The sequence below is a fragment of the Dyadobacter sp. CY312 genome (assembly GCF_021390535.1).
GTDB lineage: Bacteria > Bacteroidota > Bacteroidia > Cytophagales > Spirosomataceae > Dyadobacter.
In genome coordinates, this window is record NZ_JAJUXG010000030.1 from 1 (window position 1) to 57,671 (window position 57,671).

Consider the following 57,671-nt stretch of genomic DNA (forward strand, 5'->3'; position numbering starts at 1 on the left):
GCTTTAAAATCGGGTTCGTAACTGCGACGTCCTTTGTTCGCTTTTTGACTCTCCATTTTTGCAAAATTTATGCAAAAAAGTGTGCCGCTTTTCTAGACCACCTCAGAGTACCTTCCTGGGCAAAGGCAAGACACCCAAAACAGCTATACCATCAGATGCAGATTATCTTGATCTTTGGAAACATTTCCAGCAGGATGCAGCCGATATTAAGCAGAAAATGTGGACTATTGCTTCTTTTCTGTACACAGGACTGGCATCAATACTCGGTTACCTTGTAAAGGACTATGGGATTTTAACATCAAGCTGGCAAAGCCCATCAATTATTGCATTTATTTCACTTTCAGGATTTGCAGCTGCAATTTATGGCAGATTCATGCTAACCTCTTATGGCAAACACATCCAGACTAGCTGGAATAGAGCCAATTACATCCGAGACAAGCACCTTATCTATCTCAATTTGGTTTGGTATCTTGGTAACCTAAAAACTACAAGTTCACAAAACAAAATTCCCAACGAAACAACGAGACTCAACATCATTTTATCGGTTTTCAAGGTATTATTTTTCATTGTCTTCGCCATTGCACTTTTCATTCTGGTCAAAGCAAACGTTTGTGAATGTACAGCTACCTCAAATTAAAAAAACAGCCATCACACTCACGCTGTCCAAGCATGAGAAGCCCATCCAACTCCCAAAATCATCAATTTATGTGATTGCCGAACCCTGGCGGTTTATGGAAATTTGGTCATACTTAACCAAAACCACGTAATTCTACCTACACATATACCCGGTTCACGGTATTGAACCGGGTTATAGTTAAAACCAACTTTGTATAGTATCCGCACGCCGGATATTTACCCTGCACATTTTCTCACTTTACTAAAATTCTGGATTATGAAACGTATTTTACTTTTATTCGTACTATTCAATTTTGTAGTCAAAAACAATTGTCTGGCGCAAAATGTTTATGCCGTGTATGCCACAGAACCATCAGGTATTGTTTTATCACCTAATACTTATAGTATACCCAATACGGTCACTATCAAATCAGGTCAAAGAATAAAACTTAATGGGCAATACGAATATAGTGTTGCTAAATGGTATGGAGAAGGACTTCCATCCGATGGCTCTGATTTTTACAATACTTACATTACCCCAATTAATAGTAGCACAGAAAACATCACATTAACATACAAAGTAAACAATAGTAATACCAATGCGATTATTGTCACTGTTCTCCCTGCAGTCGGAGTAATTGATCCAGCAATTAGTGCTTCAACATATTGCACAGTTAATCCATTATTGACTGCAACCAGATGTAACGGGATTGTCAAATGGTATAAAAAACAGGGAAACGGTGCTTGGGAGCCATATGTAAAAGTACTCATTCCCGGTGCCGAAGGTAATACTTATCAAATCACAGCCACCGGCGATTATTGTGCCACTTGTACTGTTGCAGGAGTAGAAAGTTTTGGCAGTGAAACGATAAGCTCCGATGGTGTCCAACCTTTTGTCTCTGTGAACTCTACTGAGCCTAACACAAATATTTGCATGTGGTCGGATCGAACAGTACAGGCAACAGGTTCAGGTTTAGAAGCCGGAACTCTTACCTGGTTTGAAAAAATAGGCACAGACCCGGCAACCGAAATTGGCTCAGGAACTTCAAAAAATGTAGAAATCACCAACCTAAATACGAGTTATTATGCCCAACTCGCCGTATCCGGTTGTCCACTAAAAACCAGTTCAACCTATACTTTTACCGTTCAGGAGCCAACTATATTGGCCAATTCAGGACAACGGACTTTTAAAGCACATGTCCAAAGCCTGAATGTACTGACAGACGATAACTGTCAGCTACTTGCAGGCTTTGCTCCCGGGCTTAACAATAATGACGTAAACGTTATGCTCGGTAAAAACCTGACAGTAAAAGTGTCAAGGGACAACTCCATAAAATTGTACAATTCCCAACCTTATTTACAACGCCATTTTGATTTTGAGCCTCAAAACCCGTCAGAAGCTGTAGACGCTTGGTACTCTATAAAAATGTATTTCACCCAGGCCGATTTCGATGCTTTTAATGCGGTAAGCTCTGTGAAACTTCCGTCGAACAGTACGCCCGAAGAGCAAAGCAAGCTAACCAACCTAAGGATATGGCAGGTACACGGAACTCCACTGACAATTCCCGCTACCCCAGCCAATTATTCGGGTGGCCCGGCTACCGACTATGGTTGTGTTGCCTGTAGAAGTTCGAATTGGAATGAAGCAAAAAACTGTTGGGAAGTGCATCTTAACACGCAGGGCTTCTCCGGCTTCTTTGTCACCACCGAAGGTGCCACAGCCCTCCCCGTAACCCTCATCAATTTCAAAGCCCAAAAACAGGAAAACGCAGTAACCTTAACCTGGCAGACCACCGAAGAAACCAATAGCGACCGGTTTGAGATTGAGCACAGTGTAAATTCAAAACAATGGGTTAACATTGGTTCGGTAGTTTCTCATAGAGAAAGCAACTCTCTTCAAAACTATACACACACTCATTTGACTCCTGTTACAGGTGAAAATTTGTACCGGCTTAAAATGATAGACCGTGCGACGGACCGCCAGGATGGTAGTTTTGCGTACTCCAGAATTGTTTCTGTAAAGATGGATGCCCGCTCAGACATAAGCTTGTACCCCAATCCTGGGTATGAAAATGTCACAGTCACGAGTAAGATTCCCGTTTCGGCTTACAAGCTCGTTTCGGCAACCGGACAAGTTATAAAGGAAAAACAGGAGCAAAATCAGAGCTTGATTCACGTTCCGCTTGCCAAGGTTCCTCCAGGAATATATGTCATGCAGTTGTCTCTTCAAAACGGGCAAGTCGAATATCGCAAGCTGGTTGTTCAATAGCGGACTTTTCGCCCCAACTTCCCGGAGAGCCACGGCTTTCCGGGAATATTTACTCAAACAAATGAAAGACATGCGATTGAAAAAACGAAAAATAGAATTGATCTGGCTTGTCGTATCACTCCTGGCCATTCTGGTTGCTATTGTTGGATTATTGAGGTTATAAATTTACTTAACGGTATCGTTTATTGGCGGTTACATGTGTATTTTTAGTTAACAACCGCCCACATTATGAACAAATTACTCATCATCGACGATCATAAAATTTTTACTGACGGTATTCGCTTCCTGATTGAACACACCACTGATTTGAAAGTTGTAGGTGTTTTACATACCGGACGTAGTGTAATTCCATTTCTTGAAAATTGTAATTCGGATATAGTCCTGCTGGATATTGATCTACCTGACATCACGGGCTTCGAAGTTGCTTCGCTTATCAAAAAATCGCATCCTTCAATAAAAATCCTGGCACTCTCCATGTTGGACGATATTACTTCAATAGAGAAAATGCTAAATATTGGAGCCAACGGGTTTTGTCTTAAAAGTGGAGGTTGGGACGAAGTTTCGACTGCGATACAAACATTGCGTACTGGCGGCACCTACCTGCCGCATGGTTATCTCCGACGCCTGATCGGAAAACAGGATAAAATCTCCGAAAGCCGGCTTACCAGTCGTGAAACAGAAATAATTACATTGATTTGCGAAGGAATTACCAGTGCTGATATTGCTTCAAAATTGTACCTGAGTATACGAACTGTTGAAACGCATCGCAGGAATATTTATCTGAAACTTAATGTACACAACAATGTAGAGTTGATGCACTATGCAAAAAAACATCTGATCATTTAACTTCTTCCTTAATTCCGGAGACAGCCAGGCTCAATCTTTGAAGTAACCCTGTAATTCCACTTTAGCAACCTACATTTTCATCAAAATCCAATCCTCTTACAACCTCGCAGACAAATCCTGTGTCTGAAAGTTAAACTGACCCTTATAACCCGATTTATGAAAATAATTTACTTCTGGCTCCTAATTTTTGTGTTTCTGTCTGCGTGTAAAGACAAAACGCCTTCTTCTGGTTCTGATGTGGAAGCTTGCGGGGTGAAAGATCCGATTCGCAATTTATCCTGGCTGAAAAATAAGATTGACGAAGCAAAAGATGAAAATCAGGAAAATATCCTGACCGTGACGATGGTAACCGTCCGTGAAAAACAAGTGATCAACTACTATCTTTCCTATATGTCGTGTATCGGATGTGTCAGCTACAATTGCGATGGCACTCCATTTGACATGGGGAGCCTGACCGACGCTGAACGAATGGCATATCAGAAAAATATCTGGGGAGATTCGAAAGAAAGAGTGGTTTTATGGCCACAAAAATAGCCATAAATCAACAAAAAGAGGACCTGTTTGAGATCCTCTTTTTGTTGATTTATATTGTCTTATGCAAAAAAGCTTGGACGCTGAAGGTAACCAGGCTGCCAGCTGGAATCTCTCCTGCGTAATGCACGCGCGGCTGTCAACACTTCATTTAGCCTTTCCTGCTGATCACTGATAGGATCCTGACTATGAAAATATTGTCCGATCATTTCCCATTCGAACGTATCGTTTTTACTATCGTAAATTCCAACCGGAATCCGGTTCCCGTCAGTCATCAAAATGGCCATTGTAGATTGCGCTTCCTCCTGTGAGGAGCATCCAACATGATGGTACTGCCCGTTTAACGTGTACAGTACAGAATAACTGTTTTTATAAACTTCGTTTTGTCCTGAAAACCTAGCCTTGCTATTTTCCTTTTTAGAATGCCCGCCTTCCAGAAAATTTCCTCCCAAAGGAGCAACCGGACGTGATAGTGCTGCAAATACCTCAGAATACTTATTGGTGTACTCTGAAATAAATCCTTGTATAGAACTCCTCAATTCCATTAGAGGCGATCTGCTGATGTGTTTTTGTATCTGTGTCATAATTTTTTGCGTATTAATTAGTATGTGCATTTTAGAAAAGGAGCCAGAAGAAGTTGTGTAAAAGCTAAAAGGGAAAATATCGATATAATACAACCCCATCATCCCCTTCCCTCTAATCACCCTTTCGAACAATGTTCTGGAATCTTCCGAACATTAGTCCTTGTGTTCTTTAAATAGTTATGTGTATGTTTTTAATTAATTTACCTGATCTCACTTTCAATCCAGCTAACTACTAAAAAACAAACATTGTTTATCAATAGTTTACAAAACAACAATTTAAAACAATGATCTCAAAAAATTCTTTAACACTTCAATACATTAATTAGAATAATACAATTATGAAATACATATAAACAAAATACAGATCCCGGCTACCGGAATAATTTCACTACTGAAACATCCATATCACCAATATGATATACTGGAATAGTTACACAACACCATTTAAAATACTGATGTGATGGTTTCAGCTGGATTTTGCAAAAATCCTCTGATTTTTAAAATCTGATCGTTCAGAAAACATTGGCAACAAAACAACTAAAATTATAGTTATATGAGCGATTTGGTGTATGTTTGCCCTCTCAAAGACTCCGGCAGCAGATGATCATACATAGAAAACAGCTTCTTACTATTCTTTTAATACTTCTTTCGTTTGCAGGAATTGCTCAAAATAAGCTGGTGACGGGAAGGGTGGCCGATGCTACAACCAATGAACCACTCGAATTTGTGACCATTTTCATCACCAATACAACCATGGGTACAACCACGGATGAGAAAGGTAGTTTTTCAATATCTCTTCCTCCTGGCCGTTATGAGATGGTGGTGTCAATGGTTGGTTACGGACCCATTGTGCACCCAATTGAAGTTACGCCTGAGAAATCGCCACAAGCCATACTATTCAAACTAACTCAAACTGAAACGGCGCTAAACTCTGTATCGGTAAAAGCCAAACGTGATCCGTCCTGGTACGACAATCTGGAACTTTTTAAGACAAACTTTCTTGGACGAAGTGAAGTAGCTTCGCAATGCAAATTGACTAATCCGGAAAACCTGATCATTGTTTTTGACCCCGTAAATGGCACTTTGAAAGTGGAATCCAAAGATCTGATGGTGATCGAAAATCCAGTTTTGGGTTATAAAGTATCCTATTTGCTGGTCGAATTCAACTACGACCTCAATCAAAAATATGTGAGTTATTTAGGCTACCCCCGTTTTGAACCTCTGAAAGGAAGTAAGGCCAAACAGAAACGATGGGAGAAAAACAGACTGAAAGCATACAACGGTTCTGCCATGCACTTCGTGAGAACTTTGCGACAACAAAAACTGGAAGAAGAAGGATATAATCTGCGACGACTGATTAGAATCCCTAACCCAGACCGACCTTCGGAAGAGGAATTTGCCGAGGCTCGAAGGCAATTATATGCTCTGGGTAATAGCACCACACTCACTGAAAACCATCCTTTGAATAAGATCCTTGCAAAAACCAGTTTGCCAAAAATATTGGAAAAATTAGATACTACCCGTGTCTCTTACAGCGAATATATTTCGGAACGAGGCGATGATGTCAGTCTCTCATTTGATGGTTATTTTCAGATCGTTTACACGGGCGAGAAAGAAGAGCCCGCTTATGTTGCTGCATCCAGTCCTTTCAGAAAACGCCAGCCAACATACCAGACATCCGTTGTTTCAATGAAGGAAAAGCAGGTACTATTGGAAACGTCAGGCAGTATTTCCGATCCGCTTGCGCTTGTTTTTGAAGATTATTGGGGATGGGAAAAAGTGGGCGATATGTTGCCGCTGGATTACGAACCTGGTAAAGAATAACAGTATAAAGCAAACCGTCAGAAAGTTTTAGTTCACAGTTGGTATTGCTGCTTTTAAATTCACAAGTTTTTCAAATCAGTAAATTGCTATCACTGATTTGCTGACCACAATGCGTGTGTTTGCCAGAGAATCGTTAACGGCAGTTTCACAGGCTAATACCATTTCTCCATCAATTTCTACATCGCAGGAGCCACAGCTTCCCATGCTGCTGCACAGGCCAAAATCGGCAAGATTAAAACGATCTGAAATCAAAGTCATAAGGGAATGATACTGACTGCGGGAAGTTTGGATCCGAAATTCTTCCGAGCCTATCACGAGCGTAAAGTGGATCGTTTTCGTTTCCATGCCCAATTTCTGAAATTTAGAATCCGACCAAAACTGCTTATCGACTTATCTTAAAACCAACTTCCAAGGCCAGTACTCCAAACTTTTCGGATTTACTTTTTCCGAGATTACCCTTAAGTTTATTCAGTAACCCTACATCATAACGCAGATTCAGCGACATTCTATCAAGTTTATAGCTAATTTCTAATGGCACCATTGGCACCAGTCTTTTGTAATAACGGTTAACCACAAAGGATGACTCCACCGGTACACCATAGCCATACGTGTCGGGCATGCGAGAAATGGATACCACCATTGCCTGCAAGCCCAGCCCGGCGCCAAGAGAAAGACGATTTACCAGATCATAATGTATCAGCGTCCCTAATCCCACCGTATAGTCGGAAGACCAAGATTGAAAATTACCCATATAAGCGCCTGCTCCGTCTCTGATATCTATCGGGTCATCCCAGTAGGTCAATTTCTGCAAATTCGCATAGGGTTTCAAATGGAGCCCCTTACCTATCGGAATAATTACGGACACACTCGTTCCCACACCACCAATAAGTAACTTAGGAGATGTATCCTTGTTATAACCCAAAACCGGAAACACTGATTTGGCTGAACCAGCGGTTGGAATATAACAGTTCACACTGGCGTTCACATACCACTCCATTGGTTTCTCCTGGGCAGTTAAATTAAAAAAGGAAAGAGTAAATATTATGAGTAATGTTATTTGCCTCGTCATACTTTAAGAAACTTTTTGGTGTAAACGACGGCGTTCTTTTTCAAAACAACAACATAACTCCCTTTTGGACTAGAACTGAGATCAACGGAAAAACTATGCTTCGAATCACCAGCCGAAACATTTTCTTCAAGAACAATATTGGCCTTAGGGTCAAAAATCTGAATCAGGTAGGCACTCAATTCAGTATTTTGTACATGAATGTTAAGACTACTAGACGTAGGACTAGGGTAAGGAATTACTACTAAAACACCTTCCGGGTCTACAGTGGGGATTTTACTACATGCCGCCAGCAAGATAAAAGACAAAAACAGATAACGAAATCTCATAAAAAGTAGCCTATTGTGAATATTCAGATACGACGTTCAGGATTACTTTTTCTCAAAAAGCTGAATCGTGTAATCCAGCAGTGCGGTATCGCCATATTTACCGTGACCGGGGATTACTAACTGCGCATCCGGATATTTCGCTTTAACTTTTCTGACCGTTTCGGACCAGGCATCCACATTGGCATCTCCGAGATAACCCTTTGTAGCTTTGAGCTCCTTGATGAGACATCCGCCAAACATCGCTTTTTCGCTTGGGAAATATCCGATCACGTTATCTCTTGTGTGCCCTTCCCCATTAAACTCAGCAATTGCAATTGTGCTGCCAACTTTAAATTCTTTCAACCCTTCAAAACCATTTTGAGGCACAGGGTAATTATTCAATCTGGCTTGTTCTATGGTTTTTATTGAGGCGTAAGAAGGAATACCGTTGTCATGAAATGCTTTCAGCCCGCCGAGACAGTCTTCATGAAAATGAGTTGGAATCACTGCCACTACTTTGCATTTCAAACTTTCGCTTATCCATTTGATGAGTTCAAGCGATACAGAATCTTTGGTTGGCGTATCGAATACAATCGCTTCGTTTCCGTTCACGGCCACCATACCGTTGCATGGCACATTTCCAAAACTATCAGTTTGAAGATAGGTCGTATGCTGATATACATTTTCTGCGACCTTCTCGATTATCAAATTTTTGGAAGTATAGCTTTTGCTGTTCAATTTGGCTGTTTTGCAAGAAAACAGAAGCAGTAGCAGGCAAATGACTGGAAAGTTTTTCTGTATCATATTGTGATGATTTAAGTCAGGAAATAGCTCATTTTCTAACTGCAATATAAATCCGTTTTACGAACACCTGAAACGAAGTCCCAACTAATAATATTCCTGACCAAAAATGGAAATAAAAAAACGGCTGGTCTATAGACAAACCGGCGAAATCTATGCAAATCTTCCCTGGCTTAGTTTTCTTTATCTACAACCGGAATTTTTTCGCCTTTTTCGTAAATAATATTCGAGCGCCCCACAATAAGCGGATCCATTTTACCTATCTTCTTAAAATCTTTGCTGTAAGGCATTTTTTGAAGTACATAACGCATGGCATTAAGCCTTGCACGTTTTTTACAGTTAGACTTCACTACAATCCAGGGTGCATCGGACGTGTCGGTATAGAAAAACATTTTTTCTTTTGCCGCTGTATAATTCGCCCATTTATCCAGAGAAGCCCTGTCTATTGGCGACAATTTCCATTGTTTAAGCGGATGCGTTTCTCTGTCCTTAAACCTGCGCTTCTGTTCGTCACGACTTACTGAGAACCAGAATTTGATCAGCGTTATGCCGCTCCTTACAAGATTTCGCTCGAATTCGGGCACCTGCCGCATAAACTCATCGTACTCAGCTTTGGTACAAAAACCCATCACATGCTCCACACCTGCCCTGTTGTACCACGAACGGTCGAACAAAACGATTTCACCGTTTGACGGCAAATGCTTCACGTAACGCTGAAAATACCATTGTCCTCTCTCCTCTTCTGTCGGTTTTTCCAAAGCAACCACACGTGCACCACGGGGATTCAAATGCTCCATCATCCGCTTGATAGTGCCTCCCTTTCCCGCCGCATCCCTGCCTTCAAAAAGTATTACAACCCTGCTGCCGGTCTGTTTCACCCACGCCTGAAGTTTCAATAGTTCTACCTGCAAATCGTATTTCTGCTTCTCGTATGTTTTACGGGACATCAGGTTTTTATACGGATATTCCCCGTTCTGCCAGTTCTTGGACAGCACGTCGTCGGGATGTACTTTCATACCTTCCTGGTTTCCGTTGTCCGATATCAGTTGATTTAGGAACTCTTCTTTATCTTCTTCCGAAAACCCTTTTAATACACTTAAAATCAATGACTTTTTATCATCAGCATCCTTCAACCTGCTTTCAAGGGAAGTGATTGCCTGAACATTTTTCTTCTCAATGATTTCCTTCACTGTATTTTTCTTTTTGGCAGAAACTGTATTGCCTCTGGTCACATCACCCAGCTTTACTTCTATGGTGTTCTTCACTTTTTTCTCAGGAGTTTGTTCGTTCTGCATCTTCATTGACAATATGTGTTTATTGACGGTAGAAAATAAAATTATGATTTAGTATTCCTTCAAAACATGACCTGCATCATGCGCGAACATGATGACCCATTTTAGTCCGCAGCGATGAGATCACGTATCACCACCGATGCGCAAACGGCTCCGAAAGTCGCAGGCAAATAGGACATTGTTCCGTAGGCCGACTTCTTATAATTACTCCCATCCGTCAAAATCAGCGATTCTTTTAACTGTTCCTCCGTGGAAAACACCGCTTTAATACCTTTGTATATACCTTCCTTTTTCAGGTTTTTTCTAACCTGCTGCGCAAAATTGCAGTTATACGTTTTCGAGATATCCACCACTTTCAGCATTGTCGGATCCATTCTTCCACCCGCTCCCATAGAACTCACAATACGCATGTCACGCTGAAAAGCTTCCTTCAAAAAAGTAATTTTGGGAGTAACACTGTCAATCGCATCGACAATGTAGTCGTAGGAATGAGCAGATAAAATCTCTGACACCGCATCCGGATTGATGAAAGTTTTAATAACATGAAGCGTGAGTTCCGGATTGATCCCTTTCAGGCGTTCGGCCATGATATCAGCCTTGCTTTCGCCATGATTGGTTGCCAATGCGGGCAACTGACGATTTCTGTTGGTAGGATCAACGGTGTCGCCGTCCACGATCGTCATTGTTCCTACGCCATTTCTGCAAACGAATTCAGCAGCAAATGAACCTACGCCACCCAACCCGATCACGAGTACATGTGCTTTGCTAAGCTTTACAAGATTTTCGTTTCCTATTAATAATGCTGTTCGGGATAGCCATGAGAAATCTTCCATTTATGAGTTAAATACGTTTGAGAAGTTGTTTTCGAGCTGCAAAACGATCTCTTTTTCAGATACATTCTTAATCTGCGCAGCCAATTTATAAATCTCGCTAATATCGCTCTCCAGATCGTCAGTTTCAAGAAAAACCTGGCTTAATGGTGTTTTTATAAACGTTTCCTGAATACTGGCATTACTACTCAGCAACGATTTCCCGAAGGATAAATAATAACCTGCATCCATTACAGGCTGTATGATCGAAAGTTTGTTATTGATTCCGTGAAAAATAACAGGAATTTGGACATGTTTCAGTTCTGATAAAACCTCGTTAAAAGCCTTTACACAATGAATAATGATCGGTTTACTTAGTTCTTCTGCCAATATAATCTGGCGTTGAAATGCTGTAAGTTGCAAATCCCAGGTAGTGGGCGTAATCTTATCCAAACCGCATTCGCCTATTGCAAAAACCTCAGGCCTGGAAGCATTTTTTTTCAGACTTGCAAACTGCTGTTCAAAATCAGTGCTGTTCAGATACCAGGGATGCAAACCCAGGCTAACCGATTGCCCGTCCATTTCCTGATCAAAATTGCTGTGTACATTCCTGATACAAAAAGCATCCGTTTGTCTGCATGAATGGGAATGGATGTTATAAAACACAGCACTTTATTTATAATGATATACGAAAATGGAGCCATTCCCTTCATCAAGATCTACGGGCAAACCTGCGGCGTTGTAGGTAAATTTTCTATAAAAAAGCTGATTCCCGCTGGCATCAAAGGCTTTTATCACATTGTTAGGGCCTCTGAATGGCGATTGTGCGTGAACACCTTCCTTTAATTGAAGAGGATTCGTCTTATTATCATATTCATAACGAACAACACCACCGTTTACCGGATCGGGTGTTCTTTCCTCTATCAGGTTGCCCTTTGCATCATATTTCATGTAATGTACACGAGAAGTTGCTTTTCCATCCTGAAAGTAGCGTTTGATCACCTCATCGTTTTTGTACTCATACGCAACAGAAGTACTGGTAAGTTGTATTTTCGCCAGTCGTCCTTGTGAATCGTACTCCATTTTCCTCACCGATTTCTCGTAGTCCCCGTCCGGGTTACACATCGCATCAGCACTACTGGAATAGAGTGATCTCATAGCAGATTCAGTGGCATGAAGCCTCCCGTTTTCATACGCATATTGAACAATTGCATAAGGGGTATCACAGCTGCCATACTGATTTTCCTTCGCCAGTAATCCATTCGCGTACTCGTAGCTATCATGCAACTTACCATTTACAGTAATTTGGTAAAGCGAGCCATCGGGAATGGTCGGATCGACATTTTCTTTGGTACAGGAAATTAAAAAAGCGAAAAATAGCGTAACGAACAACCGTTTCATTTCGGATGAGTTTAAAATGATATTTCAGGATGATATAACGAGTTCGTTCCGGGTGCTGCTTGAACGGGAGCCTCGAAAGTACCAAATTGTGCAACAAAAGTCAAAGACTCCCTGCCCTACTTCATAGAATTAAAACGGCAGTAATTGGCATTATGAATTGCCTGTGGTAATTTGAACCTTAGTAAAACGATTAACTATTTATGAAATCCACGATCCCATTTCTGCTCTCTCTGTGCTTAGCTCTGCCTTCTTATGCACAATCTACAACCAATCACAGCAAACCTTTTGTACTGGGCGTTATCGACGAGATCGAATCCAAAGAACTCTCCGAGAAACGAATTGTGAACATTTATCTGCCGGAAGGTTACAACAAAACGGACACCACAAAATACCCGGTTGTGTATCTGCTCGATGGCTCAGCCGATGAAGATTTTATTCACATTTCAGGGCTTTTTCAGTTCAATAGTTTTCCATGGATCAACCGGGTCCCGAAATCCATTATTGTTGGTATTGCCAATGTGGACAGAAAAAGGGATTTTACTTATAAAACAACCATAGAAGCTGAGAAAAAAAACTATCCCACCACCGGTCATTCGGATAAATTCATTCATTTTTTAGAAAAAGAATTACAACCCTTCATTGAAAATAAGTACAGGACCAATACCTCCAAAATGATCATTGGACAGTCACTCGGAGGACTTTTAGCGACAGAAATTTTATTAACCAAGCCTGGGTTATTCAGCCAATACATCATCATCAGCCCCAGTTTATGGTGGAACAATGGCTCACTACTCACAAAAATTTCATCGGTTTCTGAAAAAGGATTTTCGCAAAAAACGGACATTTATATTGGTGTGGGCAAGGAGGGACTTGCGCCGTCAGCAACACCACGTGTGATGGAAGTGGATGCCAATCTTCTGGCAGAAAAATTAAAGGGAATCGGGAGCAAAAACGTCCGTGTGCATTTTGACTATCTACCGGCAGAAAACCATGCTACGGTCACGCATCAGGCTGTATTCAACGCATTACGCCTACTGTACCCGGAGAAGCCTGATGAAAACAAATAGAAATGCAATGGATATTCCTTTAAGTAAAAATGCTAACTGAATCTGACAAAATATAAAAGGCTATGTTTCAGGAATACATCGAAATCCGTGGCGCACGTGAAAACAATCTTAAAAACGTTTCTTTAAGAATTCCCAAGCGGAAAATAACCATATTCACCGGCGTGTCCGGGTCAGGAAAATCTTCAATTGTGTTTGACACCATCGCTACGGAAGCGCAGCGACAGCTGAACGAAAATTTCAGTATGTTTATCAGAAACTTCCTTCCCAAATATGCCCAACCGCACGCCGATGCAATCGAAAACCTGAGCATGGCCATTGTGGTAGACCAACGCCGGCTGGGAGGCAACTCTCATTCCACCCTGGGGACTATTACCGATATCGCTCCTGTACTGAGGTTACTCTTTTCAAGAATTGGCACACCACAAATTGGCAATTCAAACGCATTTTCCTTTAACGATCCACAGGGAATGTGCCCGGAATGCAGCGGATTAGGTAAAAAAATGGGTGTTGTGGCCGACTCATTTCTGGATATGACCAAGTCGCTCAACGAGGGGGCCGTCCAGGTTCCTGTGTTTGCAAGCTGGGAAAGAAGTAGTTACGCCAGTTCGGGCTTTTTCGACAACGACAAAAAACTTTCTGATTTCACTCCTGAGGAAATGGATCTTTTGCTTTATGGTAAAAATCTGAAATTCAAGATGCAGATTGGAGGAGGATCTATGAATGCCACCTACCTCGGAATCATTGAGAAATTTGAACGGTCGTATATCAAACGGGATATTAAAACCTTGTCTGAACGCACCCAGAAAATGGTAACGCCGTACATTGCGCTTGGGCCGTGTACTGTTTGTAAAGGAACAAGGTTAAGTCAGGCTGCACTTGGTTGCAAAATTGATGGCAGAAACATAGCAGAAATGTCTGCGATGGAGATATCAGAACTATTGTCTTTAATAAAAGAGATCAAGGATCCCGTTGCTTCTTCCATGGTTGTCACTTTATCAGAAAGATTACAGCATCTGACAGATATTGGTCTGGAATATCTGAGTCTCGATCGCGAAACGAGCACCTTATCCGGGGGCGAGTCACAGCGTGTCAAAATGGTGAAACACCTCAGCAGCAGCCTCATCGACGTCATGTATATTTTTGATGAACCCAGCGTCGGTTTGCATCCGAGAGATGTACACCGGTTAAACGAACTGCTTGGTAAACTGAGAGACAAAGGCAATACAGTAATTGTAGTAGAACATGATCCGGACGTGATTAAAGTTGCCGACCATATCGTTGACGTTGGTCCTCATGCAGGAAGCAATGGCGGAGAAATAGTGTTCGAAGGCAGTTACGCCGAACTTATCAAAGCCGATACGCTTACCGGGAGACACATCAAACAAGCGTTGCCTCTTAAAGAAAACACAAGAAAACCTCTTGGCCAGCTTTCTGTTAAAAATGCGAAGATCAATAACCTGCAAAATGTAAGTGTGGATATTCCGGTGGGCGTGCTCACAGTGGTTACCGGTGTGGCAGGCTCTGGCAAAAGCTCTCTGATCAACCAGGTGTTTTTGAAACAGCATCCGAAAGCGATTGTGATTGACCAGTCGGCGGTGGGCACTTCTACCCGCTCTAACCCGGCCACCTATACGGGTGTGATGGACGATGTGCGAAAGGCATTTGCGAAGACAAACAATGTAAGTGCGTCCTTGTTCAGCTTTAATTCCAAAGGTGCCTGTGAAAACTGTCAGGGAACCGGCGTAATCTATACCGATCTGGCGTTTCTCGACGGAATAAAATCACCCTGTGAAATTTGCGAAGGAAAACGGTTTAAGGAAGAAGTACTGGCATATAAACTGGATGGAAAATCAATTTCAGAAGTGTTGGAATTAACGGTACAACAAGCGCTCGATTATTTCAAACAAAAAGAGATTTTACACAAATTGCAGGCAATGAGTGACGTTGGACTCGATTATCTCACCCTCGGACAACCACTCAGCACCTTGTCGGGCGGTGAATGCCAGCGCATAAAACTGGCAAGTGAACTTCACAAAAACGGCAGTGTGTATGTACTGGACGAACCTACAACCGGGCTGCACATGTCGGATATTACACATTTACTGGCCATCATGAACCGCCTTGTAGATGCAGGCAATACCATGATCGTAATTGAGCATAACCTGGATGTGATCCGGAATGCCGACTGGATTATTGACATGGGACCCGACGGCGGAACCAAAGGGGGAAAAGTGGTATTTGAGGGAACCCCAGCACAGCTGATGAATGCGGAAGGCTCAATAACCAGTAAATATTTAAGATCTGGTGAAGCAAGGTAAAAGTAAGTTTCCTCACATGAAAAGTGAAAAGTTTCAGAGCGTGTCTGAAACTTTTCACTTTTGACTCTTTTACTTTTCACTTTTCAACACCCCTGCCCGTAATAGGCATTTTTCCCATGTTTGCGTTCGTAATGTTTCAAGCGCAAAGTATCCTTAATTCTTTCCGTATCCGGATTGATCTGTAAAGTGAGGTAAGCCATCCGGGCAAGTTCCTCCAACACCGCTGAATTGTAAACAGCTTTTTCGGCATTCTTCCCCCATGTGAAAGGTCCGTGATTTTGCAGCAATACCATTTCCATTTCGGTATGAATCAGTTCTTTCTCAGCAAAACAATTAAAGATCTGATGTCCGGTTTCATGCTCATAATCCCCCTGGATCATTTCGTCCGTAAGCACAGGAGCGCAGGGAATATCCCGGTGGGTATGGTCGGCATGGGTAGTTCCAAAAATAGGAATGTCCATACCGGCTTGTGACCAGGCAACCGCATGTGTGCTGTGCGTGTGGGCAATGCCGCCTATGCTATCCCACGTTTTATAAAGTAATGCATGGGTTTTAGTGTCAGATGACGGACGCATTTCCCCCTCAACGATTTTCGCGTCGAAATCGCAGATCACAATGTCCGACGGTTTCAAAAATTCGTAGGGTACACCGCTGGGTTTTATCGCAAAAACGCCATTGGCTCTATCCACAGCACTTACATTACCGAAAGTGAAGAGCACCAATCCCAATTTTGGCAATTGCATATTGGCCTCGTAACATTCTTCTTTTAAAGCTTGATAGGTCATATTTTTTTCGGACATTTTAAAGCCCGTTTAAATCATTTATAAGCCGCTTCATTCCAGCGGAGTTCGTTTTTCAATTGTCTCAAATTAGTACTTTTATCAATCACAACGAGTTCCACCCCGAAGATCTCGGCAAAGTCTTCGATTTGATCTGTCGTCAGATTTTGGCTGTAAACGGTGTGATGTGCACCTCCTGCCAGAATCCATGCAGCGCATCCGGTTTTCATATCGGGCATTGGTTTCCACAAAGCACGCGCAACCGGCAACTTTGGCAAGGCTTCCATTACAGCCACAGCTTCCACTTCATTCACAAGAAGGCGGAATCTGTTTCCCATGTCGATCAATGAAACATTGATTGCAGAACCGGCCGGGGCATCAAAAACAAGGCGAACAGGATCTGCCTTACCTCCTATTCCCAGCGGATGGATTTCACACGATGGCTTTCCAGCTGCAATACTCGGGCAAATTTCCAGCATGTGTGAACCCAGTACCAATGGATTTATCGGGTCAAAATGATACGTATAATCCTCCATAAACGAATTTCCGCCGGGAAGTCCTGCCGCCATCACCTTCATGGTACGCACCATGGCCGAAGTTTTCCAGTCACCTTCTCCTCCATATCCGTAGCCATCAGCCATTAGCCGTTGCGAAGCAATACCCGGGAGTTGCGCCATGCCGTGAAGGTCTTCGAAGGTATTGGTATAAGCTTTAAAATTTCCATCTTCCAGAAATGCCCGTAATCCGATCTCGATCCTGGCAGCATCCCTCAGCGAGCCATGCTGGTTTCCGCCTTTCAGTAAGGAAGTCATCAACGTATAGCTGTCAGCGTACTCTGTCACAAGCGCATCTATTTCAGCATCTGTAACCTGATTGATTACTGCTACCAGATCGCCGGTCGCATGCGTATTGACAGACATCCCAAAAGTCATTTCTGCCGAAACTTTATCTCCGTCCGTTACAGCAACCTGCCGCATATTATCTCCGAAGCGGACTACTTTCATTGTCTTTAATTCAAAAGCGGCAACAGCTACCCGGCTCCATGAAGCGATCTGAGAGATAACGGCCGCATCCTGCCAGTAACCGACAACCACTTTTCTGTTCAGTCTCATACGTGACATGATGAAACCAAATTCCCGGTCACCGTGCGCCGACTGGTTGAGATTCATAAAATCCATGTCTATTTCTCCCCATGGAATATCACGGTTAAACTGTGTGTGCAGGTGTAAAAGTGGCTTTTTAAGGATATTCAAACCACGAATCCACATTTTGGCCGGGGAGAATGTGTGCATCCAGGTTACAATCCCCACGCAGTGAGGAGCCAGGTTGGCTTCCTGGCAGATGTTGTAAATTTCATCAGGCGTTTTAACCACAGGTTTAAAAACAACACGGACAGGGATGGCGGAGTCGTTAAGAAACCCGGCGATGATTTGAGAATGATCGCCAACCTGTCTCAGCGTTTCTTCTCCATACAAATGCTGGCTGCCTGTAATAAACCAAATTTCGAACTGTTTGAGATTTAGCATTCTGAATTGATATTTTTGAAATTACTCCTCTTTTCTGGTGAGATGTGAAAAGTAAAATGTGACTGGATTATTAATTTTTTTAACAGTTCTATACAAACGTATTTTCTATAAAATTGCCCAACCTAAGATATTTCTGGTAAAGAATTTCATAGGTCGCTACCTTATCAGGACGTGGGTGATACGTTACATCAAACCCGGAACCCATCGCTTTTTGCGCAGCTTCCAGATTGGGATGAACTCCCGCCGCAACCGCCGCACACATCGCCGCGCCCAATGCACATGCCTGGTCCGCATTGGCGACCTGAATGGGTCTGTTGAGCACATCAGCAAGGGTTTGCATCACGAATGCTGATTTTTTGGCTACACCGCCAATTGCGATCACCTTTTTAATCGGCACGCCTTCTTCCGTAAACCGGTCGACAATGGCACGGGAACCAAACGCAGTTGCCTCTACCAGTGCTTTGAAAATTTTAGGTGCATCAGCCGCCAGATTCAATCCAGCAATAGAAGCCTTCACCGAGTGGTTCACATCTGGCGTACGACGGCCATTAATCCAGTCGAGTGCAACAATATCATTAGTTGTAACAGGCAGTTTTGAAGCAAGATCGGCTAAATGAGGTATCAGATTTTTACTTAAAGTATGTGCCGCTTCGTCTCCTAAAAGTGCGCGAACGGGATCAATAATTATTTTTGCAAACCAGGCGTAAACATCTCCAAAAGCCGATTGGCCTGCTTCCAGCCCAACCATCCCCGGAGCAACAGAACCGTCAACCTGTCCGCAGATCCCTTTGATGAGTCGCCCGTCGATTTCCTCGTTTGGAGCAATTAAAATATCACAGGTAGAAGTACCAATAATCCTGACAAACGCATACGGTTCTATTTCCGCCCCAACAGCGCCCATGTGCGCATCAAATGCTCCCACCCCTACAACGACACTGGTAGAAAGGCCAAATTTTTCAGCCCATTCCGCAGAGAGATTCCCCATCGGTCCATCGGATGTGTAAGTTTGGGAGAAAAGCCTTTCACGTATACCCGTAAGTAAGGGATCCAGTTTCGTAAAAAATTCCTGAGAAGGAAGCCCGTCAAACTCAGCATGCCACAATGCCTTATGACCCGCAGCACACCGTGAACGCTTCAACGTAAGCGGATTAACATGACCAGTTAGCAAGGCCGATATCCAATCACAATGTTCAACCCAGGAATAGGCGTGCTCACGCACGGATGCATCAACACGTAACGTACGAAGCATTTTAGCCCAAAACCATTCAGAAGAGTATATCCCGCCCACGTATTTGGTAAAGTCAGTTTCCCAGGTGTGCGCCAGATTATTGATTTCTTCTGCCTCCGCATTGGCGGTATGATCCTTCCAGAGGTGGAACATGCCGTTTGGATTTTCTGCAAAATCAGGGCGTAATGCCAGCGGCAAACCCGCTTCATCGACCGGACAAGGGGTTGAACCCGTGGTATCGATGGATATACCGACTACCTGTGCACGAACATGATCCGGAGCCTGGCCAAGCGCCCCAAGAATGGTCGCTTCAAGCCCTTCCTGATAATCCAATGGATGCTGACGGAACTGGGACAACGCGGGATTGCAATATAGGCCTTGCTTCCACCGGGAATACTCGTGCACATGTGTGCCGACGGACTCTCCCGTTTGCGCATTCACTACCACCGCCCGGACAGAGTCACTTCCAAAATCGACCCCTATTACAAATTGATTGTTCATAACGTAACCATATATGAATGAATAGCTTTCAAAATTAATATAAAGACTGCCACATCGCTTGACAGCCTTAAATACAGCAAGTTGCTTTCAGGAATTACTTAATTAGTGTTAATTTGACACAATTATATTGAAATATAATGATTTCATCAAATAATGATATAATTTAATTTTGGATCAATACGCTAACATCGTGTTTATAAATCACAAGCCACTTTTGCAAAAATGAATCCGAATAACCGATTAAACTCCTCTGTCCATTTATTTTCGCCCGAAGCAAACCAACTTTTGGCAGGTAGGACGTGAATGGTTGTTACTTTAGATTGTTTGACATAGTTAAATGGCTCAATTATAGCTACCAATTCAAAATCCATTACATCATGAATCGCAAAATTTTGATTGTCACCGGAGATGGTGGCGAAAGTTACGAAACCCTTTACGCCGTTCACCGCTTCCAGGAAGAAGGTGATATTGCTGTGATCGCAGCCCCGAGTAAACGACGCCTTAACCTTGTAATGCACGATTTCGAACCTGGTTGGGATACGTATGTGGAGCGACCTGGCTATTGTCTGGATGCACACCTGACGATTGAAGACGCGGTTGTAGACGAATATGAAGCCATTCTGCTACTGGGAGGCCGCGCCCCCGAGTACCTGCGGAATCATGCCCCGCTTTTGGAAGTAGTTCGTGAGTTTGACCGGCAGGGCAAATGGATTTTTGCCATCTGCCACGGCATCCAGATTTTGGTCACAGCCGGATTAGCCAAAAACCGAAAGTTAACCGCTTACGAACATGTCCGTGCTGAAATTGAAATGGGGGGCGGCACCTATTGTACCCAGCAAGCTGTTCGAGACCAAAATATAATAACCGGACAAACCTGGCAATCTCACCCGGAGTTCTACCGGGAAGTGTTTGCCTGTCTCAATGAAGCGGAACTTGTCGAAAAGTAAAGACAGAATCAGGGTGCTTTTGTTTCTGTTTTCATATTAAGGTTCATATCCGGGGCTTTCACATCATGGAACTTTTACCGTCCAAAAATCTGTCTAATCCTTAAATGAATCTGAAAGATATTTCATGAAGAAAATAGGATTTTTATCGTTCGGGCATTGGGCTAACCATCCGGCTTACAAGGCACAGACAGCCAGCGACACATTGCTGCAATCTATCGACCTGGCCGTCGCTGCCGAGGAAATCGGTTTAGACGGTGCTTATTTTCGTGTTCATCATTTTGCTTCTCAGTTAGCATCACCTTTTCCGTTACTTTCGGCTATCGGTGCCAAAACAAGCAAAATAGAGATTGGAACGGGCGTTATTGACATGCGCTATGAAAATCCACTGTATATGGTGGAAGACGCCGGTGCTGCGGACTTAATTTCCGGGGGACGATTGCAATTGGGAGTAAGCAGAGGGTCGCCGGAACAGGTAATTGACGGATGGCGCTATTTTGGATATGAACCTGCCGAGGGAGAAACCGACGCGGAGATGGGACGTCGTAAGGCACTCGAATTCCTTGAAAGACTGAAAGGCAAAGGGTTTGCGCAACCGAATCCATACCCGATGTTCCCGAACCCTCCCGGCTTACTGCGTTTGGAACCACACTCGGAAGGATTACGCGAACGGATCTGGTGGGGTGCGGCTTCTAATGCTACCGCTGTTTGGGCTGCCGAAAACGGCATGTACCTACAAAGTTCTACCTTGAAGTATGACGAAAACGGCAAGCCATTTCATGTGCAGCAAGCGGAACAGATCCGGTTGTATAAAGAAGCGTGGAAAAAAGCGGGACATCAACGCGAACCAAGGGTTTCAGTAAGCCGGTCTGTTTTCGCACTGGTTAGCGATCAGGACCGCTATTACTTTGGACAGGAAGCCGATCGGAGAGATAAAATCGGCATGATTGAACAGGACAAACGTGCCATTTTCGGCAGAAGTTATGCTGCGGAACCTGACCAACTCATTAAAGAACTGGCGCAGGACGAAGCTATTCAGGAAGCGGATACTGTTCTTTTGACAATACCGAATACTTTGGGAGTTGACTACAACGTGCATGTATTGTCTTCAATTTTAGAGCATGTAGCTCCCGGACTGGGCTGGCGTTAACTTCCGGCACTCACTTTGATTAAAAAAAGAAACGTCATGTTTTAGAATTCTCTTGGCGTGGCAAAGATCGGTTTAACCGCTTTTTGCCACGCTCTTTACTGTTCCTTTAAATATATTGTAGAACGGTACGCTGAGGGAAGAGACATTATTGCAAGCGTACCCCGTTCCGTTTTGTTCATCAGATCGGCACGGTGCTTACAGCACCTTGTGAAAACCTCCTCATACATCAGCCCCTGATTTCTCTGCGCATGAAAAGGTAGTAAGAGAATGCAATTGCAAAGTTTTTGATCGCGAAAGCTTAATTAAAAATAATTGTAACTTTTAGTCAATCCGTTTTGTCTCCCTTACAAAACCCTATGAATCCCAGGCTTTACAATCTTTTTATAAGCAGCCAGCGCAAGCTTTACCGCTTTGCGTTATCGCTTACGAAAGATGTAAAAGATGCCGAAGATATTCTGCAGGATACTCTTCTCAAACTTTGGAAGCTAAGGGATGACTGGGAAAGCTGGGATAATTTTGAGGCTTATGCGATGCGGATGATACGTAATGAGTATTTGAATTACATCAAGAAGCAGAAAAGTCTAACGCACAGCACACTGGAAGAGATTCCTGAATTCGCAGAACCTAGTCAGACAGAAACAGAAATGACTACTGATGACCTGATGTTTCGCTTCAATTCCCTTACCAGTAAACTCCCTGATATTCAGCGAAATATTCTTCACTTGCGCGAAATTGAAGAATTGGAATACAAGGAAATTGCAAAGGTCATGGAGATTTCAGAAGCACAGGTAAAAGTGTATTTGTACAGAGCCCGTCAATACTTAAAGGAAAGAGTACATGGAAAAAGATAAGCTTGAAATACTGCTTGAAAAATACTGGAAGGCAGAGACGACATTAGCGGAAGAAAAGTTGATCAAGGCCTATCTGTCAAAGCAAGCAGCGGATGAGAGCCACACGGGAGACAAAGACTGGTTTGCTGCCATCCAGGATTTTAGTGAAATAGGACATGACGAAGTGCTTTTTACGATTGAACAAAAGAACAGGAAATCTGTAATGCTGGGTTATCCGGTATGGCTAAAAATAGCAGCGGTCACCATTTTGGTTTCGGGTCTGACCTGGTTGGGTGTGGATTATAATCAAAAGTTAAATACCCAACTTGAGATTGAGGCTTTGGCACGCAGGACTGCCGAAGAAAGCCTGATGTCCATGTCAAACGCACTTAATCAGGCATACCAGCATCTCAACGAACCTACTGAATTACCAGACAATGCAGTAACAGAAAACTAAGCCTTATGAAACCGATCATTGTTATATACATAATACTACTTACCAGTTACATCTCCTTCGGGCAGAGTAAAACGGAACCAGAGCAAAGTCAAACCTTTATTGACCTGTACTTCAAACAATATTCCGACTTGCCAAAGTACGCGGTAAACACCATGGGTGAAGCCATGGTGAAACGATCCAATGAAACCGGCATGTGGTCGCACCCGAGCATAGCGCGTATCATGAAGCAGGTAAAAACATATAAATACCTCAGTTTTGACAGTCCGCCCGAATACTCGAAAAAAGTCATTAACCAGTTGGACGCTGAAATGAAAAAAAGCAGCACTTACAAAGAATACTACCGTTGGGAGTTAAACGGTGTAACTTCTGGTATAATCTACACGCGCAGTAACGGAAATAAAATTACCGAACTGGTTAATGTATCTGTGGGTAAAAAGAAGCTGCTGGTCAGCAGTTTTCTGGGAGACAACATCGATCTGGAAAGTGTGCGCTTGCTGGCGGTGGGCAGATAAAGACCCGCATTTTACCAGTACTTCAACACGCTTTTTTCCTCTCATAACGGTCACTAATTGCCATGAAATTTATAGTTAAAACGCTGCTTAGCCTCTTGGTTACGCTTCAATCGGTATGCGCTTACGCCCACAGAGATCAAGACTCAATACAAAATCCTGACTCCCTTAAAATAGCCCGAATTGCTGATTTTGGAAGATTGTGGGGCGTAGTCAATTACTTTCATCCTGCTGTTGGGAAAGGAGTGCTATACCCAGATAGTTTGGTGATCTCAAACATTGGTAAATTACTGGATGATCCAGGCACATCTGGCTTTAAGAATGCAATTTCAGCCCTGCTTTCAGATCTGAATGATCCCTACTCGGCAGTCATTGATAGTAAAGATCTTGCTACGGAGTCTCCATATACAGAACCCGGGCTCACTTTGACTTCTTTGGCTTCAAAATCAACATACATCACAGCTTCTCAGAATATATTTAAAAACGGACTTAAACTGGATTCTGTTTTAACACCTAAATTAATTTCTTCCAACCATTCCTTTGTCATTGATTTAAGAAATGCCACGATTGATAATAACGCGGGATTAAAGCAATACACTCAGTTTGTTCAACCTCTGATTGGAAAGTTGATAAGCAAGACCTTGATATTACCTACTGCACGCAGCTTTTACTACAAAGGTCTCATGCGCGAAGACTTTCCCCATGATATCAACATATTACCACAAGATCAAAAGGGAGATATAAATGGCAAGCTACAAGTTCACTATGGCTTGAAAAATATTTCAGAAGGAGGTTATCTTTTATCAAATCAAGACCTATCGCTCAGATCAAAAAGATTTTGCTTTATCGTTAATCGCTACGTCAATGTGAACACACTTAAAGCGCTGCTGGCTTTACGTCATCGAAATTTGTGCAGCATCATCTTTCAGGGAGAAATGCCGGACTATGTTTACGGGGATTTTTATCACATGCAGTTATCAGATGGTCTAACTGCAAAGATCAGAACCTCAGAAATGATATACGAGGATGGAACGCTTGGATCAGCACCGGATATCTACATCCCGTGTCAATCAGTCAAAGATCCTCAAAAACTTATCCTGAAAGAAGCCGGGTTTTTGTTAAGTCACCCCGTAAAACACTCCGCTTCAAACCAGATTGAGAATACCGTTTACATCCGAAAACCACAGTTTGATTATCCTTCAAAAGAAGTACCTGATCTGAAATTACGGCTACTAGGACTTTTCAACTTTTGGAATGCCATTCACTACTTTTCTCCCAACAAAAACCTGATCCCACTCGATTGGAACAAAGCTTTAACCCACTTCATCCCCAAATTTATAAAGGCTGAAAATGACTCCCTTTATTTTTTAGCACTAATGGAGCTGACTACCTCCATTCAGGATGGGCATAGTATATTAATCAACAAGCAAGGTGGCAGATCACCGGTTGGCATTATGGATGGTAATCTTCCCATTGGGACGGATCTGGTGGATGGCAAAGTGTTTATAACCAGCATTCTGGCAGATACAATGCAGCGCAATAACTTGTCTCAAATTAAGGAGGGTGATGAACTGATCGCCATTGATCAGGTTCCAATAAGCACGCTGGCGAAGCAATGGGAAAAACTGATTGTGGCTTCCAATACAGCAGGGTTTAACCGGGAATATTATTTCACCTGGCTTACAAATGGGACTTCTGGCAGTGCTGCGGTGGTCACTGTCCGGAGTAAAGGTCAGATTAAAGATGTTACGCTTACCAGAATCAAAAGAGATGATTATTATACTTTGAGAGGTAAGATAAATCGCTCTCCTCTAAAAGAACCGTTTTGTCAGGTACTCGAACCCGGTATAGGATATATGAGAATAAACCGGCTTTATGTGCATCAGCTGGATAGTTTGTCACAAATGTTAAAAGACTGCAAATCAATTATTCTGGATGCAAGAGGGTATCCCCGTGATAGTCACATAGGCACTAAACTGGCATCTTACATAGCCATAAAGCCCGATACAGTGGCGTATAATGAATTTCCATTTGTTGTAAGTCCGGATTTAGCAAAAAACCACTCACTTATTGAGTGTGAAATTATTCGACCTGATTCTAACACATTTTTAAAAAACAAAAAATACTATATACTGGTAGATGAAGGTATTCAGAGCCAGGCAGAATGGAATGTAATTGCTCTGCAAGGTGTCACTCGTACCACCACAATAGGTACGCAGACTGCTGGTGCAAACGGAATGGCCATTACCATCAATTTCCCTGGTCAATATTTTTCGTTCTTTTCCGGCTTTGGTGAGTACTATCCGGATGGAACACCAAATCAAAAATTAGGAGTTAAGATTGATATACCTGTCAATAGAACACTTCGGGGTTACCTGAATGGCGATGATGAAATATTAAGTAAAGCAATTAGCGAGGCACTTAATGATCTTCACTGAAATGTATAATTGCTCCTATGACGCACCTGCCTATACGACGAAGTAATTCAGCGACTTACCTGGTAGCAGTAGAACCAGGTAAGTTTTTGGTCTGTGCTCAGGTTATTTTCAGAGTAATTCATTTTTTCGTCTTCATACATTCCTTTAAGTCCGTTAATTGATTAACGCTACATGCAAAGAATCTCCATGCATTGTAAAGGAACAATGAAGGAGATTCTTTGCCATCAGTAACGAAACTGATTGTATTATTCACAATAACTACTTTGTTGGAGCCTTCCCTAGGCACACTTTATCACTTCAGCCCGTTTTCGAACAAAAACACACCATTTTTATTAGCAACCACGATATCCGGCTTCTGGTCCAGATTAATATCCTGCACTACAATATTAAGACCTGCCCCTGAATCAATATCAATTACATGCTCTTCAAAATAGGGTTCTTTACTGGAATCGAACTCAAAACAAAGCAATATAGCTGCGTCGCTGTCTCCGGGGTCGCGACCGTGATGCGCAAGGAATCTTTTTCCTGTGATGTACTCTTTGACTCCGTCGCCATTCAGATCCGCCATAATGGATGCATGTGTCTGCGCTGTTGTGTTACTCATTAAATTCGTCTTGAAATTAATTTCACCATCGGCACCTTTAATTTGCTCGTGCCACCACACTCCCAACGCATGTGCAGATGCACTTACCACATCATTTTTACCATCGCCATTGACATCCAGAACCTGCATATGGGAACAGGGCTCGCCTAAACTGGCAGGATGAAAAACCCAGTTCCCACCATGATTGTTCCTGGTTCCTTCAAACCAGCCTTCCCGAATGACTACATCATTAATACCATCCATGTTGATATCCCCGTATCCGATTCCGTGAGAAAAAATCTCGGTACCCAGGACATTCTCTTCACTCAGGGCGAAACGTTTCCATTCTGTTTGCCCCTTTTTGGTCGGAGCCTGTAACCAGACGATCTGCTTTTTGTCCTTATCACCACAAAGTATGTCCAACCTTCCGTCACCGTCTACATCAACAAAGCCCGGAGATTCATTGGTTATCCCCACGGAGTCAGCAATGATATGTTTCTTCCATTGGTCCGATTTATTTCTGGGATTTTCAAACCAGAAACCCGGTTTTCCTGGAAAGTCAACAATCACCACATCATCCCAACCATCCAGATTTACATCCATTCCCAGATTGAGGAATGAATTACTGTATTCCTTACGGGGATCAAAAACACGGGACGGAGCCAGCTCATGCTTTTTCCAATTCGGCGCTTCAAACCAATAGTAGCCGGCAATAATATCCATTTTCCCGTCTTTGTTAAGGTCTGCAACCGCCACGCCTTCGGAAATAAAATCTCGGGTCAGTGTCGTTTTTTTGAAATTTTTGTATCGATCAGACTGGGCTATTGAAAGATTTACACAAAATAAAACAAGTATCAGGACACAGAAAACAGATTTTATGCCTGGTGGGATCATCTTTACCATGCTTATTGAGTTAAACATTCACATAACTTATTCCAACTACTTATTTAAAATCTTCCCAATCAACATCTGGGTTTCGTGATTTTCATGTGAGTGTTCCAATGCACCCAATTTGTTTTCCAGATCTTTCAGCACCTTTTTAGATTCATCCGTCCCAATAGCACCAATGCGCTGAATGGTGTATGGTAAAATTTTAGGCAGTTTTGATTTCTGCGCCAAAAGCATTGCGCGTTTCATATCAATTGCTGATAGTGGCTCGGCAGCATACCAAACCATTAATGGCAGGTTATGGTCATCCTTGTCCTCAGCTTTTTGAACCAGAGCCTCCAATACATCCCACCTTTGAGCTGGTGCGAGCCTCGTCAAAGCAGACGTAAGGTACAGCCTGACAACCGGTGAGGTATCTTTTTGTGCGAGGATTGTGAACTGTCTCAGTGTCTCGGGTGAAACCGTTTTATTTTCGGCCAACAACTGAACTGCCCAGCTTCTTACATCTTCGTTTTCATTGGTCAGCAGATCTGTAAGTTCTTTTTCCGTAAATCCTTTTGTTACATGCAGAGCCCACATTGCACGAAGTTTGCGGGTCACATCCGGATTCTGAGCCAATATTTCTTTTAGTGCCTTATGTACCTTTTTATTCCCGCCACGCTCCTGCAATATTGTTCTCGCCTGACGCACATACCAATCATTTGCATTCAGCTGGTAATTAACCAACTCCATATCCGATGCTTTTGAAAGATCCACTTTAACAAATTTGTCATTGTCATGAGTAATTTTAAAAATCCGACCCATTGTTTTATCATGTACATCTGGATTGGGACTATGGCACTGGTTTTTATCATACCAGTCGATAGCATATACCGATCCACTTGGATCATATTTCATATTCAACCACTGCGACCAGGAATCATTCATGGCCAGGAAATCATTCTTATGAGAAGCAACATAACCCGATCCGTTCCGCTCAAAATGATCAACGTTCAGTCGGGAGCCATTTATGTTGTTCATGAAGATTTCATTACGATATTCCTTTGGCCATGAATCACCACCCAGATATATCATGGCTCCTGCATGTGCGTGCCCACCCCCAGCAGAGGCAGATCGGAAATTACCAGCGTGCGGTCCGCGATCACCAAGCCAGTGTACATGATCACCAATGGTTTTAATGTCATCGTAGGTATATGGATTAAAGTGAGCTCCTGCCTGCCGTTGGTAACGTGCCCCCTGGATAACATGATACATGTGTGGAATTACGCATACTGTGATGAAAGGATGCCCGTAATCATTAAAATCAATTCCCCATGGATTACTGGTTCCTTCTGCAAACAGTTCAAACTTATGTGTGATCGGGTGATATCGCCAGACACCTGCGTTTAATTTGGTACGCTCAGAATCAGGAGCACCCGGCTTACCTACATTTGAATGTGTGAAAACACCATGCGTACCATATAGCCAACCATCGGGGCCCCATCTCAAATTATTCAGCACTTCGTGAGTATCGTGAACGCCCCATCCATCCAGTAACTTTTGCGGAGGCCCTGCGGGTTTGTCATTTTTGGCATTGATCGGAATATACAACAAGTAAGGAGCCGCACCAAGCCAGACACCACCCATCCCAACTTCGATACCACTGACCAAATTCAAACCTTCCGCAAATACCTTTCTGCTGTCCAGGGTCCCGTCACCATTGGTATCTTCAAAAATCAGGATACGATCCCTGCCTTCTCCCTCCTTCGCTGGTACAGGATAAGTATGGCCTTCTACCACCCAAAGCCTTCCTTTTGCATCAATTGTGAAACTAATCGGACGGACTACATCGGGCTCCGCCGCTGCCAGAGTCACAGTAAAACCTTTTGGTGGAGTCATGACTTTGGCTGCCTCGACTCCTGAGAGTCCGGCATGCAACACAGGGTCCAAAGGTGGCAGAATGATAATATCCTTCTGTTTCAGTTCATTGGGAAAAGCGGGTCGACTTGGATAAAAAAGAAAATCATCAAAATTAATATGCGCCCATTTGTCATTTGGAATGTAGGGAATCTGAGAAATACCGGTCTCATTGTCGATGATTCTGATCACAATTTCTTTATCCATGTAGGGTTGCAAATCCACGACCACAGGCTGTAAAGTAGCGCGCCCCTGCCCGGTTATATGAAAAATGACCTGATCCGTACCAGCCAGTAAAAGCTCAACACGGGTATCCTGCAAAGCTCCTCCCGAAACCCGGAAAGCTGCAAAAGGTTGTGTCACCTTAAATGGAACAGAGGTCAAAGTTCCGGTTAGCTTAGAGTTAACCGTTCCTCCGCTGCTAAGAAAATATTTCCCTTCGAAACCAATATGCATTTCCTTTTCATGCACGGGAGAAGGATCTGAGTTAAAGACCGCGTTGGAGAATGCATCTCCGGTAGCGGTCCAATCTTTAAGTGACCCGTTTTCAAAATTGAGATTTACAGGTTGTCCGTCCCTGGTAGGCAGTTGTCCTGCAATGGTCGCATTTGATATAACGCCTTCCACCACCTCAAAACTTCCAACCATACCCGCCACACGATGGCCAGGAACTGAACAGTAATAGGTATCATTCTGCTGTGCCGTGAATGTGATACTGGTACTGCTGCCCTTTTCAAGTATCACCGTACTTTTAATACCGAGTTTTTCCAGAGCAATATCATGCGTCATCAGTTCACCGTTGGTAATCTTAATCCGCACCCGATCGCCTTTATTTGCCTTAAGTGTGGGATTGCGGGCCCCGTCGGGAGCAAAAAAGCCCAACATGGTTGCCTCCAGAGCATAATCCCTGTCAAAACGTACGCTGTCTTTCTTTTCCTGAAGGCTAACGCAGTAAGCCCAATTCGGCGGACCAATTAGACAAAGAGACAGAAAAATGATTACTATATATCGCATAAAAGTAACTATTGAAATAATTAGAAAATGAATGATTCTACCTGTAAAAATTATCGAATGAGTAAAAGGATATAATCAGAATAGTCTACATCCTTTTACCCATCCCCTCATAACCAACTACGGTTATGAGGCTTCTTTCTAAACTGCTATATTAGAGCTTTTTACTCAGATCAGTATCCTATATTTTGCTTGTAAACACCTCTTGACCAATTCATTTGCGCTTGCGGAATTGGCAAATACTCATCCCTGCCAGCAGTGAATTTAGCGACTTCAAGCCATGGTCTTCGTTTCTTTTCGGCATTGAGGTACTCATTCAGTGTTTTGGCAGCAATTCCCCATCGCACCAGGTCAAAAAACCGGCGGCCCTCCATCGCCATTTCAAGCCTTGCTTCCCACATTAAGGCATTCCATGCAAACGCTTTATCCCACTTTACATTACTTCCCACCACATAAGGTTCTACTTTGTACTTGACAGGAAATGTTCCGTTTGGCATTTTTAGCCTGTTTACACTGCGTGCAGCACGTTCTCTTATCTGATTGATAACCGGCAATGCTTCCATATGCCTCCCCAGTTGAATGAGTATTTCTGCCTTCCACAACAAAACTTCGGCATACCTCACTTCCAGCTGATTTTTGGAATTGAACATCCAGAAGGCATTAAACAAGCCCGGGCTGTTGGTTGTCACATTCTCTTTCAGCGAATGAAAATACCCGTACACTGCTGGTTGCCTCGAGGCGGTGCTATCGAACATAACTGGCTGATACTTCCAGGGATGCCCCGGAACGGCCACCGTATGTCCAAGCCTCGGATCCCAGGTATTATTTGCAAAGTACTCTTTCTTATTTACGATATTTTCATTGTTAAATGTATCAAAGAGTGGATATCCATTGGCGTCTACCTTAAATGCATTTACCATGTTATAGGTAGGTTTATGAAAATCGCAACAGCTGAAATAAGGGTTCCACCAGGGAGCAGTGAGTCCGTTTCCTTCATTGAGATTACCACGAACGGTACCATCATTTATCGTAAATTGTAGTTCCCACAAGGATTCTGGTGAGGCGTTGTCATATTCCAGCATGAAATTCTCGGCCATGTCGGTCGCTAATCTGTACTTTCCACTGTCAATAATTTCGTTAACTAATGCCAGTGCTTCTGTTAGTTTAACATTATCAATGGTTGTAAGCTGATTCCTGTCATCTTGTGGATAAGCCATCCACAATACAGTGTAAGCTAAAAACGCTTTCGCCCCATATTTTGAAATCCTTCCCTTTTCAGCCTGTGTTTCAGGTAAATTATCAGCCGCAAACTTTAAGTCGTCATAAATCTTCTGCCAGAGAGCCAGATCTGATGTACTGCCTTCCTCCCTGTTGGGAATTTTAACAATATCCTCATTCGTATCTTCTTCAACCACATACGGAATGTATCTATATATCCTTTTCAATTTCAAATGAATCCACCCTCTCAAAAAGCGCATTTCAGCAATCCGCTCATTCTTTTGCGGATATTTGGTTTCATCCATGCGTTTGATGGCATTAATTGCAGTATTCACTCTGGAAATTCCGCTGTACCCACTAAACCAGACGCCATCATTATTCCCGACGTTGGCATTCACCAACGAATAGGTTTCCATCTGAAACCAGGGAGTTTGATCGTCGAGTCCACCACCACCCTTATACGCATCGTCAGACCGGAAACTGGCAATCCATGGGTTCATTGTATCGAAAGCATGCGCTCTTGGTATAAACGCATAGGCAGCTGTTACAAGACCATCAATGTGTTTTGGTTCGCTTATTTGCTCTTCTGTAATGATTCCCTTCGGATTCACCTCCAATATATCCTGACACTGGGTAAAAGCCAATATTGTGCAAACCAATAGTATAAATCTATTTATTGTTTTCATATCTGTATTGTTGTCAAAATGAAACATTAATACCCATCATGAATATTTGGGGGCGAACATACGGGCTGGAATATTCATTTGCCTTGCTTGCATTTTCCGGATCAATGCCGGTATACTTATTGGCACCCCACCACTTTTTGAGGTTGACAATATTTTGGGCATTCACATAAACCCTGAACTGTTTCATCCCGATTTTAGAGATAGCGCGGGCCGGAAGATTATATCCCAACTCAATATGCCTAAGTTTCAAATACGAACCCGACTCCGTGAAATAAGTAGACACCCTACGTTCGTCATTCGTATTATAAAGAGATAAAGCAGGAATATCGGAATCGTTATTTTCTGGTGTCCAGGCACCTAATAATCTTTTGGGGTGATTGAAACCGCTCTGAGTCCATACATTCCAGAAATCACTGTATGACTTCCAGTCATTTCTTACCGTATTACCGGCAATTCCCTGCCAGAACATAGAGAAATCAAAATTCTTAAATTTGGAGTCTACATTCAATCCGTACATAAATTTTGGATCACTGACACCAATCCAGGTACGGTCGTGTTCCCAGGTTATCTTCCCATCATTGTCCAAATCTTTATAGCGGATTCTTCCCAACCCTTTCCCCTGCTGTTCCGCAGAATTGGCTACTTCTTCGTCCGACTTAAATAAGCCATCCGCAATAAAACCGTAAATGGAATTTAACGGGCGTCCCAGAATATCATCGTCCAATCCATTTCCTCCATAGGTAAATTTCACCGATTCCGGCAAATCATCTACCTTATTTCTGAACGTACTAAAATTACCGGTAAAAGAATATTCAAATCCACTTTCCAATTTATCGCCATAAGTTAAAATTAACTCAATCCCACGATTGGTCATGTTAGCCGCATTGATCCACTGATACCCCCCTTCTCCAATGGCTGCTAAATAGGGAGGTTCATAAAGCATTCCTTCAGTATACTTATAGAAATAATCGACTGATCCGGTTAGCTTTGACCCGAGTATACCAAAATCCACTCCCAGGTTGGTTTGCCTTGTTGCTTCCCATTTCAGATTCGGATTTCCGACATGTCGTCTTCTAAATCCTGAAAACAGCGTCCCGGATTCGTTGCCCGCCAAGCCGTAACTCGTTGCATTATAATTCGCATCATAGAAATTGACCAATGCATTGGTAGGGATATTGGAATTCCCATTCATACCCCAACTTGCTCTTAGTTTTAAATCCGAAACAAAAGGCACATTCTTAAGGAAATCTTCATCGCTTAAACGCCACCCGGCAGACACAGCCGGAAAAAAACCGAATTGATTATTAATCCCGAATTTTGAAGAGCCATCGTATCGGAGCGTTGCCGAAAGCAGATATTTGTCTTTGAACGAATAGTTGAACTTGGAAAAATAAGATAACAAGGAAAACTCATCGCCAGTACCATATATTTCCTGCGTACCTGTGGCCGAACTTAAGTAGCCATAATCATAATTTTCCAGTTCCAGACCCCTCCGAAAGCCTTCCATATTCTGGAAAGTATACCTTGACGTTTCCATACCGGCAAGGAAATCGAGACTATGATTTTGAAGGCTTAAGTTATAGTTCAAAGTATTGGTCCAGGTAGTCGTAATATCCTGTCCCTGATAACTTCTAACCCCATTGTTAATATTCCTTTTGCCTCCGCCTTCAACCCAGGTAAATTCTATATGCCTGTAATTGTTCCCGGTATAATCCAATCCGAATTGAGTCTTCAGATGAAGATTTTTCAAAACTTTCAGATTTGCATATACGCTTCCGATTATTTTATTGGTTGTAGTGAAATTATCCTTTCCGAGGTTGAGCATACGTACGGGATTATTGTAATCATCCATCCCCAAGCTATAAGCCGTGCCGCCCCAGCCTCCATCGGTGGTATAAACCGGAATAATCGGAGGCATTGTTAAAAAAGAGTGACTGTGATTCTGGTCGTTAATTTTTGAGGTAGAGACTGCAATATTCTCACCTATATTCAACCGGTTCTTGATCAAACTATATTCAGAATTTAAACGTAAGGAAATACGTCTGAGACCGGTATGTATCTGTGTACCACGGTTTTCGTAGTAATTTACCGAAAACATATTTCGCACATTCTGATTCCCGTTGGTCAACGTAATCTGATGATTATTCTGAAGTCCTAATTGTGATCCGGCGTCAAACCAATCAGTATCAGCCGCTTTCATTGTTTTTTCAGAATTGAGCCATTCCCTGGGAATTACCTCATCCAGAACAGGTTTCCCATTCGGATCCAAATGTGATTTGAAAGAATAGATTTGCGTAACAGCATTCGGATCTTGTTTTTCATTGACAGCCGCCTGCCAAAATGCACGGCCAAATTCCTGTGTATTCATCATAGGAACCCGGTTCATAAAACTGGATACACCCACTGAACCACTGTATGCAATTTTGGTTTCACCTATTTTACCTTTTTTGGTCTCAATGAGAATAACACCACTTGCCGCTCTGGAACCATAAATACTGGCTGATGCCGCATCTTTCAAAACTTGTATGGATGCAATGTCATTGGGATTGATATCTCTCAGATTAACGTTTGTTGGAAATCCGTCGACCACAATTAACGGAGGAGCCGACCGCATGGAAGTCAGTCCCCTTATCTGCACGCTCACATTACCTACAGGACTTCCATCACCCGTAATATAAACGCCAGGAAGCCTTCCCTGCAATCCCTGCATGACATTGGAGTAGCTATTTTTCTCGATTTCACGTGCGGTAACCATTGCAACGGAGCCAGTCAGATCCGCCTTCTTTTGAGTCATGTAGCCCACCACAATTACTTCTCCAAGTGCCTTAGTATCTTCTAGTAGTGTAACTTCAACATGCGTTTGGTTACCTATTTTCAACTCCTGTGTTATATAACCCACATAGCTAAAAACCAATACCGCATCAACATTATCCGGAACGGAAAGTTGGAAACCACCTTTTTCATTTGTCGTAGTTCCAGTTGAAGTACCTTTTATCACCACACTTACTCCAGGCAAAGGACTATTTGAATCCGCGGTCAGCACTTGTCCGGTAACGGTTGCCTCCGTTATTAGCTGTTCATGGGTAGACCTATCAATGGTTTCATGCAGTTTGTTGTTATCGTCTGTATTATCATGCTTTTTTGTCAAGACAATATGCCCTCCGGATACCGCATACTGAATACCTAACGGAACTAATAATCTGTCTAAAACGACATCCAATGAGTATTTCGACACAGAAATACTCACTCTATGCTTCTCAACCAGAGACGGTACATAGGAAAATTTAACCTTTGTTGACTTCTCAATATTTGCCAACACGTCACTGAGCGGTTGGCTGTTCACATCTAAGCTTATCTCTCGTTTCAGGAGCTCCTGGGCCAGGCCATTGCCAGCAAACGTAAGGCTGGTAAAAATGAGTGAGACAAGGAATGGAATACAGGTTACCTTTATCACTGTTGCCAGAATTTTTAATGGTATACTATTTTTTTTCATAATTTTACAACGGTTTTAGTGTACACAAGCAACAAAGCCCTCCCACGATTCCCGATAACGGGAACCTTTAAGTACTACTTAGATTGGTGAGGAGTAATCAGGGTCGATAGCGCTGGTACCGCTATCGACCCATTTTTTTTAGGTTATGGTTTCATCATATTATTATGGTTAAGTTATGATTAGGTTAATTGCAGCCGGTACTTGAAATAATCACGCTCCCATCAATCACACAATAACTGCCACCAATAGTCTGGGTAATTATATCAAGTTTTTGAAAAAGCGATTCATCAGTAAATTCAACATGAACCAGGCATTTAGCCGTCGCCGATCGATCATAGACAAAAGGAATACCATAACCTTTTTCAAGAACTTCGAACACCTCCGCGATCGGCCTGTTTTTGAATGATAATAGTTGTTCCTTCTTTATTTTTTTGATCTCGTCCGGAAATTCAATGATCGTCTTCGAAATTGCATTGTCCTTTGTCGAGAACAACGCCTGTTGATTAGGAATCAATAAGAGCTCCGTTTTTTGCGGTGCCGCTTCCTTAGTATTGATCGGAATTACAGCAACCCGTCCCGTCCGCACCATTACCTTTACTTCATTGTCTGTGGTTTTAATCAGAAAGCTTGTCCCTACCACACGTGTCGCTAATCCGTTTGCATATACAAACAAAGGATTTAATGTGTCCTTTTGAATCTCAAAAAACGCATCTCCTGAGAGATAAATCTCCCTTCGGTTGTTCTGGATCAATGGATTGGTATAACTTACTTTACTTGATGGGGATAGAAGGACAATACTGCTATCCGGAAGTATTATCCGCTTTTCCTTATCAGTTTCATTAACTACTTCCTGCAAAGACGTTGTCACATTTGCAATTATCTTATGATATGCATAATCGGCTTGTTTGTGCTTTGGTCTCAGAGTTATTATTCCAATAATGATCACCACAGATGCTGCAATAGAAAGCCATCTAAATTGATGTCCTATGCGGAATCTACTACGTTCCTCCTTTGTATAAGACAATATTGCTGCAACCCCTTCATTCAACTCCTCTTCAGTTAATGAAGACATATTCCGGCTCAGTGAAAGAAGTAATTCACGCGCCTGGCACATCGTGTAGGAATGTTCAGGATTTTGCTTCAACAATTCCTCCCACAAATGATTATTGCCTTTCTCGTTTTCCCGAACGCATCGTTTAAAGTCTTCATCTAAGAGTAAAGTCTGAAGATTACAATTATAAAATTTTTTCATGAAAAAATATAAAATTTAACCTTACAAGGACATAACCCAGAAAGGCACGGCGGATAATGAAAAAAATGTCACTTTTTTTCCATTGCCATTAAAATATGAAGTAAATATTTGACTACCAGCTAAATAAAAAATAGAAAAGTATACCAAACAGCGACACTTTCCATTTTTCCTTTACGAGTTTTAAAGTCTGATATAGCAAGTTGGCCACCGCCCCCCGGGAGATTAGTAAAATGTCAGCAATTTCCTCGTTCGACAAATCTTCATAGAATTTGAGGTGTATAATCTCTCTTTGTCTTCGGGTAAGCTGACTTAGTATGAATGTGATCTTTCGTTCTCTTTCAATAACAGATTCCTCTGAAATGATCTGCATTTCCATGGTATCATCCTGAAAAACCTGTTCCTGGTAATTATCAATATCCAGTAAAACCTCTGCACGACGATAGCTTTTGAAAAGTCTGTTGCGGATACTTTTCAAAAGATAAGGTTTTATCTGATCGACCTGACTCAGATGTTTGCGTCTATCCCATAGCGTAGTAAACAAATCGTGAATATGGTCTTTAACCATTTCCCGATCCGAGGTAAATTTCATTCCATAGTCGAAAAGAGCGGTATAGTAAGTTTGAACAAGATACTCGAAAGCAGCTTTATCTCCCTCAACAAACCTTTGCCATATTTGTATATCTTCCTTAATCATTTAATTAAAGATTACGGCTTAGAAATAATAATTACTTTCTTTTCAAACAGTTCCGGTCATCGTTTATACTCATAAAGGAATTGTCGTTCGGAAGTGAATTTGAATAGTGGAATAGCAAATTGAAACATGACTGCCATGAAAGAGCAGACAAGGATTGAAAATTTTTTAATACAGCATAAATATTCATCCAGTGGGAGCTGAAAATCGAAAGCCCCAACCCATGGAGAGTACTATAAATATTCAGGAAGTTACCTGGAAATTTTTGAGCTGATGCAAAAGTATAAAGATTTTGCACTGGATGACGGACTTTTACCCAAGAAGCTAGCCCAAGGTATGGTGATGCAGCATTTACCTTACTAGCTGAGATAGCAAGAATTAACTCGCACATATACTCAGCGGGTCCGAACAAGTGGAGCAGTTAATCTTTCCTGAACGAAACGACAAAACAAAATTACTTGCAGGGATTATCAGGACCGACTCAGGCAGCCTCTGAATGCCGTAATCGTCTTCCAAACAGGTCAATAAGACATTTCAAGAGCAAGTGCGCTTGTTCTAACCTGTTTAAAAGCTTTACTACAAAGTGAAAATAACCTCTCAAACTCACTAATCAGATTTACTTACTGGCTTTGAGTTTTTTTCAGCGCAGCGACTGCTTGGTCACTTCGTTGAAGAACTATGTTGGGATGATCGTCAATTAACCATTCCACCACTTCTCCTTGTTCAAATTCAATGACCTGAACAACAGCACCCGGAAAATTGGCATCTCACTGCTCCCTTTATTTCCTTCCCCCCCAAGAATTTGGCTTGATCCCTTGATTCTCCAAATTATGTGTTTCCGTGGTCTCGTAGGGAGACGAACCCAAGCTCACATATCCGTAGTCTGACGACTACGAACAACGAGGGAAAAGATGCTTTCATCGGAAACGTAGGGCTATATCCGACTGAGATCTGACTAGTGCCAAATCAGATTGCAAATTTTATCCCTAGCAACAACTGATATTATTTTTTTACAAAAATCCGGATTTGATCTATTGTAGCGTGATACGAATAATTAGAATCTATGACTTTCCGTATCGCAGGATAATTTTCGTACACGGTAGTACTGTCGTTATAGGGATAGGAAATGTTTGAATTGAGCGAAGCATCAATGATCAGTTTTGGCTCATTGGCTATGATATCAGACGCAATCCGATTTTCATAGTACTCCTTTTGCAGATTTTTAAAAGCAAAATGCATACGTGTAGTCTGGGCCTCCCGAATTCCTAAAAGGGTGTTGCTGGATATATATATATCCGGACGGTATCCCAGGACGGCAATAAAGTCATCGGGTTTGACTAATCCTTTTATCTCGCCAATGAGTGGGGAATTTATCGTTCCACTATATCCTTTTTCTATAATATTAACTCCAAAACTTCCTTTTTTAATACTTACAAGTCCTTGTAAACCTACTGTTATTAACAGCAAAGATATATATATATCAGTTCGATACTTATAATTTTTGGAATCCATTATTTTTTTAGCACTTATAAAACTTATTGATGCCCAAAAGAATAATGGAACTATTAATAGAATTAGGTAATAGTGGCATATATTTCCTGGTTGACTAATGGAATAATAACTTAATAAAAAAATGAAAATAGACCCAATTAAATTAATTTTATCTCTAAACTCCATCTTTATGAAATTTATAAAACAATAGATAGAAGAAAGAATACCAATTCCTGAAAGACAATAAAAAAATGGAGAAATAGTGGGTGAAGTACTGATTAGATATAAAGGAACTCTTGCTTTAAACCACCAGTTTTTTTCTTGTCCCACAACTCCCAATTCAGCATATAATAAGTTATTAAGCACATAGGATTCCCAAAAATCTGATTGAGTATTTAGTGAAAAAATATAGATGCCGACTAGAATGGAAGGAGCAAAGCACGAGATGAGAATGTAGAAAATTGCACGGGTTGGTAACTTCCAAAGAAAATGAGCAGCGCATAGCAGCCATAGTCCTAATCCTATTCCAATAGGAACGGCTTGTAACTTTATGAATGGTAGAAGCCCTAGAATAAACCCTAAAGTCATTACAACCGATATTTTATTTTTGGCACGCTCTACCGACAACAATAAATAGGAGGCGAATGCAAGAGTGACCATTGGAATATAGGTAGAGTCAAACGAAACCAGATCTGTTTCGTTTAACATGGCAAATCCTATTGCCAGGGGAGCAGTCATCGCAGCGGCCAATGAGGGTGAAGTATATTGTCTTACAGCCAGAAACGAAAAAACAAATGTTGGAATACAGCAGAACAATAATAAAAAAAGGCGTAACGTGAAATAGTTTATATTTCCTCCTACTATTTTTATTAGCAACAGAGGGTAGATATTTAGTGGTCCACTTGTAGTAGCATCAACGTCTTTCCAAAATACTGATTTATTCCATAAAGTGGCAGCACAAACGGCCCAATCAGCTTCGTCATAGTTAAGCATTGGCAGTACCAGATTAGGAAATCTAAATCCTAAAATTCCTACAATAGAGACTGTCAAATAAATGTATAGATATTTATTATTTAAAGGTTTCTTATTTATACATAATACCAAATAGCCAAGTGATAGTATCCATAAAAAAGAAAGAATTTTCCATAAAGTGTCAGCATAGGGAATTTTGGCAATTACTGCTATAGTTATCTGGCTCAGCACGTCAGGGTACTCAATAACCTGTAATAATATGGGCATAATGGAGGTTATTTTATGTTTTAATATTTGTTGATGGATATTATATGTTTTCAAACATGGACGATGTAAATAGATCACAAATGGGTTTAACAATTATGACATATCTGTATTTTACTCATGTCAATCTTAGAAGGGTGTAGCGGATAAAAGCTTATCATCAACCGATGTTGGAGCAGCTTTTTATACTAAATAAACATGAGAAGTATGATATCATGGAAAGCTACACGGAGGACCAACTAATCCTGGATAAGTAAAACGGAACATTGAGAATAAGTCAAGCTTCAACAGGATATACTTGCAGTTAATCATCATCATATAGAGGAGGTATCTGGTTTACAACTACTGGTTACAAAACTAAGAATAAGTAACAATTATTGGTGATGTGTATAGAAATGTTTTTATACAGTATAGATGATGCCTGAATATAACCAACCTGGCGACCATGGAGTGGACTACGTAGATCGTAAAGCGATATGTCGTAATTTGTAATAGTTGAGACTTAATCTGACAGTTAGTAAATTTACTAACCATAAAATCAGTTAAGTTATGACGACAACGCAAAAGTTAATTCAACCTAAACTTGGCTTGTTAAAGTTAGCCGAAAAGTTGGGAAATGTATCCGACGCCTGTAAGGTGATGGGCTACTCTCGAGACTCCTTTTACCGCTTTCAAAAATTATATGATGAAGGTGGCGAATTGGCTTTAAAAGAAATCAGTAGAAGCAAACCGCTACTGAAGAACCGGATTGAAAAGCAAATAGAAGATGTGGTGGTTGCTTATGCTATCGAATCACCAGCATTTGGGCAGCAACGTGCATCCAATGAATTGCGTAAACGCGGAATAATAGTAGCACCATCCACTATCCGTTGTGTATGGGTAAGACATGACCTGGAGACGTTCCAAAAGCGCTTAAAGGCACTTGACGCAAAGGTTGCTCAGGAAGGATTAATACTTACGGATTTGCAAGTTGCGGCCCTTGAACGAAAAAAGGAAGAAGAACAAAATAAAGGTGAAATTGAAACACACCATCCTGGCTACCTTGGCGCCCAGGATACTTATTACGTTGGTTATATAAAAGGGGTCGGTAAGATTTATCAGCAAACATTCATAGATACATATAGCCGTGTAGCATTTGCAAAGGTGTATGATCGCAAAAATGCGCTGGTTGCAGCGGATATGCTTAATGATAAAGTGTTACCTTTTTATCAGGATCAGGAAGTAGATCTGCTCCGTATACTGACCGACCGAGGAACCGAATATTGTGGTGCAAAGGAACAGCACGAATATCAGTTATATTTAAATATTGAGGATATCGATCACACCAGAACGAAGGCAAAAAGTCCTCAGACCAACGGTATATGTGAGCGTTTCCATCGGACCATGCAAGAGGAGTTTTATGCAATAGCATTCCGCAAGAAGATCTACGACAGCTTGGATACATTGCAGGCAGACATTGACAAGTGGATCCAATACTACAATGTCGAAAGAACACATAGTGGCAGATACTGTTATGGCAAAACACCATTGCAAACCTTTTTAGATAGTAAAGCAATTGCCAAAAGCAAAAATGTCAATGAGCTTTTCGATAAAAGTGATAACTTTAAATTACCTGGTGAAGCGGAAACGAGCTCTGCTGGAGAGCAACTTGTCAGGAATATCCAGGTCGACGGAAATGAAAAAGGGGTTGAGAATCTCCCGGCCCCTTCTCAATTTCATTTTTTGAGTAATACCTAAAAAAACTCAACTGTCAGATCTAGTGTTGGTTATTACACGTAATTGGCAATTCCATTTCCGAGCTAATCTTTTATCCGGATTTTTTCAGAAGGATTCTTTTCTTTGACGAAAAGATGAAATTCAGTCTTTTGCTATAAATGATTAAATTTTTGAGAATGAATTCGGGTTAGTTGAACTCAACATTGGGAAGAAACCTCCAAAGCAGTTGTGCCAAAACCAGCAGTTGATATTACGAACTCAGCTGACTTGGCACCTTACCATACGTTTTTCTGAACTCTTTGCTAAAGTACCTGACATCGTCGTAGCCTACCATCATGGCGACCTCTTTTACCCTGTAATTTCCTGATTCGATCAGCTCGCGGGCTGTATGCATTTTAATGGTCTTAATGAAATCATTAACGGTCATTCCTGTAAGGGCGCGCATTTTTTTGTATAAAGCAGACACGCTCATGCCTATCAGAAATGCCATTTCATTGACACCAAACTCAGATGATGAAATATTTTCGGTAACCAGGGTTCTCAGTTTCGAAATGAAATCGGCATTTACATCTACCTTTATCTTTCCATTGGAATCTGATAAAATTATCCTGTTGTAGTGTCGCCTCAGTTCCTCTCTTCCCCTAAGAATATTGCTAATCTTGAGCGCCAGTACATTAGGATCAAATGGCTTAGTAAGATAGTCGTCAGCTCCTGCTTCCAATCCTTCAAGCACCTGTGATGTAGTGCCTCTTGCAGTTAACAAAATAACCGGAATGTGGGATGTCCTGATATCTGCCTTTATGCTACGGCATACCTGTATTCCATTCAGCTCTGGCATCATCACATCGCAGAGAATCAAATCAGGTATGTGTTCATACGCCATCTCCAGGCCTTCCACCCCATTGGCCGCCTCCATAACATGGTAATCGTCTCCAAAAAGTTCTTTTTCAAATGCCCTCAATTCATCATTGTCTTCTATCAGAAGAAGATTACATTTTTTTTGAGCGATAGAATTACTATCGGAACCGTAAATATTTGTGAGAGCAGTATTCACAATGATCGGAATCATACTTCCTGTTGTGGCTAACTGACTTTCGGTATAATGTGCTTTACCGGTTGGAAGATGAAGTGTAAAGGTCGTTTCACCACTGCTGCCTTCCTTTTGCTGCCTGCTGCTGACAACGAGATTGCCACCATGCAAATTCACTATTTCCCTGGACAAGGCGAGACCAATCCCATATCCTGTTTGATCGCCTGTATTGTTATTGACCTGAAAAAACTGTTGAAACAAATGAGCCAAATGCTCGGGCGCTATGCCCAACCCGTTATCGGCAACTCTGATACTCACTTCATCAGAGGATGCCAGAATCTCCACAGACACTTTTCCTCCTTTCGGCGAAAACTTGTAAGCATTGCTTAGAAGGTTGTAAAAGACCTTCTGCATCTGGCTCTGGTCAAACCATAACATCACCTCCGCATGGCTGCTCGTTAAAGTGGTTTCGATAACTTTTTCTATCGCGAGATGTTCAAAAGATGCAAGGACATTTTTAAGAACTTTCACCGCATCGTACTCCTGTACAAGTAGCTTTACGCTTCCATTTTGAATCTTTCGGAAATCAAGTAACTCTTCTACCAGTTGCATCAATTTCCCTGAATTGATTCTGGCATAGTTCAACTGGTTTTTGGCAATACTGTCATCCGGAATAGAGCCAAATGCCCTTTCCAAAGGTCCGATGATGAGCGAGAGGTGCGTGCGGATCTCGTGCGAGATGTTGGTAAAAAAGTCGAGCTTAGCCTGTTGAAGCTCTTTGTCTTTCCTCAGGGTGTTACGAAGCAGGAAGAAGCGCATCAGGAAGTAAACAGACATTGCAGCAAGCAGGAGGTAAGCCGTGTAAGCATACCATGTTTTCCACCAGGGGGGTAAAACTCTGATTTTTAGCTGCTTTAAATCTCCCATCCACAACCCGTCTCCATTTGCTGCTTTTACCTGAAAGGTATATTCTCCGGGCGCAAGGTTCATGTAGGTTGCCGTCGGATCTTGTGTATAGGTCCAGTTTTGGTCAAAACCTTCCAATTTATAAGCATACCTGTTTCGTTCCGATCGCTGGTAACTCAAAAGAGCGAAGTCAAGCGAAAAAATGTTCTGGTTGTGGCTGAATGTTAATTCTGTTGTTTCGTTGATATTCTTATCGAGCAAAGCAGTACTGTCTCCGGCTCTGATCTCCTGATCCAGTATCCTCAAAGCCGTGAAGAGAATCGGGGAGAGAACCTTTTCGGTTTTTATATCGTCCGGGGAAAATTTGTATATCCCTTTGTTGGTTGAAAAATAAAGTGCACCGTTGGCGTCTTGTATACTTGCAGCAGGCCTGGAAATACCGTTGAATGGAAGGCCGTCCTGATAGCTATAGGTTTGCATCATCCCGTTTTTTGGGTTATAACGGGTAAGTTCAGAATCGGTTCCCAGCCATAAAAAACCACGCCGGTCCACCTGCATATCCTCAATTTTTTCGAGACTTACTTTTGGTTCCAGATCAAAACGGTTTTCCTTTGCATTAAAGAATTGAAGCCCTTGCCTTGTTGCCGCCCATATCTTTCCCGAACGATCTTCGGCCAGGCGCCAGACCGACGCGAAATTCGCTGAAAATCTGCTTTTGTCAGTTTTCACGTCTTTGAAATCCGGATCATTGGGTCTCAAAACAAATACTTCGTCACCGCCACCTATCCAGATATTGTGTTTAGAATCTTCCAGTATGCTCTGCGAATAGGATACAGATTTATATTTTTTAAATGAGCCGTTTCGTCTATCAAATAACAGGGCCCCGAAAGTCCCGACAAGCCAGAACCGCCCCCTACTATCTTCCAGAATCTCATGTACTCTGCCGTCTTCGAGTGTTTTTTCTCCTGCTACGTAGGTTGGATAATCGGTAAAGGCTTTGGTTTTGAGATTGTAACTTGTTAACACAGAATTTCCCGCTGCCCATAGCACTCCATCTTTGTCGAGATAAAACCTGTAATAATCCACCGATCGTGGCAGTTTGAGGTCATAAGAGGAAAATTGTTTTCCTGATTGCTCAAATAAGAGCAATTTGGTAAGGTCCTTTTCTATAACCCAAACATTGTTGTCCGTACTCACGCCCATCCAGGAACCGGCAAATGGTGCAGACGTGTAGTTTTTTCCGGGAAAAGGCCAGGTAGTAAATTTTGCAGCATCAGGATAAAAATAGCTAACACCAAAATAGGTCGTTCCCAACCAAATTCCTCCCTGGTTGTCAAAGCACATCGATTGGATGTTATTGTCTGCTAGGCTATACACGTCGCCGGGTTGGTTTACAAACCAGGTAGATTTTTGCTTGACAATATCGAAATAGGCCAGACCCGAATTGGTGGCCAGCCAAAGATTGCCTGCCTTATCCGGGGTAATTTTGTTAACCACAGGCAAGTCCCCATTTAAATCCCTGAAACCAGAAACAATCGTGAATTGCTCCGTATCAGGATTGAATTGAACCAACCCTTCCGCTTTTGTGCCAAGCCACAAGATTCCCTTTTTATCGATATGTAGTGTAAAGAACTGATTCGGTAAAGGGGATTTTTTAAGCGCTTCTCTTCTGAACAACCTCGGTTTTCCCTTTGCAGGAACATGGATCAGTCCATTGTAACTGCCTACCCAAAAATCGCCGTTTGCTGTTTGTTTGGCACAAGCTATATCTTGGGAAGGACCTTCGAATACCCTGTGCAGAATATTCGTTACTTCGGCTTTTTTATTTTTAATGATTAGTCTGTTAAGTCCGAATGGCGTGCCTACAATAATTCTGTGATCGCGATCTTCACTTATGAAATAGATTTGCTTGTTGAGTTCGGGATTCGTATTCGGACGGTCGTGCTCGATGTGGGTAAAAGTGTCTGTGTCTCTGTTGTAAAAATCCAGCCCACCGGTACCTCCAACCCAAATATCACCCCGCGAGTCGCAGTAAACATCCTGGAGCATATCAGATGAGATAGAGGTTGAATCTTCTGACTTATGCACATATCTTTTTACGGTGTGTGAATCGTAGCGAAAAAGACCGGCATAGGTTGCGAACCACATAAATCCTTCTTTGTCCTGCACAATCCCTTTCGTGTTCGATATCGTAACACCATTGGAGCCAGACAAATTTCGAAATGCCTGTGCTTCCACCAAATCTGTCGCGGCAATAAAAACATATAAGAGACAAAAGGAGAACCTGAGCATTAACTAAAAATTATACGACAGGAGTGAAGTAATAATTCTATTTATCAAATGTACTTAATACTTCTTGGGAAGAAAAAGTTTTATTTTACATTTCATGATTTCATAAACTTGCCGGATTTGAATCCAGTGCTCATTGTGTTTTCAAACCTGGTCATCCGCATATGTGTATACGCAAGCTCTCCATCAAAATCAATGTGTCTTAAATAATGATAATTGGTTCCTTTTAAAGTCCTGTCTATAAGGGTGTAAGTTTCTTTTGTGCTTCGTTTAAGAGCCTGTTTAAAATTCATAAAATAATTTGTTTATGCTATTTTTTGACTACAACGGCGTTAAATTTTTCGAGATAGCTTTGGCTATCTCTGCAAAATTTGCCTTGTCTCGTTCAAAAAATGAGCTATAAACAATTTTATGTTACAAATTTAAACAGGCTCTAAGCCAAAACGGTGTCATTGCGCTGCCATAAAAAATTCCCCCAGAAAGCTTCTAGCTTTTTGGGGGAATTACATTTGAAGAGGCCTCTTCGTAAACTAGCTGCGTTAGCTACCTGAATAACACTCCTGACTTACTCGTTAATCACAATTTTGTGAGATGATTGAGAACCGTCAGCATAGTTCACTCTGAGTACATAAGCTCCGTTGCCTACCAGCCCTTTTACATTGATTCCCTCAGCTGGAATTCGGTTTGCTTTGTACACCACCTGTCCATTTGTATTTACAAGTTCAACCTTCTTAACCTCAGAAAGATTTGACTTGCTAAGTTTGATGGTTCCTGACGTTGGGTTAGGAGATACATAAACCATTTCGCCTTCGATGTCTATACTTACAACTCTGCTATAAGCGAACGAGGCGTCCAGATCCACCATTTTCAGGCGATAGTAATTCTTACCTTGCAATGGCGACACATCGTTAAAGTGATAGGTTAATTGGCTGCTGCTGTTGCTGTTCTGAGATTCGGTGTAGCCGATTTTTGTCCACGAGGCAGCATCTCCGCTTCGCTGAATTTCAAATCCCTTGCTGTTTGCCTCGCTTGATGTAGCCCATTTCAGATTTGCTGTTTTGCCTTCTGCAAGCACATTGAAGCTGATCAGCGTTACAGGCAGAGAGCATTCTCCATGTACGATTACAGGACTACTGGCAGGGCTGTAGCAATCCCCAGGCACGTCATGAAAAAAGGCCCAATACGTTCCAGGTCCCACGGCTGTTGGATCCGGAACTTCGGTAGTACCTGTTACAGGCACCGGAGCCGAATGCCACACCAAATTTGGAGCGTTACCACCTGGAAGTGCAGTCAAGTTTACCGTTTTTACCGGACAGGGAGCATCTACAATTGTGACTTTGGCTCCCGGACTATAGCAGTTCCCAGCTGTGTCGTAGAAAAACGCCCAGTAATTGGTAGGAGTACTTGTTGCTACCACACTGGTAGGATTAGCCAACGGGTTTGTATGCGCCGCATCGGTAAACCATCTCACTTCTACGTTGGGTGTTGTCGGAGGTGTAATCCTCGTAGTTAAGTCGACTGTGGTTTGAGCGTTTGCTATGCTACATGCTAGTAAAATAACGGTAACAAGCAAAACTTCGAAACCCTTTTTTATATTTTTTATCATAATCTTCAATATTATGGTTTCCAGGGAAGAATTGCTTACGGGTTGATTACAGGTGCTGTATCACCAGCCGGGCAGCAACTACTATCAATCGTCACAACCACAGAAGCCGACGGAAGAGAATAGCAACCACCCGCGGATTGATAAAACGCGTAGTAGGTACCTGATGTACTCACAGCGGCAGGATTGGCCAATGCTGTACCCGTATGCGCATTATTATTGAACCATACCAGTGTGGTACCGGCAGGAGCCGTACCAGTAAACAAGCCAGTCAAGTCTACCGATGGCTGAGGACAGTTATTCGCTAATGAAGTGCCATTTAAAACAGGAGCAGCTGAAGATACGGTGTAAGTAACTTCATCAGTACTGTTACAACCGCCCAGCGGACTAACAATACTCCAACGGAACCTGTACACACCTTCCACATTCATGTTCGTTACACTGGTGTTAGCAGCAGCAGGATTGGCAATGCTAGGCGTTGAGCCAGCCGGAGATGAGACAAGCGTCCAGGTGCCTGTGCTTGCGCCAGGATTATTCCCCAAAAGCGTAGTGTTTGGACAAGCTCCTGTAACATCAGACCCCGCATTGGCATTGACCAGGTTCTCTACATGTATAGTAAAGGTAGAGGTGAGCGATGTCCCCGAACAGGCATACTCTTGATCCAGAAATGCACCTACGAAACCAGGTACAGGTGCTGCTGTGATCCGAAACACATAATCTCCCGCAGTAGTCAAATTGCCGATTGTAGTGCTGGTAGATGTTATTGATCGCTCGTTCGCTGTACCATAGGTTGGATTCGCGGAGCCGTTCGGCTTGGATACCACAGTAAAATTGTAAGCCCCTGAAAAATCCTGAAAGTAACTGCTGTTAACCACACCCTGATAAACCGCCGGGAGTGGGATATTTGCAGATATGGCTCCGGTTCCCGGATAGCAAACACTCTGGTCGGCCACTGCTACATTTGGTCTGCTGCTGTCGGAAACATGGATGTAGTAAAACTGATTTCTTCCGCAGGTTCCCGAAAAACTTGAATTGACAGTGAACCTATAAGTTCCCACCTGCCAGCCACCTGCCGGGGGTGTCACTGTGGCTACTCTGTTGGCCGTGCCTGCACCACTCACAACGATAAGAGCAGGAGCCCCGCCGGGAGGGTTGACACCACTCGAGGTAACCGATGTTGTAACGTTCGCAGCATTATCCAGGGGATCAATATTAAAGTAAAACGTTTCGGGCGTAGTAGAACCAACTTTGCTGCTGCAGTGCAGCTCTCCGCCGGTTAGGTTGCCAGCGTATACAAACATCTGTTCAGGGTGTCCGGCTACCTGATAGCTGACCGGACGAGGTTGGGTGCCCGTATATGTAAAGACAATCTCGGGGGTTGTGTGGGTACCGCAGCTATTGGTTACTTTTAACTTAAATCGATATACTCCATCTACATTCATACCATTAAGGTAAACTCTCCTTGCATCACTTATTCTATTAAATGAAATGCTTCCTCCTGCAGGTTGAGAAATATCTACTAACTCAACTACTGTACCGTTTGCCGCCGTACCGGCAGAACCCAGCAGATCGGTATTGAAAGTAGGTGAAGCCGCTTGCAGATCGATAAAATGATCTGTATCCACAGGATTACGACACACTGTTTTTGTTGCTGGTGGAACTATGATCGGATTCGGAACAAATCTTACGACGGTAGTATCCTCGTAACTGCAAAGGCCATCGGCAGAAGTTATTCTCAAAATAGCCCAATAGGCAGGGTCAATTTGATGGTTTGCTTTGTTGGTCAAAGAAAAAGTGGGTGTTGCAGAAGTAGTGCTGCTGAACTCTGAATTTGTCGATACCGTTGTACTAAATCTATTGCGGCTAAAAATATTTACAGACCTCCACTGTCCTGTAAAGCCGGCTGGTATTACACCTGCCAGCGGAGTTGTACCAACCGTGGCACAAATCCCAGTAACATCTGCCCCAGCCGTAAATGAAGCTGGCTTCGCACGGGCTGTAATGGTAACCTGATTGGTGGCCGTTCCTGTACCGCAAGCATGGCTTAGCTGAAATACATAAGCGCCGTCAACAGTCATTCCGGTAACGTCGGTGGTAAAAGTATTGGGAGAAACAATTGTTGGAGTGGCAGGTCCCGAGACAAATGTCCAGGTTGGCGGCCCGCTTCCTGCGTTATTTTGAACTCCTCCAACCAAGGTAGTACTGGATCCGCAGACAAGAGCATTGCCACCCGCATTGACATTACAGTCTTGTGCAGACAAGAAAGATGGCATAAGCAACGTCAAAAATAATGCGAAAATAAAAGTGCTCCTCATTAGAGCCCGATGATTTGTCCCCGAGGGAGTTAATTGTGTAAATGACTGTTTCATTGTCAATGTTGATTTACGTAAATTGATTTAAAGTGATAAAATGGAATATTTATTGATGAAATGGAATACTTATAAATAAAACGGATATAATCAAAAATCGTAGCTGCCGGACCAGATAGCCAGGAAACAACCACATATGTCTGAAGATATTTCGGGGAGTTAAAAACCAGGTACGGAACAGGACTATTCCTGCCGCTTAATTGGCCTTATATAAGGAAGAAAAATAAACGTAGTGGATTTGTGCATATAGTATGTTTTAGTGTGAATGTGATCAACTATTGGAATAAAATGTACTGAATGGTATGTATGAGAAAATCAATTTATTAAGACTTAGTCGTAGCGCACATATTTTTCATATGTGGTTTATTTATAGCATTGATAACCAGCGCAATTTATGTAGTTAACAAATAATACATAGGTTGTTTTTTTGCCAAAAAAGGTAGATTTTTTTGTTTGTTTAGTAAAACTTCTAAGTGTGTTATTGTTACACTATCTGAGTCGATTTCTATAAACCCGGGCGTTCGCAATGCTGTTGGCTGTATTGACTCCATAGTTAAGTCCTATACGTGTAGAAGTAATGAGAGGCTTAAATTATGGGATAGAGGCCTGTTTTTCGCAGATTCAGTATATCAGGCGTATATTCCGGACTATCAATAGATTTTTTTTCTTGTTTCATTGGGATTTTTACCGTATATCTTTTTGAATTCCCTACTGAAATACTTTGAATCTTCGTAGCCAACGGAAGTAGCTACTTCGTTAACATTATACGAGCCGGATTCTAAAAGTTGTAGTGCCCTTTTCATGCGTAACACCTTCACCAGGTCATTAACTGTACTACCCGTCAGTGTCCTGATTTTTCTATATAATACTGACACGCTGATACCCATTTGGAATGCCATTTCATTGACACCGAAATTGGGGTTGCTGATATTTTCAACAACAATATTTTTCAATTTGATAAGAAATTCCCCATCCGCATCGCTTATCGGTACGCCATCAGGTTCCAGGGATAGTGTTGTATTAATGTTACTATTCAGCAGATTTCGTACCTGAATGAGGTTATATATTTTAAGTTCGAGGACTTTCAGATCGTAAGGTTTTACGAGGTAATCATCAGCCCCCAGTTCCAGTCCTTCGATCATATTCGGAATTGTGCTCTTGGCAGTCAATAGTAAAAATGGAATATGACTGGTTCGGCTATCCGATTTTATCTTTCTGCATACTTCAAATCCATCCATCAAGGGCATCATCACATCACAGAGAATCAGATCGGGAAGGTGGTTTCTTGCCATTTCCAGTCCTTTTAATCCATTCTCTGCTTCCAGAATATTGAACTTATCCCGGAATGCTTCTCTGGTAAACGACCGCAGTTCTTCATTATCCTCGATTAGTAAAATGGTGTTTCTTACTTTTGTGATCGTATTTGCGTCCTCATTTTCAACTTGTTGCGAATTTTTATAGACCTCAGGGTAACTGACAACCGAGGCCACGATGAGCTGAGTATCATCAAAATGTGCTTTACCCTTTAACAAACGTAAAGTGAAACAGGTCTTTCCTGTGCTTTTTGCGTTTCCTTGCTCACTGTTGACAGAAAGATCTCCAAAGTGTTGGTTCACTATTTCTTTGGCGAGGGCCAGGCCTATTCCATAACCGGTGTTGCCGGTCTGCTCATCATTTACCTGGAAGAAGTTGGTAAAGAGTCGTGGCAGGTATTCAGGAGCAATTCCAATACCGCTGTCGGTCACTTTAATGATTACCTCATTGGAAATTTCGGTAACGCTGGCGGATATTCGTCCTCCTTTCGGAGTGAACTTTACGGCATTGCTAAGCAGGTTAAAAAACACCTTTTGAATTTGTGCCAGATCCACCCACGCAATTACAGGTGTTCCGGGAAAGTGGGTTTCAGTACTTATTCCCTTTTCTGATAGGATATGCTCAAAGGCGGCCAGCACATTTTGCAAGATTTTGACAACGTCCTGGGGTGCTACGTGAAGCTGGACACTGCCACTTTGAATTTTACGAAAATCCAGTAGCTCATTCACTAAAATCATCAGCCGCTCGGAGCTTGTTTTGGCCTGCGTTATATACGTTCCAGCCTCAGAATGAATGACAGGGGACTGCGATGCCTTTTCGAGGGGCCCGCTTATCAATGATAAATGTGTGCGTATTTCGTGGGAGATATTGGTGAAGAAATTGAGCTTGGCCTGGTAGAATTCGTTTTCTTTCCTGAATAATTTTCGCAGCCAGAAGAAACGGTTGATGCCATACACGGCCAACCCGAGCAAAATGGCATAGGCCAGATAAGCGTACCAGGTTTTCCACCAGGGAGCGAGTACAACAATGCTGATACGAAGTGGTTTGGCATTCCAGTAGCCATCACCGTTAGCAGCTTTAACCAGAAACGTATATTTTCCCGAAGGAAGGTTGGTGTAAGTAGCGGATGGAATTTTAACATCATTCCAGTTTTTTTCAAAACCTTCAAGTTTGTAACTGTACAGGTTTTTATCTGACTTGGAATAGCTCAGAAGGGCGAAATCGAGGGTGAAAATGTTTTGATTATGCCGGAAGGTCAGCTCCTTTTCCTGACTTATCTCCTGATTCAAAATTTCCGTATTGTCCTGTACTCTGACCTCTTTGTTGAATAGTTTTAAAGAGGTTAAAACAATTGGAGAAGGTGTATGACCTACACTGATACTATTTGGGTTGAAGGAAAACATCCTTTTATTAGCAGCATAGTAGAAGATACCGTCGTGGTCACTCACGGCAGAATTGACACGTAAGGTTGCACCTCGTGGAATGCCATCCTCATGGGTAAAGAGCTGATTTGTTTTTTTATCAGGGTAGTATCTTATTAAATTTGAACCGCTTGCCAGCCAAATATATCCTTTTCTGTCAATTTGAATATCACTAAATCCTTCTCTCGTCATCTCGTCATCAACGAGGCAGTCGATAAATCTATTTCCTTCTCTATCGAACAGTTTTAGATTTTCGCTTGTGACAAGCCATATTCTGCCGGATGGGTCTTCGTTAAAACGCCAGACATCGCGCATTCCGGATGCATCTCTGGCAACCGTTACCTTTTCAAAGTGTGTTGCATTGTGTTTAAGCAACCACACGATACCTTTTCCTCCACTCCAGATATTGCCCTGGGAATCTTCGAAAATGCAGTTTAAACTACTCCTTAGACCCACATCCTGAAATGTACCCTTATTTTTATCGAAACTCATAAGTCCAAAACCACCTGTAATCCAGAGTTTACCCTGGCGGTCCTGCATCATGCGATAAATTCTGCTCTGATTTGGCGAAAGTCCGTCAGAATGAGGTATATTATACTCCCGGAGCTGTTTGCTGCCAATATCATACCTGCTAAGTGTTTTATTGCCACTGTACCATACGACATCGTCTTCATCAACATAGAAATGGTTGGAATGTGCGGAAAATCCCAGATTCAGATCATGAATGGATGTCTTTTTCTGGCGTTTGTCGTACATCATAATTTTATCCCGCCCCTCGGCTATGAGCCAAAGCTTGTCAGTTGGGGTTATCCCCATCCAGCCATCCAGGAACTTGTTTGTGTTGAATTCATCTAAAAAGAAAGGAAAGGATGAGAAGGGAGTTTTGCTTGGATTGAAATAGTTTATGCCGCGATAATAGCTGCCAAGCCAGATTCCTCCCTGGACATCTTTGTGTATTGCCAAAAGGACATTATCGGACAAGGAAAATTGATTGCCGGGGTTGTTTACATGCCACTGTGCATGACGTGTCGCCTTGTCAAAATACACTAAACCCGACCAGGTAGCGATCCACATTTTTCCTTCTTTATGGGCTGCGAAGTCGGATACTATCGGCAGTTCCTTATTGCTATCAAGAAACTTATCCAAAAGTTCAAAACTTTCCGTTTTAACATCAAAGCGCATCAAACCTCCGTTTCTGATGCCGAGCCAAACGTTACCATCTTTTTTATCGACATATATAGCATTAAAGTCGTTGATGAAAGGCAGTCTGGCATTTGCCTCAGGTCTGAAAAGCTGCGTGCGCTTACCGTCCTTGTCCATACGTAACAGTCCGTTTTTGGTAGCCAACCATAACAGATTGTTGTCACCGATCGCCATTTTGTTTATTTTCCGCCATTGCTGATCAAATTTATTCACGCGATGGCGGGTAAATTTTACTGCTTTTTTAACATTTTGATTCAGATTATTAAGTCCTTGTGCAGTTGCTACCCATAGTCTTTTTTGATTGTCTTCTCCGATGCATTGGATTGTGTCACTGCTTAAAGTATTTTCATCTTTGGGGTTATGCGTAAACCTGGTAAACGAATCATTTTCGTTGTTGTAACGGTTCAGTCCATTGAGAGTTCCTATCCATAAAGTGCCGTTAGAGTCGCAGAAAAGGCTTTGAATATAGTTTGAGCTTAAGGTATTGATATCGCCGGGCGTGCTGGTATATCTTTTGAAATATCTTGAATCGTACCTGTACAGACCTGATGTGGTGCCGTACCAGATAAATCCATTTTTATCCTGAACGATGCTAAGAACTGCCGTAACTGGTGCACCATCCTTCTCCGAGAACTGCCGGAATACCTGTGCATGAACAGCACAGAAGGAAATGCACGACATGATGCATGTCATTAACAGAGAATTGATAATACTATTTTTCACGAAATAGAATTAGTTGGATTTAGAGATATTCAAATTTTGCTCATTGGGCAAACTTAGATATCAAATCGTATATATACGCTGGTCAGGAATGGAATAATTGACTATAACAATATTTTCCTACCAATTAGATAAGAAAAACACCCATACTTACATTTTAAATCGCATTTTTACTAGAATTTAATTTAATTAAATCCTAATTTATTATATAAATAATTCGATGTTGGTTTATTTATGAGTTCTATGTGAAATTTGAAATATTTCGTACATTTGAAATGTTTCGTTTTATTAACACACTCATTTTAAGAAGATTACAAATTGTTTAACAATTTTTTAGAGAATAGCTTTGGGTGAAATCGAAACCGCCAGGTTTTTCTGAGTGTGAAAGGATGTTTATGATTTATTGCATTTGACAGCGAGGGGGTGTTTGTGCCCTATCTCCCTTTTGATAGTGCATGTTTCTTATATAAGCGTCTCATTTAGTGATGTATAGTCAATTTGCGAAACATTCAGGTTGTTCAGATGCCTGGCAGCCGACTTGTGAAACCGCCGTTGCCTGATGCGCCAACGAATTCTATGATTGAAACGGCTCCTATATCCGTACCTATCCATAATGCAGGTATTATAGATAGTAATAATTAACGTATTGGATTGTTTTTTTTTGCCAGACAAAATATTCTAACTATTTAGACAGCATTACTGCACATGACTGTTGGGAAATAGTCGAATATTGCGAATGGAATTTTTCCTATGTTATACTTGCTCCCGGATCGATGTACCTGTATGTAAGTATCACGAAAAGTTGCAGTCGGATCCTGGTCATGCTTTATCGGATTTTTGCCATGCTACGATAGTTATAAAATAGCTGGAATTTGATCGTAAGATGGTTTTGCTGGTAAGTAATGGCTTTGAAGAAAGTTTAGTTTTATACCATTAATAATTAAAATCCCGTCATGAAAAGACATACTCCCGATTTTAGCCGAAAGTCAGTGGCCATTATTGATAGCCGTCCCATGTTTAGAAGAGGTTTGATGTCATGTGTCTTAAGTATTTATGAAACAGCGGATATTCAAGAGTTCAGCGATTACAAGGAGGTGGCTGAAATCAAGTCCGAAGTCATTTTTATTTCTGGCGCAGATTTGTCGAGTTCGGAAATTCTGGCCTCCATCAAAAGTTTGCACAAGAATAGTGTGCACTCGAAAATAGTCCTTTATGAATACAGGGATCCTTTAAATTTTCTGCTAACCTGTTTTCAGGAATCTCTGAATGGCTATTTGTCAGGAAGCTTTACAGAAAATGACCTGGAAGACTGTTTGCGTTGTCTGGATGGCAATAAATTGTATCTGAACAATGAAGTAGCATATCAAATGTTGATGTCAAATTTGAAAAACAAGCCGCCGAAAGAGATTTTGAGTGGTTTGGAGAATAAAGTAGCAGAGTATCTCTTAAGGGGAATGGGTACTTCTCAGATAGCAAATTTACTGGATCGGCGCCCATCAACGATTAGTACGGTTAAGGCCAACATCTTCAAGAAGACCCAGGTTAAAAATGTAGTAGAGCTTGCTAAGTTGATGGTATGATGCCAGGTGTGTAAGTGAGGTGCAGGAGTATCGGTCCTGTTTGATCAGAGGAAATACGTATAATGTATCGCGTAATTATAGGATTTAATTTCTGTTCAAACTGATCTTTAAACTCTATTTTCCCATAAGCTCTTTTACATACTCTTGCAAAGATACTAACCCAGTTGAGGGCTGAGATTCTCATGCTTGTTGCAGTTGGCGCTTTCAGTGCAATAGCATCAAGCCAGATAAACAACCTGGGGTATTCTAATGTTTCTAATTTATTGAATATCATCATTTAACCTATCCTGAAATATGATAGTTGCATTGCTAGACAAATATCCAGTTTTACGTTTGGGATTAAGAGAATTGCTCACGGGGCACTTTAAAAGTATAACTACAATAGAATCGGAGAGTATCAGGCTTTTTTCAGCCCTGCAGTTGGATCAAACTCCAGACATTATTATAATGGGTCTTAGTGAGGAGGGAAAAGACGATCATTTTGGGGATGTGAATATGGCAAAGAAAGCATACCCAGGTACAAGTTTGATTGTATATGCTGATGAAGCATTGAATCTGAACGGTTTGTCAGATTATCTGAGCCTGGGTGTAGAGGGATATTTGTCAAAACGGGCTGAATCTACAGAACTGATTACTTGTGTGAGCACTGTGGCAGATGGTAAAAAGTATGTCAACGTTGCTGATCTGCTGAGTTTGCTTGGTAAGCCTGAATCCGGTAAGAAGGAAATGTTCAGGAACTTCGGTGATTTAAAATTGTCAGGTCGGGAAGCTGAGATTGCAAGGTATTTGGCAGATGGGAAAAGGCCATCCTGGATTTCGCAAAAATTGAATCGGAAACCATCCACAATCAGCACAATTAAGAGGAACATATTTAAAAAGTTAGCGGTAAACAATGTACTGGAGTTGCGCGAACGAATCAGTCAGTATGATGTACCCTAAGTGGTCAAATGAAGTTCGCCCGAAGTCGGTAACTTTTAACCCG

39 protein-coding genes and 1 pseudogene are annotated in these 57,671 nt (G+C 42.0%); 16 read left to right on the top strand and 24 right to left on the bottom strand.

The window, feature by feature from the left end:
- Positions 1 to 79: 79 nt before the first annotated feature.
- The 4 genes from LZG71_RS28260 to LZG71_RS28275 all read left to right on the top strand — a co-directional run bounded on the left by LZG71_RS28260 (position 80) and on the right by LZG71_RS28275 (position 4,264).
- Positions 80 to 637, top strand: a complete 558-nt coding sequence (locus LZG71_RS28260; RefSeq protein ID WP_233826256.1) for a hypothetical protein — start codon at positions 80 to 82, stop codon at positions 635 to 637.
- A gap of 255 nt (positions 638 to 892) precedes the next feature.
- Positions 893 to 2,884 carry a T9SS type A sorting domain-containing protein gene (locus tag LZG71_RS28265; protein WP_233826261.1) on the top strand — a complete coding sequence of 664 codons (1,992 nt, stop codon included), beginning with the start codon at positions 893 to 895 and terminating at the stop codon, positions 2,882 to 2,884.
- Between the two features lie 228 nt (positions 2,885 to 3,112).
- Positions 3,113 to 3,730 (top strand): response regulator transcription factor, encoded by a 618-nt coding sequence (locus LZG71_RS28270; RefSeq protein WP_233826263.1) that lies wholly within the window; start codon positions 3,113 to 3,115, stop codon positions 3,728 to 3,730.
- A gap of 156 nt (positions 3,731 to 3,886) precedes the next feature.
- Positions 3,887 to 4,264: a hypothetical protein gene (locus LZG71_RS28275; protein WP_233826267.1), complete on the top strand. Its 378-nt coding sequence runs from the start codon at positions 3,887 to 3,889 to the stop codon at positions 4,262 to 4,264.
- Between the two features lie 59 nt (positions 4,265 to 4,323).
- Here LZG71_RS28275 and LZG71_RS28280 read toward each other — a convergent pair whose 3' ends face one another.
- On the bottom strand, positions 4,324 to 4,845 hold the full coding sequence (locus tag LZG71_RS28280; RefSeq protein ID WP_233826271.1) for a hypothetical protein: 522 nt from the start codon (positions 4,843 to 4,845) through the stop codon (positions 4,324 to 4,326).
- Between the two features lie 600 nt (positions 4,846 to 5,445).
- Here LZG71_RS28280 and LZG71_RS28285 point away from each other — a divergent pair.
- Complete coding sequence (locus tag LZG71_RS28285) at positions 5,446 to 6,669, top strand: carboxypeptidase-like regulatory domain-containing protein (RefSeq protein ID WP_233826274.1); 1,224 nt, start codon at positions 5,446 to 5,448, stop codon at positions 6,667 to 6,669.
- Positions 6,670 to 6,744: 75 nt separating this feature from the next.
- Here LZG71_RS28285 and LZG71_RS28290 read toward each other — a convergent pair whose 3' ends face one another.
- The 8 genes from LZG71_RS28290 to LZG71_RS28325 all read right to left on the bottom strand — a co-directional run bounded on the left by LZG71_RS28290 (position 6,745) and on the right by LZG71_RS28325 (position 12,346).
- Entirely contained in the window at positions 6,745 to 7,014 is a 270-nt protein-coding gene (locus LZG71_RS28290; RefSeq protein ID WP_233826276.1) for a hypothetical protein, read from the bottom strand.
- Positions 7,015 to 7,051: 37 nt separating this feature from the next.
- Positions 7,052 to 7,738, bottom strand: a complete 687-nt coding sequence (locus LZG71_RS28295; protein ID WP_233826279.1) for a hypothetical protein — start codon at positions 7,736 to 7,738, stop codon at positions 7,052 to 7,054.
- The gene (locus tag LZG71_RS28300; protein WP_233826281.1) at positions 7,735 to 8,064 is read right to left on the bottom strand and encodes a T9SS type A sorting domain-containing protein; all 330 of its coding nucleotides are present in this window, start codon (positions 8,062 to 8,064) and stop codon (positions 7,735 to 7,737) included. Before LZG71_RS28300 ends, LZG71_RS28295 begins: the two co-directional genes overlap by 4 nt.
- Before the next feature lie 42 nt (positions 8,065 to 8,106).
- On the bottom strand, positions 8,107 to 8,847 hold the full coding sequence (bla, locus tag LZG71_RS28305) for a subclass B1 metallo-beta-lactamase (protein WP_233826284.1): 741 nt from the start codon (positions 8,845 to 8,847) through the stop codon (positions 8,107 to 8,109).
- A 170-nt stretch (positions 8,848 to 9,017) separates the two neighbouring features.
- Positions 9,018 to 10,145 carry a polyphosphate kinase 2 gene (gene ppk2, locus LZG71_RS28310; protein ID WP_233826286.1) on the bottom strand — a complete coding sequence of 376 codons (1,128 nt, stop codon included), beginning with the start codon at positions 10,143 to 10,145 and terminating at the stop codon, positions 9,018 to 9,020.
- Positions 10,146 to 10,240: 95 nt separating this feature from the next.
- Positions 10,241 to 10,969, bottom strand: a complete 729-nt coding sequence (locus tag LZG71_RS28315) for a ThiF family adenylyltransferase (protein WP_233826289.1) — start codon at positions 10,967 to 10,969, stop codon at positions 10,241 to 10,243.
- Positions 10,970 to 11,611, bottom strand: coding sequence for a TatD family hydrolase (locus LZG71_RS28320; protein WP_233826292.1), 642 nt, complete (start codon positions 11,609 to 11,611; stop codon positions 10,970 to 10,972). It lies immediately after the preceding gene.
- 6 nt (positions 11,612 to 11,617) lie between these two features.
- A complete protein-coding gene (locus LZG71_RS28325; protein ID WP_233826295.1) occupies positions 11,618 to 12,346 on the bottom strand; it encodes an RHS repeat protein in 729 nt (242 codons plus the stop codon).
- Between the two features lie 200 nt (positions 12,347 to 12,546).
- Here LZG71_RS28325 and LZG71_RS28330 point away from each other — a divergent pair, with 200 nt between their 5' ends.
- Entirely contained in the window at positions 12,547 to 13,413 is an 867-nt protein-coding gene (locus LZG71_RS28330) for an alpha/beta hydrolase (protein ID WP_233826298.1), read from the top strand.
- A 62-nt stretch (positions 13,414 to 13,475) separates the two neighbouring features.
- Positions 13,476 to 15,731 carry an excinuclease ABC subunit UvrA gene (locus tag LZG71_RS28335; RefSeq protein ID WP_233826300.1) on the top strand — a complete coding sequence of 752 codons (2,256 nt, stop codon included), beginning with the start codon at positions 13,476 to 13,478 and terminating at the stop codon, positions 15,729 to 15,731.
- Between the two features lie 83 nt (positions 15,732 to 15,814).
- Here the strand turns inward: LZG71_RS28335 and LZG71_RS28340 are convergent, their stop codons facing one another.
- The 3 genes from LZG71_RS28340 to LZG71_RS28350 all read right to left on the bottom strand — a co-directional run bounded on the left by LZG71_RS28340 (position 15,815) and on the right by LZG71_RS28350 (position 19,765).
- Positions 15,815 to 16,531 carry an L-ribulose-5-phosphate 4-epimerase gene (locus tag LZG71_RS28340; protein ID WP_233826302.1) on the bottom strand — a complete coding sequence of 239 codons (717 nt, stop codon included), beginning with the start codon at positions 16,529 to 16,531 and terminating at the stop codon, positions 15,815 to 15,817.
- Positions 16,532 to 16,548: 17 nt separating this feature from the next.
- Positions 16,549 to 18,036, bottom strand: a complete 1,488-nt coding sequence (araA, locus tag LZG71_RS28345) for an L-arabinose isomerase (protein WP_233826304.1) — start codon at positions 18,034 to 18,036, stop codon at positions 16,549 to 16,551.
- Between the two features lie 88 nt (positions 18,037 to 18,124).
- Positions 18,125 to 19,765: a ribulokinase gene (locus tag LZG71_RS28350; RefSeq protein ID WP_233826306.1), complete on the bottom strand. Its 1,641-nt coding sequence runs from the start codon at positions 19,763 to 19,765 to the stop codon at positions 18,125 to 18,127.
- A 377-nt stretch (positions 19,766 to 20,142) separates the two neighbouring features.
- Here LZG71_RS28350 and LZG71_RS28355 point away from each other — a divergent pair, with 377 nt between their 5' ends.
- From LZG71_RS28355 to LZG71_RS28380, 6 genes are all read left to right on the top strand, one after another.
- Positions 20,143 to 20,712: a DJ-1/PfpI family protein gene (locus LZG71_RS28355; RefSeq protein ID WP_233826311.1), complete on the top strand. Its 570-nt coding sequence runs from the start codon at positions 20,143 to 20,145 to the stop codon at positions 20,710 to 20,712.
- Positions 20,713 to 20,836: 124 nt separating this feature from the next.
- Positions 20,837 to 21,859 (top strand): LLM class flavin-dependent oxidoreductase, encoded by a 1,023-nt coding sequence (locus tag LZG71_RS28360; RefSeq protein ID WP_233826313.1) that lies wholly within the window; start codon positions 20,837 to 20,839, stop codon positions 21,857 to 21,859.
- 356 nt (positions 21,860 to 22,215) lie between these two features.
- Entirely contained in the window at positions 22,216 to 22,710 is a 495-nt protein-coding gene (locus LZG71_RS28365) for an RNA polymerase sigma factor (RefSeq protein WP_233826315.1), read from the top strand.
- Positions 22,697 to 23,146: a hypothetical protein gene (locus tag LZG71_RS28370; RefSeq protein ID WP_233826317.1), complete on the top strand. Its 450-nt coding sequence runs from the start codon at positions 22,697 to 22,699 to the stop codon at positions 23,144 to 23,146. Before LZG71_RS28365 ends, LZG71_RS28370 begins: the two co-directional genes overlap by 14 nt.
- A gap of 5 nt (positions 23,147 to 23,151) precedes the next feature.
- Entirely contained in the window at positions 23,152 to 23,658 is a 507-nt protein-coding gene (locus tag LZG71_RS28375) for a DUF4252 domain-containing protein (RefSeq protein WP_233826318.1), read from the top strand.
- Positions 23,659 to 23,720: 62 nt separating this feature from the next.
- Positions 23,721 to 26,093 carry a S41 family peptidase gene (locus LZG71_RS28380; RefSeq protein ID WP_233826320.1) on the top strand — a complete coding sequence of 791 codons (2,373 nt, stop codon included), beginning with the start codon at positions 23,721 to 23,723 and terminating at the stop codon, positions 26,091 to 26,093.
- Between the two features lie 292 nt (positions 26,094 to 26,385).
- Here the strand turns inward: LZG71_RS28380 and LZG71_RS28385 are convergent, their stop codons facing one another.
- From LZG71_RS28385 to LZG71_RS28415, 7 genes are all read right to left on the bottom strand, one after another.
- The gene (locus tag LZG71_RS28385; RefSeq protein ID WP_409013690.1) at positions 26,386 to 27,570 is read right to left on the bottom strand and encodes an FG-GAP repeat domain-containing protein; all 1,185 of its coding nucleotides are present in this window, start codon (positions 27,568 to 27,570) and stop codon (positions 26,386 to 26,388) included.
- A 45-nt stretch (positions 27,571 to 27,615) separates the two neighbouring features.
- Positions 27,616 to 30,474 carry a PVC-type heme-binding CxxCH protein gene (locus tag LZG71_RS28390; RefSeq protein WP_233826324.1) on the bottom strand — a complete coding sequence of 953 codons (2,859 nt, stop codon included), beginning with the start codon at positions 30,472 to 30,474 and terminating at the stop codon, positions 27,616 to 27,618.
- Positions 30,475 to 30,644: 170 nt separating this feature from the next.
- Positions 30,645 to 32,375: a RagB/SusD family nutrient uptake outer membrane protein gene (locus LZG71_RS28395; RefSeq protein ID WP_233826326.1), complete on the bottom strand. Its 1,731-nt coding sequence runs from the start codon at positions 32,373 to 32,375 to the stop codon at positions 30,645 to 30,647.
- Between the two features lie 13 nt (positions 32,376 to 32,388).
- Positions 32,389 to 35,868 (bottom strand): SusC/RagA family TonB-linked outer membrane protein, encoded by a 3,480-nt coding sequence (locus LZG71_RS28400; RefSeq protein ID WP_233826328.1) that lies wholly within the window; start codon positions 35,866 to 35,868, stop codon positions 32,389 to 32,391.
- Between the two features lie 184 nt (positions 35,869 to 36,052).
- Complete coding sequence (locus tag LZG71_RS28405) at positions 36,053 to 37,120, bottom strand: FecR family protein (RefSeq protein ID WP_233826330.1); 1,068 nt, start codon at positions 37,118 to 37,120, stop codon at positions 36,053 to 36,055.
- A 112-nt stretch (positions 37,121 to 37,232) separates the two neighbouring features.
- Entirely contained in the window at positions 37,233 to 37,814 is a 582-nt protein-coding gene (locus LZG71_RS28410) for an RNA polymerase sigma factor (protein WP_233826332.1), read from the bottom strand.
- A 999-nt stretch (positions 37,815 to 38,813) separates the two neighbouring features.
- Entirely contained in the window at positions 38,814 to 40,541 is a 1,728-nt protein-coding gene (locus tag LZG71_RS28415) for a hypothetical protein (RefSeq protein ID WP_233826335.1), read from the bottom strand.
- 546 nt (positions 40,542 to 41,087) lie between these two features.
- Between LZG71_RS28415 and LZG71_RS28420 the strand changes: the two are divergent.
- Positions 41,088 to 42,122, top strand: a pseudogene (locus tag LZG71_RS28420) (IS481 family transposase); the annotation flags it as partial.
- 382 nt (positions 42,123 to 42,504) lie between these two features.
- On the opposite strand, the gene LZG71_RS28425 reads toward LZG71_RS28420, so the two are convergent.
- The 5 genes from LZG71_RS28425 to LZG71_RS28445 form a co-directional block, all read right to left on the bottom strand.
- On the bottom strand, positions 42,505 to 46,482 hold the full coding sequence (locus LZG71_RS28425) for a hybrid sensor histidine kinase/response regulator transcription factor (RefSeq protein WP_233826338.1): 3,978 nt from the start codon (positions 46,480 to 46,482) through the stop codon (positions 42,505 to 42,507).
- Between the two features lie 92 nt (positions 46,483 to 46,574).
- Entirely contained in the window at positions 46,575 to 46,772 is a 198-nt protein-coding gene (locus tag LZG71_RS28430) for a hypothetical protein (RefSeq protein ID WP_233826340.1), read from the bottom strand.
- Positions 46,773 to 47,044: 272 nt separating this feature from the next.
- On the bottom strand, positions 47,045 to 48,085 hold the full coding sequence (locus tag LZG71_RS28435; RefSeq protein ID WP_233826342.1) for a T9SS type A sorting domain-containing protein: 1,041 nt from the start codon (positions 48,083 to 48,085) through the stop codon (positions 47,045 to 47,047).
- Positions 48,086 to 48,120: 35 nt separating this feature from the next.
- Positions 48,121 to 50,451, bottom strand: coding sequence for a hypothetical protein (locus LZG71_RS28440; protein WP_233826344.1), 2,331 nt, complete (start codon positions 50,449 to 50,451; stop codon positions 48,121 to 48,123).
- A gap of 650 nt (positions 50,452 to 51,101) precedes the next feature.
- Complete coding sequence (locus tag LZG71_RS28445) at positions 51,102 to 55,112, bottom strand: hybrid sensor histidine kinase/response regulator transcription factor (protein WP_233826345.1); 4,011 nt, start codon at positions 55,110 to 55,112, stop codon at positions 51,102 to 51,104.
- A gap of 950 nt (positions 55,113 to 56,062) precedes the next feature.
- Between LZG71_RS28445 and LZG71_RS28450 the strand changes: the two genes are divergently transcribed.
- A complete protein-coding gene (locus LZG71_RS28450; RefSeq protein WP_233826347.1) occupies positions 56,063 to 56,689 on the top strand; it encodes a LuxR C-terminal-related transcriptional regulator in 627 nt (208 codons plus the stop codon).
- Between the two features lie 294 nt (positions 56,690 to 56,983).
- On the top strand, positions 56,984 to 57,628 hold the full coding sequence (locus LZG71_RS28455) for a response regulator transcription factor (protein ID WP_233826349.1): 645 nt from the start codon (positions 56,984 to 56,986) through the stop codon (positions 57,626 to 57,628).
- The last annotated feature ends 43 nt before the right edge of the window (positions 57,629 to 57,671 follow it).

Bases quoted from the DNA above. Each gene is read 5' to 3' on its own strand.
- LZG71_RS28265 (WP_233826261.1), top strand. From the start codon at position 893: ATGAAACGTATTTTACTTTTATTCGTACTATTCAATTTTGTAGTCAAA.
- LZG71_RS28270 (WP_233826263.1), top strand. From the start codon at position 3,113: ATGAACAAATTACTCATCATCGACGATCATAAAATTTTTACTGACGGT.
- LZG71_RS28275 (WP_233826267.1), top strand. From the start codon at position 3,887: ATGAAAATAATTTACTTCTGGCTCCTAATTTTTGTGTTTCTGTCTGCG.
- LZG71_RS28280 (WP_233826271.1), bottom strand. From the start codon at position 4,845: ATGACACAGATACAAAAACACATCAGCAGATCGCCTCTAATGGAATTG.
- LZG71_RS28285 (WP_233826274.1), top strand. From the start codon at position 5,446: ATGATCATACATAGAAAACAGCTTCTTACTATTCTTTTAATACTTCTT.
- LZG71_RS28290 (WP_233826276.1), bottom strand. From the start codon at position 7,014: ATGGAAACGAAAACGATCCACTTTACGCTCGTGATAGGCTCGGAAGAA.
- LZG71_RS28295 (WP_233826279.1), bottom strand. From the start codon at position 7,738: ATGACGAGGCAAATAACATTACTCATAATATTTACTCTTTCCTTTTTT.
- LZG71_RS28300 (WP_233826281.1), bottom strand. From the start codon at position 8,064: ATGAGATTTCGTTATCTGTTTTTGTCTTTTATCTTGCTGGCGGCATGT.
- bla (WP_233826284.1), bottom strand. From the start codon at position 8,847: ATGATACAGAAAAACTTTCCAGTCATTTGCCTGCTACTGCTTCTGTTT.
- ppk2 (WP_233826286.1), bottom strand. From the start codon at position 10,145: ATGAAGATGCAGAACGAACAAACTCCTGAGAAAAAAGTGAAGAACACC.
- LZG71_RS28315 (WP_233826289.1), bottom strand. From the start codon at position 10,969: ATGGAAGATTTCTCATGGCTATCCCGAACAGCATTATTAATAGGAAAC.
- LZG71_RS28325 (WP_233826295.1), bottom strand. From the start codon at position 12,346: ATGAAACGGTTGTTCGTTACGCTATTTTTCGCTTTTTTAATTTCCTGT.
- LZG71_RS28330 (WP_233826298.1), top strand. From the start codon at position 12,547: ATGAAATCCACGATCCCATTTCTGCTCTCTCTGTGCTTAGCTCTGCCT.
- LZG71_RS28335 (WP_233826300.1), top strand. From the start codon at position 13,476: ATGTTTCAGGAATACATCGAAATCCGTGGCGCACGTGAAAACAATCTT.
- LZG71_RS28340 (WP_233826302.1), bottom strand. From the start codon at position 16,531: ATGTCCGAAAAAAATATGACCTATCAAGCTTTAAAAGAAGAATGTTAC.
- araA (WP_233826304.1), bottom strand. From the start codon at position 18,036: ATGCTAAATCTCAAACAGTTCGAAATTTGGTTTATTACAGGCAGCCAG.
- LZG71_RS28350 (WP_233826306.1), bottom strand. From the start codon at position 19,765: ATGAACAATCAATTTGTAATAGGGGTCGATTTTGGAAGTGACTCTGTC.
- LZG71_RS28355 (WP_233826311.1), top strand. From the start codon at position 20,143: ATGAATCGCAAAATTTTGATTGTCACCGGAGATGGTGGCGAAAGTTAC.
- LZG71_RS28360 (WP_233826313.1), top strand. From the start codon at position 20,837: ATGAAGAAAATAGGATTTTTATCGTTCGGGCATTGGGCTAACCATCCG.
- LZG71_RS28365 (WP_233826315.1), top strand. From the start codon at position 22,216: ATGAATCCCAGGCTTTACAATCTTTTTATAAGCAGCCAGCGCAAGCTT.
- LZG71_RS28370 (WP_233826317.1), top strand. From the start codon at position 22,697: ATGGAAAAAGATAAGCTTGAAATACTGCTTGAAAAATACTGGAAGGCA.
- LZG71_RS28375 (WP_233826318.1), top strand. From the start codon at position 23,152: ATGAAACCGATCATTGTTATATACATAATACTACTTACCAGTTACATC.
- LZG71_RS28380 (WP_233826320.1), top strand. From the start codon at position 23,721: ATGAAATTTATAGTTAAAACGCTGCTTAGCCTCTTGGTTACGCTTCAA.
- LZG71_RS28385 (WP_409013690.1), bottom strand. From the start codon at position 27,570: ATGATCCCACCAGGCATAAAATCTGTTTTCTGTGTCCTGATACTTGTT.
- LZG71_RS28390 (WP_233826324.1), bottom strand. From the start codon at position 30,474: ATGCGATATATAGTAATCATTTTTCTGTCTCTTTGTCTAATTGGTCCG.
- LZG71_RS28395 (WP_233826326.1), bottom strand. From the start codon at position 32,375: ATGAAAACAATAAATAGATTTATACTATTGGTTTGCACAATATTGGCT.
- LZG71_RS28400 (WP_233826328.1), bottom strand. From the start codon at position 35,868: ATGAAAAAAAATAGTATACCATTAAAAATTCTGGCAACAGTGATAAAG.
- LZG71_RS28405 (WP_233826330.1), bottom strand. From the start codon at position 37,120: ATGAAAAAATTTTATAATTGTAATCTTCAGACTTTACTCTTAGATGAA.
- LZG71_RS28410 (WP_233826332.1), bottom strand. From the start codon at position 37,814: ATGATTAAGGAAGATATACAAATATGGCAAAGGTTTGTTGAGGGAGAT.
- LZG71_RS28415 (WP_233826335.1), bottom strand. From the start codon at position 40,541: ATGCCCATATTATTACAGGTTATTGAGTACCCTGACGTGCTGAGCCAG.
- LZG71_RS28425 (WP_233826338.1), bottom strand. From the start codon at position 46,482: ATGCTCAGGTTCTCCTTTTGTCTCTTATATGTTTTTATTGCCGCGACA.
- LZG71_RS28430 (WP_233826340.1), bottom strand. From the start codon at position 46,772: ATGAATTTTAAACAGGCTCTTAAACGAAGCACAAAAGAAACTTACACC.
- LZG71_RS28435 (WP_233826342.1), bottom strand. From the start codon at position 48,085: ATGATAAAAAATATAAAAAAGGGTTTCGAAGTTTTGCTTGTTACCGTT.
- LZG71_RS28440 (WP_233826344.1), bottom strand. From the start codon at position 50,451: ATGAAACAGTCATTTACACAATTAACTCCCTCGGGGACAAATCATCGG.
- LZG71_RS28450 (WP_233826347.1), top strand. From the start codon at position 56,063: ATGAAAAGACATACTCCCGATTTTAGCCGAAAGTCAGTGGCCATTATT.
- LZG71_RS28455 (WP_233826349.1), top strand. From the start codon at position 56,984: ATGATAGTTGCATTGCTAGACAAATATCCAGTTTTACGTTTGGGATTA.